Raw genomic sequence first — 55750 nt, forward strand, 5'->3', positions numbered from 1 at the left:
GGTATTCCGAGGAAGCAGGGAGTCCAGGTTCGTCAGCGTAAACCCATGGGACAAGCCGGGTCGCGGGGACAGCGCAGTGGCGCGCGGGAGACAGACCTTCAACCGCGCACATCCGCCGGGGCCGGGGGAAGCGCGGGGCGCGTCAGTCGCGGCCGGGGCTCCGGTCCGGTTTCGCACGGGCGAGCGCGGCGTGGGCGCGGGCCAGCGTGCCGTGCGGATCCTCTTCGCCCTGCACCGTCACGGCGACGGAGACGCGTTCGGGCACGCCGGGCACGTCGTGGAACTGCTGGCGCACCGCCTCCGCGCCCACCGCGTCCGCTCCGGGCAGCGCGAGCAGGAACGTGTCCCCGGTCCACCGCACCGCGAAGCCCGGCGGAGGGCAGAGGCCGTCCGCGTGCCGGGCCAGCTCCCTCAGGGCGGCATCCCCGGCGTCGAAGCCGCGCGTGCGGTTCAGCGCGCCCAGCTCCACCAGGTCCACCAGCACCAGGCTGAAGGGCAGGCCTTCACGGCGGCAGCGGCCAATCTCCTTGGACAGCCGCTCCTCGCCCACGCGTCGGGTGTCCAGGCCGGTGAGCGCGTCCTGGCGCAGGAGTCCCTCGCGCTCCGCCTTCCCGTCGGAGCCGACGCGCAGGTCCATCAGGGACAGCAGCTGCGCGACGCCGCCGGGCATGACGAAGGGACGCGCCACCCAGCGCACCACGCGCGGCCGGGGCCGCTCCAGCGTGAGCGTCAGGTGCAGTCCGCGCGAGGCCTCCGCCGCCAGGTCCAGTTGCCGCAGCGTGCCGCCTGGATCCGCGCTCAGGCTCGCTACGTGCTGGCACAGCGAATCGAAGGACATGCCCGCCAGCCGCTCCTCGGGCAGCCCCATCAGCTCCGCGAGCGCCGCGTTGGCGGCGTAGGGCTTGCGGCCCGGCGCGACCACCAGCACCGGCACGTCCAGGGCGCGCACCGCTTCGCGCACCAGGGCCAGGGCGCTCGCCTCGCTGAGCACCGGCTCCGACTGGCCCCCCGCGCGCGGCGGAGGCGTGCGGGGCCGGTGGCTGGCCGTGGTGGACTCCAGGCTCTGCGCCACGCGGCCCGCGAGCTCGCGCAGCGCGGCGAGGTCCTCCGGTCCCAGCATCAAGGGCCGCGTGTCGATGACACACAGCGAGCCCAGCACGTCGCCACTGGCGGTGATGAGCGGCGCGCCCGCGTAGCTGCCGACGATGCCGTCGCGCACCAGCGGGTTGTCGCGGAACACCGGGTGGCGCGTGGCGTCCGGCACCACCATGGCCTCGCGGCCCTGCACCACGTGGTGGCAGAAGGCCCAGTCGCGCGGCGTGCCCCGATCGCGTGCCAGCGAGCCCGTGAGGCCCACGTGGGCCTTGAACCACTGGCGGTCGCCCAGCACCAACGTGAGGAGCGCGACGGGGACACCGAAGGCCTGGGCCACTTCGGAGACCAGGTCCTGCAACCGCGCGTCGGGCGGGCCGGGATCCACCAGCTCCAACTCGTCGATGCGCGCCAGGCGCTGCTTCTCCTCCTCGGCGCTGGACTCCAGCAGGCCGCCCCCGGCGAGCTGGCCCGCGAGCGCGCGTCGGACGCCGTCGCGCATCGCGTCCGGGCCCGCGCGCCGGCTCAGGAGCGCGTGGATGCCCAGCGCGTCCTTCAACTGCCACGCGCGCACGCGCAGTTCGTCGAAGGCCGTCACCACCACCACCGCCATGCCGCCCGCGTCCGAGCGTCCCCGCAGCCACGCCAGCAGCGCGAACCCGTCCACCCTCGGCAGCGCCAGGTCCGTCACCAGCAGCGTCGGGGCCCCACGCTGGCGCACCCACTCCTGGGCCTCCGCGCCGTCGCGCGCGACCACGCCCTCCAGCCCTTCCTGGGTCGCGAGCGCGAGCAGCGCCGTGGCGCGGTGGGAGTCCGGTTCGGCGATGAGTGCGTAGCGCGGCATGGTCCACGGCCATGCTGCCATGCCTGCCCCCCGTCCGTACCAGGGCCCCTTTGTCCGGGCTGGCCTGTCCTGGGTGGGCGACAGACGGGGCGCCCACCGGACGACCCAGCGGCGTCACGGCCAGGCCGCGCTACCTCCGCGAATCCCCGGGGAGGGAGCGCGAGGACTCCTCACCCCCAGCGGCGTTCGGCCCACCCGGAGGCGGGACGGAGGGCTCGCTCGGGAAGCGTCCGAAGAGGCGCTTGAGGGCGCCGCGCTGTCGTTGCAGGTCCTCGGTGCGCGCCACCGACTCCGCGAGCGTCACCAGCGCGAGCCCGACGACCCCGGGCAGCAGTGGCACCACCCAGCCGATGTCCGCCAGCAGCCAGCCCACGAAGGCCGTGTGCGCGACGAGGAGCAGCGCGGCCTGGCCCACCACCGCGCCCATGGTTCGCGCGCGTCCCCGCCGCCACAGGAGCAGCGCCAGCACCAGCGCCGTCTCCAGCACGCCCGTGAGCGCCGCCCGCCCGGAGGAGCGCAGCACGCGCCCGGAGCGCAGGTTGTCCATCGCGAACGCGTGGATCTCCACGCCCGGCACCGCGAGCTGGCCGGGCAGGGTGCTCTGGCCATGCAACCCGGTCGCGGTGACGCCCACGAAGACGGCCTTGTCCCGCAGGGCCAGGTCCAACCCCACCGAGGACGGCTTCGCCAGCAGCACGTCCGCCAGGCTCACGCGTGGCAACCAGTCTGGCGAAGGCAGCCGCATCAGGGGCGCCCCGTCGTCGGTGGACGCCACGCGCAGCAGCGCTTCGGACCGCTCCGGCCACAGGCGCAGCGCGGTCGCCAGCGCGAGCGACGGCCACGCGCGCCCGCCCACCTCCACCGCGTAGGGGTAGCGCCGGATGACGCCGTCCGCGTCCACCAGCACGTTGAGCGTCCCACTGCCCCAGGCCGTCATCCGCAGCGGCGCCAGGTTCGTGGTCAGCCCCTTCGCCTTCAACCGCAGGCCTGCGGAGGGCAGGGCCACCGGGGCCAGGGTGTCCCCTTCATGGGGAATCGAACCGCCTTCATCCGTCAGCGCCATGCTGCCCAGGACCACGGTGCCCATCCCGGAGAAGGTCTCCGCGAGCCGCGCATCCCCGTCCTGCGCATGCATCCGCGCTTCCAGCTCTGAGACCAGCTTCGAGCCCTCGGGCAGGTTCGCGAGCCCCGACGCGCGCAGGCGCTCCAGCACGTCCTCGCCCAGGTCCAGAGCGTCGCGCGACTCGGGTTGATCGAAGAGGACGTCCACCACCACCGCGGAGGGACGCTGCGCCGCCAGCGCCTGGAAGGCCCGGGCCCAGGTGGCGCGCGACAGCGGCCAGCGCTCGCCCAGCGCCGCGAGCGCGCGGTCGTCCACCTCCACCAGCACCAGGTCCGCCGTGGTGGGTAGGGGCGACAACAGGCGGCTCACCGCGAAGTCATACAGGGCGCGCTCGCCCAGGCCGGGCGCGCCCCCCATCACCGCCGAGCCCACCGCGAGCAGCAGGCCCACGCCAGCCCCCAGTCCCCGCAGCACCGCGGGCGAGGACAGCAGGGGCAGGGGACCGCGGGCAGGTGGGCTCATCTCATCCAGGGATGTCGAAGCTGAAGATCTTCGAGGGGTAGCCTACGAAGCCGTCCGCGTCCACCGCCAGCACCCGCCAGAACCATTTGCCCGGGCCCGGAGCCGCCCCGGCCAGTGTTGGCGTGGCCGACTCCTGGACCCTCACGTCGCCCGCGAAGTCCGCCGAGGACGCCACCTCCACCCGGTACACCTTCGCCCCGGCGACCGCCTTCCAGACGAGCGCGGGCACCGTCGGATACACGCCCCCGCGAGGCTGCTCCAGCGTCGGGGCCGCCAGCAGGGCCCGAGGCGCTTCCGGCGGGTGGGCCGGCTTCGCCCGCGAACCGTAGCCCGCGCCCACGTCCACCGACGCCGCGTCCACGCCCAGGGCCACCTTGCCCTCCAGCGTCTCCACGCGACTGGTGCCGTCCTCCTGCTGCACCACGCGGAAGCGAGTGCCTCGCACGCCGGCCACCGCGCCGCGCGTGCGCACCTCGAAGACGGAGCCCTTGCCCCCGGGCGCCGCCTCCGTCTCCACCGTGCCGCGCACCAGGTCCAACAGCACCTTGCGCTGGCGCTCCGCCGTCAACTCCAGCGTGCCCAGCCGCACCGCGCTCTCCGGCGACAGGAACACGCCGCTGCCGTCCGCCAGCGACAGCTCCGCGCGGCCGTTCTTCCCCGTCGTCACGAGCTCGCCCGCGTACAGCGAGTCACCCGCGAGCCGAGAGCGCAGGGCCGTGTCCCCCGGTCCCGCCGACACCTGTCCACTGGCCGTGCGCAGCCTCGCCACCGCCGGCTGGGTGGGGCGCTCCACGTACGCGAGCTGCAACTGGCCCGGCGCGTTGGGGATGCCCGGGGGCGCCACGAAGGACACCCGCGTGCGCGGAATCCCCGCCGTCACCAGCACCTCCGCCGCCGCCTTCGCCCAGGCGAGTCCCTGACCCTCCAGGCGCTGCGCGTCCGGCAGCTTCGCGGCCACGGTGAGGCTCCGGATGGCGGGACGGGCCTTCACGGCCTCCGCCACCTCGCGCAGGCACGCCTCGGTCTGGGCGCCCTGGGGCTCCAGGAGGCGCCCTGTGGCAAGCCGCCCGTTGTCGAACGTCAGGCCTCCGCAGGGGCCGTCCGCCTCCGAGGCGAAGCCCACGACGGGTGACGCCAGCAGCGTCAGGGTCAGCATCAACGACGGGGTGCTTGCCCTCACGGCGCCACTCCTTCCGCCGTGTCGGCGGTCTTCACGATGTTGAATTCCACGCGCCGGTTGTTCTCCCGGCCGAGCGGCGTGTCATTGGTGTCCACCGGCTTCGACTCACCGAAGCCCACCGCCTCCAGGCGCATGCCGGAGATGCCCCCCTTCATCAGCCAGTCGCGCACGTTGTTCGCGCGCCGCTGCGACAGGTCCAGGTTCTTCGCGTCGTCGCCCTGGCTGTCGGTGTGGCCTTCCACGCGCACCCGCTCCAGCTCCGGATGCGTCCGGAGGATGGACACCACCTGCTGCAACAGGGGGAAGGACTTCGGCAGGATGACGTCCTTGCCGGTGGCGAAGTACACCTTGTCCAGGATGACGATGCGCGAGCCCTCCAGGCGCACCTTGGACTCGCCCTTGTCCGGGCACCCGTCGTCGTCCTTCACGCCGTTGATGACCTCCGCCTCCAGCGGGCACTGATCCTTCGCGTCCGGGATGCCGTCGCGGTCGTTGTCCGGATCCGGGCAGCCGTCCTCGTCCTCGAAGCCATCCACGTCCTCCGGCGCCGTCGGGCAGCGGTCCTCCGTGTCCGGAATGCCATCGCCATCCGTGTCCACGGGCGCGGGCGGCAGGCTGAGCGCGGGCGGGGGCGCGTTCGCGGGCGTGGCGGCATCCTCCGGGGCCTTCACTTCCGGCAGCGAGTCCGGGCAGCCGTCGTCGTCGCGGTAGCCGTTCACCGTCTCCGGATCCATGGGGCAGACGTCGTTCACGTCGGGGATGCCGTCGTGGTCGTCGTCGGGATCCAGGCAGCCGTCGTCGTCCTGGAAGCCGTCGAAGTCCTCTGGGCCCAGCGCGCAGGTTGGCGTGGGCTTCGGGCCTCCGGGCGTGAAGGTCAGGCCCGCGAGGATGCGGAAGGCGGGCGTGCCGTAGCCGCGCGTCAGGCCAGGGCCCGCGCCCACGTGCGCGGCGAACCCGTTGGCGAAGCGGTACTTCACCGCGCCCAGGACCTCCAGGGGGACCTCCTCCTCGTTGGAGTCCTTCAGGCCCACCGCGCCCGCGAGCGTCGCCTGGGCGGACAGGGCCTGTGTCACCGGCACCTCCGCGCCCACGCCGAACGCGAACTCGTTGCCCACGCGCAGGTTGCGAAGCTGTTCCGTCTGACGAAGGTTGACGCCCACGTTGGCGAGCAGCCGCAGATACGACGTGGCCCACTCACCGGCGATGCGCGGCTGGAAGGTGAGCCCGTCCGAGCCCAGGAAGTTCGAACCGCCCGCCGTGGGCAGGGTGAAGGGCGCCAGCACCGCGAGGTTCAGCGAGCCCCGGGACAGCAGCGCCAGCTTGGGCACCACGCGAAGGTCGCCCAGGCCCGTCTTGCCCACGCCGTTGGCGAACGACTCCGACACGGCGCCCGCGGGCTCTGAACCCGTGGTCGTCACCGGCAGCACCACGCCGATCTCCAACCGGTCGAAGAGGGACACCGCGCCCATCAGGTCCAGGGAGAGCTGCCGCTCCACGATGTGGTAGACGAACGCATCCTCGCGCGGGTCGTAGAAGTTGAGCGGCTGGTGCGCGTAGTTGAGCGACGCGCCCACGTTCCACGTCTTGTGCGGCGCGACGCGCGCGCTGTTCAGCCCGAGCACGTCGTAGGCGCCCGGCCCCGGCTTGTACTGCTGCACGTCGATGGCCTGCGACACCGTGGGCTGCGCGTCCACCCGCGACGTCGCGCCCAGCGTCAGGCCCACCGCCACCATCAGCGCGAGCCCCCGCGCCGGGAGGGGCCCGGCCCTGTGCCGGCCGGAATTGAGGGGCTGGGTCATGCCGTCGTGGTCCACGTTCTTCCTTGTCGCCCGGGAGGCGGTCATTGTCGCTGGCGGGGTCGCGCGCGTCGATGAAACCGTCGCCGGCCGTGTCCACCCGCTCGTTTGGCAGGCCCGCGGCCGTCGGATAACGGCCCGCGGCTCAGTGCGGAGCCAGCAACTGCGAGACGTGCTCGGCCAGGTCCTGCAGGGGCTGGGGCTTGCTGAGCACCAGATCCACCCCCAGCTCCCGGGCCCGGCGGCCCAGGTCCGGGGAGGCGAACGCCGTCAGCAGGACCATGCGCGTGGCGGGCGACGCCTTCCGCACCCGCTCCGCGATGACGAGCCCCTCTTCGGACAGCGTCCCACTCAGGCGCAGGTCGCTGATGACCAGGTCGTAATGCCCGTGCGTCACCCGCTCCAACGCTCCGTCCAGGTCCGTGGCCGAATCCACCGCGTACCCCGCGCTGACGAAGAAGCGGCCGAGCAGCCAGCACAGCACCGCTTCGTCATCGATGATCAACAGGTTCCGGGGCACGCAGGAGGGCATGAGCAAGGTCAGGGCCAACTTCGGGATGGCAGGGGGAGCCAGTACTTCCAGGGACTTGCGCGGAGGCGCGGCGCGGGCCGGACGGGGTTGTCCAGCTTGCGGAATCCATTTTCCAGAATCCGGATCCGCTCCCCGCGCGGTGCGGCGGCTCACTCGCGCATGGGGATGGGGTGGAGCTCATCCTCGTTGGCCGCGTGGGGAATGAGCGCGGACAGGTGGAGGATGAGCACCGGCATCAACTGCGGCTTGGGCAGCAGCTTGGTGATGCCGCTGGCCCACGCGAGCTGCCGCACCTCGTCCAGGGGCAGGGCCGTCATCAGCAGGATGGGGACGATGGCGTCCTGCTGCCGCAGCTCCCGGGCGAACGTCAGCCCCTCGTCCATCCCGGGTCGGCCGAAGGGATGGTCGATGAGGATCGCGTCGAACAGGTTGGTGTCCAGCTGGCTTCGCGCCTGTGCATCCGTGCGAGCCGTGAGGACGGTGAAGCCCGCGGCTGTCAGGTGACGCGCCGTCGCCCCACGAACCGGGGGCTTCGAATCGAGGAGGAGGATTTTCCCGTGCATGCCCCAGGACACTGCAGCGGGTGTGCCATGCACGGCGAAACACGCCAATCCCAGTCAATGCGCGAGATTGGCGGTGAAGGCCGGGGCCAGCGGCCCGGAGGATTCCAGGTTCTGGAATGTCCTCTGGAATCCGGACACTGTTGGGGCCCCAGGGGATGCGGCTGTCAGGAGCCCCGGTGCTGCCAGCCCTTGAGCTTCGCGTAGAGCGAGCTGCGGGAGATGCCCAGCTTCGTCGCCGCGCGCTCCACGTGGCCGCCCTCGCGGGCCATCACCCGTTCGATGTGGCGGCGCTCCAGCTCCTCCAGCGTGAGGTCGTCGCCCAGGGGTTCGTCATGGGGGGCGGATTCGAATCTCAGGTCGCCCCGGGACAGGCGGCTTGCGCCGGACAGGAGCACGGCGCGCTCCAGCACGTTGCGCAGCTCGCGGATGTTGCCCGGCCAGCTGTATGTCATCAGGGCCTTCTCCGCGTCGGGCTCCAGCTCCACCTGGCCCCGGCCGCGCGCGCCGCCCATCTCCGCGAGGAAGTGGCGCGCGAGCACCGGCACGTCCTCGGCGCGCTCGCGCAGCGCGGGCACATGGAGGATGAGGGTGCTGATGCGGAAGTACAGGTCGCTGCGGAAGCGCTTCTCTCGCGAGGCCAGTGACAGGTCCTGGTGCGTGGCGGCGACGAGCCGCACGTCCACGCGCCGGTCCTTCACGTCGCCCAGCCGCCGGAAGCGCTTCTCCTCCAGCACCTTGAGCAGCTTGGGCTGGACGGCCACGTCCATGTCGCCAATCTCATCCAGGAACAGGGTGCCCCGGTCCGCCACTTCCAGGAGGCCCTGCTTGGCGGCCACCGCGCTGGTGAAGGCGCCCTTCTCATGGCCGAACAGCTCCGAGTCCAGCAGGTCCTTGGACAGCGCGGCGCAGTTCAGGTCCACGAAGGGCGCGTCCTTGCGCGAGCCGCCCTCGTGCAACCAGCGCGCGAGCACGCTCTTGCCGCTGCCCGTCTCGCCGGTGACGAGCACGGGACTGTCACTGTCGCGCATTCGCTCCGCCTGGTCCTGCAGGAACCGGATGGCCCCGCTGTCGCCCAGGAAGGGATCCACCCGCGAGCGGGCCGTGCGCGAGCGGTCCGCGGCGTGACGCTGACGTTCGCGGCGCTGGGACACGAGCCGCTCCAGCACCACCTTGAGCACCGCCAGCTCCACCGGCTTGGTGAGGAACTGTTCGGCGCCCTCCTTCACGGCTTGCACGGCCAGCTCGATGGAGCCGTGGCCGGTGAGCACCACCAGGGGCACCGCCGCGTCGATCTCCTTGAGCCGGGGCAGCAGCTCCAGCGCGGTGCCGTCCGGCAGCCGGTAGTCGATGACGGCGACATCGGGCCGGTGGGAGCGGAAGCCCTCCTGGGCCTCGGCCACGCTGGTGGCCTCGTCCACGTCGAACCCGTGCTGGGTGAGGTAGCCCTTCATGCCCAGGCGGACGCCGGGCTCGTCGTCCACGAGCAGGATGCGGGTGCGGGTCATGAGGCTTGCGATTGATGCGAAGGGCCGGAGGCGACGGCCGGGGGGCTGACGGGCAGCAGGATGGTCACCTCGGCGCCTCCCGCCGGATGGTTGGACAGGCGGATGCGGCCCTGGTGCTCCTCCAGGATGCGCTGGACGATGGACAGGCCCAGGCCGGTGCCGCCCCGGCGCTTGCTGAAGAAGGGCTCGAAGACGTGGGGCAGGTCCTCCGCCTTGAAGCCGGGCCCGCCGTCGTGGACGGTGCAACGCACCCACTCGCGGCCTGCTTCCTCCACGGCCTCCACGGCCATGTGCACGGTGCTGCCTTGCGGCGAATGCTGCACGGCGTTCTCCACCACGTTGCGGAAGACGTGGAACAGGCGGCGCGAGTCCATGCGCACCGGGGGCAGCCCTTCCGACAACTGGCGGGTGAGCTTCACCGCCGCCTTCTCCCCAGCGAGCTCGCACGAGGACAGGGCCTCCGACACCACGGAGCCCACCGCGCCGTCGGCCCACTCGCCCCGGGCGGGCCGGCCGTATTCGAAGAGCTCCTGGGTGAGGTGCGTGAGCCGGCGCACCTCGCCACGCAGCACGTCCAGGTACGGCTGCAATTCGGGGCGCGTGCCGAAGGTGGCCTCCACCGCGTCCACCACGGCGGAGATGGAGAACAGGGGGTTTCGCACCTCGTGGGCCACGCCCGCGACGATGGCGCCCATCGCGGCCATCGTCTCACTGCGGCGCACGTGTGCCTGGAGCTCCAGGAGCCGGGTGATTTCGGTGGCCACCAGGATGATGCGCGGATCCTCGCTGCCGGCTTCATCCACCCACGCGGCGGCCAATTCCCAGGTGCGGCTGGACGCGGCGTCGTGCACCTGGCGGTTCGCGGTGCCGTGCGTCTGGCGCAGCTCCTCCACCAGGGGTTCCGCGCTGGACCAGGGAGGCGCGCCCACGGTGGAGGACAGCGGCTGGCCCGTGGGGTCCGCCTGCTGGAAGAGCGCGCCAGCGGCGCCGTTGAGGCGGTGGATGATGCCATCCGCGCTCAGCACCACCAGGGGCGAGGACACGGCGTCGAAGGTGCGGCGCCATTCGGTGGCGGAGCGGCGGAAGCTGTCGTGCAGGCGCTGGCGCAGGTCATCCGCGAGCCGCCGGTCGGTGACGTCCGTGACGACGCAGCCCAGGTGCACGGCGTCCTGCGCGTCCAGGCCGGAGGCGGCGGCGCGGCTTCGCACCCAGCGCACGCGGCCGTCGGCGCAGATGATCCGGTGCTCCACCTCCGCCTCCGCGCCGGGGGACAAGCCCTCGATGCACTCGCGGTAGCGGGCCCGGTCCTCCGGGTGGATCATCTCCGCCCACAGCGGCGCGGGCGTGCCCTCCGGCCCGGGCGTGGTGAAGGCGCTGGGGGGATATCCGGTGGTGCGCTCGATGACGGGCGTGCAGTAGAAGTCGCGCAGCACTCCGCCGCGCAGCTTGCCGCCCCAGAGGTAGTCCGGCAGCGAGCGGGTGAGCACGTCCAGCCGGCCCTCGTGTTCCTGGAGGGATTGCTCGGCGCGCAGCCGCTCGGTGACCTCCGACAGGGAGGCGATGACGCCCAGCACCTCGCCGCCGGAGCCGCGCACGCGCGAGTAGCCGCCGAACCAGAACCGCGCCTCGCCCGGGGCGGCGGGCGTCTCCACCTGGAGGCTGACGTCCTGCAACGGCGCGTCCGTCTCCAACGCGCGGGCGAGCCGGGGCGCCAGCACGGTGCCCAGCGCGGGCAGCACCTCGGTGACGTGGCGGCCCAGGTGCGCGCTCACCGGCAGGCCATTCATCGCGGCGAGCGCGGCGTTGACGTGCACGTATTGAAGGTCCCGGTCGAAGAACGCGAAGCCCACCGGCGTGATGTCCATCACCGCGTCGCGCAGGGCCCGGGCGTCATCCGCCCGCTTCAGGGCCCGGGCGCAGTCTCCCCGCGTTCGAGCCTGCGCGCGCAGCATCACCCACGCGCCGACGGTCGCGAGCAGCACCGCGCCTCCCGCCAGGACGGCGAGGCGGGGCACGGGAGCCCAGGCTCCAGTCGCCGCGCCCAGCGCGCCCATGAGCACACCGCAGGCGAGGACGAACGAGGCGGCTCGGAGCAGGGACGACGACGGAGGTGGAGTGGACATGACGCGCGGAGAGCGCGCTGGACTCTACCTCAGACCGCCGGACCCGCGATGATGTCGGGCGGTCCGGGGCGGTTCGGATCATGGGCCGGTGGATCCGTGATGCCCGGCTCGATTTCAGGATCCTGCTGGGGCGCAGGCGGTTCCCGGCGCGGGGGCTCCCGCTGCGGCGGATCCTTCTCCGGTACCTGGGGCCGGGGCGGCTCGATTTCAGGCGTGGGCTTCGGGTCCGGCTCCTTCACGGGCTTCGTCGGCGGATTCGTCTGTGGGTTCGTCGGCATGTGCTCCCACACTGTGCACGCCCCGCCCCCAGGGCACCGGGCCCCGTGACCCGGCGCCGGCCGGTGCGCGCTTTTCAACGGATCCCGGAGCCAGCCGCGCGAGTCATCCGCCCGGAGCGGGCGCGAAGCGGTCGTCCTCCTGGGGCAGGCTGTCGGTGCGATGGGCACCGTCCCCATCCGAGGGGCGAGGCGCGGCCCACACCTCCACGACCGCTTCGATGCGCGGGGTGAGCTGGAGCATGGAGCTGGGAAAGCAGCGCGTGGGCAGGGCCGCGAAGAGCCGCCGGGCAAGCTCGGCTTCCGGGGGGCTGCCCACGGCGACGTGGGGGCGAACGATGAGGTCGGTGAAGCATGCGGCCTGCTCGGGTCCGCCGCTCACCAGCCGGGCCGTCGCGCTGCTCTGGTAGAAGAGCACGCGCACGCCTGCTTCCCTGGCGTCAGCCAGGAAGGCCTGCAGGGCGCGGCCTTCCACCGCGCCCACCAGCAGCGCCTCCGGGGCCCACGTCCCGTCCGAGGCCCGCTCCTCCACGTTCAGCGGCACGCCAATCGGAACAGGGGGCGCCTGATCGCTTGTCAGCACAGCCCCCCGTTCTCCCTGCCAATAGAGGCGAGTTTCGTACTCGGTGATGGAAACGGAATTCATCGGGCGTCTCCTCGGCAAGGACTGTCGCGGTGCGCTTTCAACACGCATGCCATGACAATGCTTCGCAACTCGCGGGCCATCGCCCTGAAGTACGAGTCTTCCCAGGTAGGACACTGATCGCGAGACCACACGTGCCCTGACCCTAGATGCGGACCGCCTGGAACGGCCCTTCCGGACAATATCGCCCCGGCTGGCTTTGCCTCACATCCAGCGCCTCTTTCGACTGTCACGGGGAGCTGCATGGACATGAATCAATGGGGCGGGAAGGGCGGAGTGTTGGCGGCATGGCTTTGCGCGGGAGGTGAGACCGTCCGCGGTCTTGCCCGGGCTGGAGCCCGTAGGGCCCCGGACGCGTCAGCCGTCTGAGCGTCCACGCACGAGGGACGTCCCATGCGGCTGGAAGGCCGCCTGCCCGAGGGTGGGCACCCCCAGGCCGCATGGGCACCGTCAGCACGCATCCCCTTCTTGTGATTCATGAATGACGAGAGGCACCCCATGATCGAGGCCTACGCGAGTCAACTGATCCAGGCACCCGTGGATGTCGTCTGGGACCGGGTGGGAGGCTTTGACAGCCTCCCTCGCTGGCATCCAGGCATCGTCTCCAGTGAGCGGGTGGCCCACCCCGGGCCAGGCGCGGGGCCGCTGCGCCGGCTCACCACGCGGGCCGGCGAGGTGTTCCTGGAAGCGCGGCTGGAACACGACGCGCATGCGCGCAGCTACGCGTACGCGATGCTGGAGGGGCCGCTGCCGGTGCGCGACTACCAGGCGAAGCTGCGGGTGACGCCGGTGACGGCGACCGGGCAGACCTTCATCGAGTGGTTGGCGACGTTCTCCCCGAAGCCCGGACACGCGGACGAAGCGGAGGCCCTGGCCCGCAAGGTCCGCGACGAAATCCTCGCTCCGGGACTCACGGGACTTGCGCACACGTTCCTGCCGCCCACAGCGAAGGCCCCGACACCGGACCGGGCGTGGCGGCGCTGAAGGCTCACAGCCTCTGGAGGAAGCGCACCAGGTCCTGCTTCTGCGTGGGGGTGAGCATTTCCGGAAATCCGCCCGGGAACTCGGGCGGGTGCACCGGCAGCACGACCCCGGCGAAGCTGGCGCCGGGCAGGATGAAGCGGCTGTAGGTGTCCACCGCGTCCGCGAGCGTGGCGTGGCTGTTGTCGTGGAAGTAAGGCGCGGACCGGCCGATGCCGCGCAGGGAAGGGACGTCGAAGGCCTCGAACTCCGCGGGGTCGCCGCTGATGAGCGCGCGGCCGGGGTCCGTCGAATACCACTGGGGTGCGAGCGCCGGGCCGGTGATGGGCGCGCCGTTTTCGTCCAGCGCGGGGACGAGGTCGTCCGGGTCTCCGCTCGCGGTGACGGGGATGGGCGGCAGGTCGGCGACGGAGTGCTGCCGGGTGGCGTCCGTGTAGAAGCGGAAGCGGTACTGGGGGAACGGCACGGAGTCGTTGAAGAGAGGCACGGCGCCGCGCTGCCCCAGATACGTCATGAACGAGAAGCCGATGTTGAGGAACTCGCTGTGCGGGCGGGGCACGCTGGCGGGCTTCGGTGGCTGTCCGGGCGTGAGGGTGTAATGGATGTTGCCATCGGGTTTGATGGCGAAGAAGAGCGCGTCATGGACGTCGCGCCGCACGATGCGGTTCTTGGTGCGGTCTCCGTGACACGCTTCGCAGGCGAGGGCGTAGACGTCCCGGCCTCGGCGTTCGGCGGCATCGAGCACGAGGAGCGCGTCGGGATCCGGGATCTTGCCCAGGGGGAAGCCCAGCTCCAGCAGGTCCGACACGAAGCGGGCGCGGGGTGAGCTGAACACGCTGCGCTCGAACGCGGCGATGCGATTGCGCACGGTGGCGGGCACGGCGCCGCCCTCGCTGTGGTTCGTGACGGCGCTCTGCACCTGTTCGGTGAGGCTCGTTTCACGGCCATCGAACTGGAAGGGGCCGGAGAAGCCGACGTCCGCGATGCTGGGGACGCCGCGCCAGACGGAGATCTTCCGGTCCGGTGACGTGACGACGTTCCCCTGCACGTCGATGACATCCATGTTCGGGGGAAGGGGGAGGACGACACGCACCAGCCCCTTCTTGAGGTGCGCATAGGTTGGGACGGCGGCGGTGGGGTCATCCGCGTCGATGCGATTGAACAGCGGGTCCCCGGGGTTTCGTGCCCAGACGGTCTCCACGTGCGCGGGCGTGAGGGCGGTGTTGTCGGAGAGGACGTGGCATGTCGCGCAGGAGCGGCCGTTGGTGCCGGGCAGTGCCTCCTGGAAGTGCTGCTTCCCCGCGAGCGCCAGGGCAGGGGACACCAGCTCCGCCTGGGACGTGACGGGTTCGGAGACGGCTTCGACGGAGGTTCCTGTCTCGGTACAGCCCGTGAGCACGAAGACTCCCACCGTGCACGCGATGAATCGACGCCCTGCCATGTGCTTCCCTCCCGGATGATGCGGCGGATGAGGGAACACCGGGAGGCGCCGTGCGTGTCACCCGTGCCCCAAAAGGTCCGAATCCGGTGAATCGTCCACGGTCCCCTTGAACCAGGGTGTGAATTCCCCGGACTTCCGGGCAGCATCTCCCCACACCGGGAGGGCAGGGGACCATGAACACCATCCGCAACGACAAGCAGGCGGCGAAGCTGAAGTTGGATCGCATCTCCGCGGCTCCGCCGAAGAAGGCGGACCGGGATGAGGCGAAGACGGAGTTCGACGCGCTGGGCGAGGAGCTGTTCGACCTCCAGGACCTCCTCTGGGGCGCGAAGATGAACTCCGTGCTCATCGTCCTCCAGGGGCGCGACACCGCCGGCAAGGACGGCACCATCAAGCACGTGGTGGGCAGCCTCAATCCGCGCGGCGTGAGCGTCACCTCCTTCGGCGTACCCAGCACCGAGGAGCGTGAGCACGACTTCCTCTGGCGTGTCCACCGCGAGGCCCCGCGCAAGGGCGAGTTCTCCATCTTCAACCGCTCCCACTACGAGGACGTGCTCGTGGCGCGGGTGAACTCGCTGGTCCCCAAGCCGCTGTGGAAGCTGCGCTACCAGCACATCCGCGACTTCGAATCGCTGCTCACGGAGCACGGCACCATCGTCCTCAAGTTCTTCCTCCACATCAGTCAGGAGGAACAGGAGCAGCGCCTGCTCGCGCGCGAACAGGAGCCGCGCAAGGCGTGGAAGATCAGCGCCGGGGACTGGGAGGACCGCAAGCACTGGGGCGACTACACGCGCGCGTATGAAGAGGTCTTCGCCCGGACGTCCACCGAGCAGGCGCCGTGGCACCTGGTCCCCTCGGACGCCAAGTGGTACCGCAACCTCGTGGTGGCCCGCACGGTGGCGGAAGCCCTGCGCCCGTACCGCAAGCAATGGCAGGAGCGCCTGGACGAGGTCGGCGTGGAGAAGAAGACGGAACTCAAGGCGTGGCGCAAGAAGCGCTGACGCGCGAGCCCCTTCCACCGGGCAGCGGCCCGCCGCGTCGGCACTCCGCGTCACGATGACGCGGGGACACGCCCGAACGCCGTGCGGACCGCTGACCCGGCCATGACATGGCGATGCGACAACGATGGCTGTCATCCGCCCCGGTGTTTCGCCGGGCGGTCACCGTCGGAGTCTCCGCGCCATGGAACGAACCGCGTCGCATTCGAGCAAGGACCTCATTGCCCGCACGCGTGCCTTCGCCACACAGGACGCCGTGCGCTCGGGTTGGGCCCTGGGGTCCACCTATGCGGCGCTGGCGGGCGCGGTGGCGCTGGCGGTGGCCGCGCCCTGGTGGCCCCTGCGCATCGTGGGAGGTTTCATCGAAGCGCTGGTCCTCATCCGCGCCTTCATCCTCTTCCACGACGCCATGCACGGCGCGCTCCTGCCGAAGTCCAAGTGGGCGAAGGCGCTCTTCCAGGTCCAGGGCATCCTCACGCTCACGCCCGCGCGCATCTGGAATGACACGCACAACCACCACCACGCGAACACGGCGCGCATCGAGGCGGACTCCGCCGGCACCTTCGTCACGTGGACCACGGAGCAGTGGCGCAAGGCCACGGGCTGGCAGCGGCTGGGCTACGTGGTGGAGCGCCACCCGGTGACGCTGTTGTTCGGCTACGTCACCGCGTTCCTCATCAGCCTGTGTCTGGTGCCGTTCGTGAAGAACCCGAAGCGCTACTGGACGTCCGGGCTCGCGTTCGGCCTGCACGTAGCGCTGTCGGTGGCCGTCTGGCATTTCTTCGGCCTCGCGGTGTACCTGTGCGCCTTCGTGGGCCCGTTGTTCGTGGCGTACGCGCTGGGCACGTACCTGTTCTACGCGCAGCACAACTTCGACGACGTGGCCATCCTGCCGGACGCGGACTGGACGCACGCGGACGCGGCGCTGGAGGCCAGCAGCTACCTGCGCTGCGGGCCGGTGATGGCCTGGTTCACGGGCAACATCGGCTACCACCACGTGCACCACCTCAACCCGCGCATCCCGTTCTACCGGCTGCCGGAGGCGATGGCGGCCCTGCCGGAGTTGCAGGGGCCCCACGTCACCGCGCTCACGCTGAAGGATATCGTCGGCTGCCTGCGATTGAACCTGTGGGATCCGGCGCGGCGACGGATGGTGCGCTACAGCGACGCGGTCGCCAGCTACTGACGTGTGACCCCGAAACGGCTTTCGAGCCAGTGGACGGCGAAGGCCACCATCGGCCGGGCTTCGACGAGCACCGAGGGTGCATCGCCAATCAAACCCCTGCGACCCTGGCCGGTGGCGAGGAAGGCTTCGACGATTTCGGCGAAGAAGTCGTCCGCGAGTCCCTCCACCACCGGGTCGCTGGTGTCGAACTCCTCGAATTCGCGCCAGACGGTCCGCCCGTCGATGAGGAGCGGCGCCTCGTAGCGAAGGACGCGCTTGTGGGGGATGTCGGCGAGGTGCTCCGCATGGTGGAGCAGCGTCATGGTGTCGAGCGGCGCACCGAGCATCAGGGTCTTGCCATCCGCGGCGACCAGTTTGCCGAAAGGGGACCGGGGCCCATAGCCGTAGTCGAGCGCATGGTCGGAGGTGAACCACTCCGCGCGGCCTCCCAGGGCAGCGCAGGAGGCGCCGGGATTTCCGCTGCGTCTGGCGCCGGGCGTGGTGCGAAGCAGCTCTGGGAAGGCGCCGTTGTCGCGGGTTGAACGGGAGCGGAGCGGATCAAAAGGGGGAATCTGGTCGCGCAGCTTCGGAGCATCGTGGACTTCGTCCGGAAGCTGCCAATCGCAGTAGCCCAGCAGGGTGCCCTCGGGCCCCAGCACATCACCGATGGCGGCGATCAGCATGTCGGGGCCACCCAGGATCGGCCCGACCGAGCGCAGGGCGGCATGGGCCAGGACAGAATCACCGAGTTCCAGCCCCAGTGTCTGGAGTTGCTCGGCCAGAACCGCCCGGGTCCAGATGGAGGGTGGGGAAGGGGGCTTGTTTGGGGAGGTCATGAGCGTCCGCCAATCTCCGGGAAGCGCTCGTAGGCTCGCAGGAGCGTGTCCAGGTGGGCGGGGTCGTCCAGATCGAGCGGCGCATCCGTGAGTTGCACAATCCACCCCCCTGTCGCGGTCCGGCGCGAACGTGAAAGCAGGTCCGCGTCTCGGGCGGGGTCCGGAAACCCGATGGCTTGCGCGGACGCGGCGGACCAGTAGTTCAGCCACCCGAGGCAATGCGGAAGCGCGGGCGAGCGGAGCTTCTCTGGGAATCTGAGCGCTGGGAGCCCCCGGGGCGGAACTCCTGGCTTGTGCACCGGATCGATTGTCTGCCGTGAGATCTCCACCGCCGCTTTGGACGGCGTCGCATGTCCCCACAGCGCGAGTGCGCCCTCCGCCACGCTCTCAAGCAGGCCCGGCGCCGCTGCGCTCATGGCTTCGTCCAGCGGCAGCTTTGCGTGGACATCCAGCAACGGTTGCCCGCCCGGAGCCTGGCTGCCGGGCGTTTGCAATCCATAAACCGTCACGGGGTAACCCTCGTCTCCGTTGCACACGAGCTGGAACCCCCCTTCCTTCGTCTCTTCTTCAAGCCACGCGTCGCGCTGAGGCAATGCAATGAGCTGTCCGTCTTCGGAGACCTTCCATTCCAGACGCAAGCCGGGGAGCGCCCGCTCCATCCCATGGACGACCGCGAGCGAGCGACCGTCGTTGCCCACGAGCGCGGGTGCGTAGACGATGATGCCAAGTCTTTTTCGAGTCGTCATCGTTCGCACCCCGTGACCACGAGATCGAGGGTGCGCTCTTCTGCTTCCAACGCTTCTTTGTGCGCTTGGGTGCTCACGCCGACGACGAAGCCATATCCACAGGCCGCCGCGATGCCTCGTTCCTCCCGCATCTTGACTGCTTGATCCTTGACCACCTGACGCTGGAGAAAATCACTGTACGTGTCGAATTGATCGGTTTTGATCTCCCACAGGACACGCACGCCCACTTGCAGCGCATCGAAGCGCAGGCCGTCCACGAGCACGTCCATCTTGGGATACCGATTGGGCGGAAACCTGTCGGCGCACGCGTTGTGCGCATCGTCTCCACCCCGATGGGGCACTGGGATGGGCTCGCATCTGGCGTGGCGCGTCCGGTCCAGGGGCCCGGGCGGCAATGGGGGCTGCCAGTCCTGCCCGGCGGGTTCCGGCTCAATCCGGGGCTTCCGTTTCGCCACGGCCTCCACGGGTGTCGCCTGCGCTCCTCGCGCGGTGCCTGCTTCCTCGGGATAGAGCTGTCGCAGTTCATGGGCGTCCAGCTCCTCCTTGATCGCGACGGCGACCACCACCACGCCAATGATGATCACGGCTCCCACGACGAGCTCAGGGGCAACCAGGACGCAGGCTCCAAGACCCAGTGTCGCCGCGCCCGTGGAGGCGACCGTGCACCGTCCCGTCGGGTCGTGAAACCGGATCCGGTCAGGGTCGAGCGCCTCGAAGCAGCGCTCCACCACCAAGGACCAGGGCTGGGACGCCTCCTGGACGACGCATCTGCCGTCGTCACCCCAGGGCAGCTTCGCCGCTCGCTGGAGGTTTGCGACCCTCGTGTTCCGGGCCATGCGCTCTCCCGGGAGCGGTGCTGGCGTAGCACAGGCCGAGAGGGCGAGGAGGAGTGCGATGCAGGCGCGGAGACCCATGGGCACGTCCCTTCAATCCAGCAGGACAGCCGTGGGTATCACCTGCGCATAGCCCATGCCCAGGGCCGCCAGGAACGCGGCATGGACGTGGGCCGCGGGCACGACCTGCCCTTGGAATTCCAGGCTCCGGGCCGCGCAGGCGTCGGAGAGGACGGTGACCGCGTAGCCCAGGTCCGCGGCCGCGCGCACCGTGGCGTCCACGCACATGAGGGTCATCATGCCGGCGACCACCAACTGCTTCACGCCCAGGGCCCGCAGGTGTGTCTGGAGGTCCGTGTCCCGGAAGCTGTTGGGGAAGTGCTTGAGCACCACCGGCTCTCCCGGCTGGGGCGCGACCAGGGGATGGATGTCCGCGCCGGGTGTTCCCGGCAGGAAGAAGGTAGCGCTCGGCCCCATCGACTCATGGCGGATGTGGAGGACCGGCAGTCCTCGCTCCCGGAAGGCGTCCAGGACCGCTCGGGCCCGGGTGGCCGCGGCCTCGGTCTGGTCCAGTTCGAACCGGCCGCCCGGAAAATAGTCATTCTGGATGTCGATGAGCAGCAGCGCGGCGTGCTCCAGGGGCTTCTCCACGGATGTCCTCCTCTACGCATGGGAGTGCGATGCCCGGATGTGTATCCAGGTCCGACTCCCGGCGGGAGTGTCCGGATTGACAATCTCCAGGCGAAAAACGACAAGCGACCATGTCCGCCGAGCAGCTCACGACCCGCATCGCGGTGCTGGCCCTGGAGGGCTGTGTGGCCTCCAGCGTGACAGGTCCCCTGGATGTCTTCGCCATGGCGAACATCCTGGGTCGCGAACAGGGGCTGGGGGAGCCTTTCGCGGCGGAAGTCGTGTCCCTCCGGCCCGGCCCGGTCCGCAGCTTCCATGGCGTGGAAGTGGCCGCGCGACACGTGCCGGGCCCCTCGGACTGCTTCGATCTGATCCTGGTCCCGGCGATGGTGGGCCCCCTGGAAGGAATCGTGGCCGAGCGTGCCGTCGTGGCCTGGCTGGCGGAACAGCATGCGCGGGGAGCGCGGTTGGCCGCCGTATGCGCCGGAGTCCTGCTGCTGGCCGAGACAGGGCTCCTGGATGGCCGGGAGGCCACCACGCACTGGGGGCTCGCCCAGTCCTTTTCGGCCCGCTACCCACGGGTGACGCTCAAGTCGGAGCTGCTGGTGGTGGACAACGGCGATGTGCTCACCGCGGGTGGCGTCACCGCGTACCTGGACCTCTGCCTGCACCTGGTGGCGCGACACGCCTCGTCGGAGCTGGCCATGCACTGCGCCAGGATGCTCCTGGTGGAGCCCGCCCGCCGATTCCAGGCACCCTTCGCGGTGCACACCTCACCCCGGGGGCATGGCGACTCCGCGGTGCTGCTCGCCCAGGACTGGCTGGAGGCGCACCTTTCGGGTCCGGTGACCCTGGCGGACGCCGCCCGGGCCGCGAGCCTTGGCCAGCGCACCCTGCTGCGACGCTTCCGCAAGGCCACGGGCGACACTCCCCTGGACTACGTCCAGCGTCTGCGCATCGAAACCGCCAAGCGCCTCCTGGAGACCACCCCCCGCACCGTCGAGGACATCACCCAGGCCGTCGGCTACGCGGACGCCACGTCCTTCCGACGTCGCTTCAAGGCACGCACGGGCCTGACACCCGATGGGTACAGACGCAGATTCGTCATTCCCAAGCGGTGAAACATCTGGCCTGCAGCCGTGGCTGCTACCGCGCTCCCTGAGGCAGTGTGTACTGGAAGTCGTAGGAGTGCTTGCCGCCTGCGGCGATGTCGATGGTCATCGAACCGGCGAGCCCCACGAGCTCGCCGGTTCCGGAGTCCGGCACCACCGTGATGACGAGCTGGGGCGCGCCGCGCGTCATCGTCCCGGAGTGCTGGAGCGCGAAGGTGCCGCCGCGGCCCTCCAGCGTGCCGGTGACGTGCTCCATCGCCACGTACCCCGCGGAGCCCTCCACGGGCGTGCGCACCGCGAGCATCTGCCCCTGGCTCGTGGCCTCCAGCGCGCCGTGGTAGCGCTTGTCCAGGTTCATCCGGCCCGGGGCCGCCTCCACCGCGCCTGCCTCCGGGGCCATGGGGGTGAGCTTTACGTCGAAAGGGCCGCTTGCACGCTTCGTCATGGGACTGGCTCCGTTGCTGGCTGGGCGGACGGATATGCCAGGACCCCGGGCGCGGGATTGCAAAAACGCGACAGCCCCCGTGTCAGCCGATGGCGGCGAACACCGGCTCCTGGCTGGTGTTCAGGCGGAAGAAGGGTTCCAGTTGGGCGCGCGTCATCTCCACGACGCCGTCCGGGTAGAGCGGATCCGCGACCAGGTACTTGCCGTCCGCCGTGCGCCCGAGCACCGCCATGAAGTGCCCGTCTCCCTCCAGGTGGTAGGCGTCTTCGTCGGGGAAGCTCGCGCTCCATTCGGAGCCCACGTTGCCCGGGCACACCACCGTCTTGCCTGAAGCCAGCGCGTCATCGAGCGCGCCCCAACCCGTCCCCTGGGACCCTCCGGCGCCCATGCTTTCCGCGGCACTGGTGACGGCGGAGATGTCCGTGTTCTCCCCGTCCTGATCGACCCCCCGGTACTGCTTGCCGTTCACCTCCACCATGGAACTCTCGGCGTTCGGGTACATCAGCCCCCGGGCGTAGTCGATCTGCTGTTCGGGCGAGAGGCCCTCGGGCATCTTCCCCTGGACGCGCAACGCCATGGCCAGGCTGGTGGGCCCGCAGTTCCGGGTCGACGTGTCCCCCTCAGGGTTGAACTTGTCGGTCTTGAACTGCGTGATGAAGTAATCATTCGCGGCATCCACCGTGCTCGGCAGGTTCGGCGCGAGCAACGGGCCTGCATACACATACTCGCTGAGGTTGACCGACCGGCTTGCGGCCAGCTCGTCGTCGTTCAGCCCCAGTTGATTGCACAGCTTCTGGAAGCTCACGTCCTTGGCAGAGCTGTAGTCGATGAGGTCCTGCGCGGTCTTGATGCCGGGGTGCTCCGCCAGGAACGTCTGGAGTCGGGTGTTCCGGAGGATCCGGCCCGCGTTCGACGTGGCCCCTGTTCCCTCATAGCGGGACACGACGGTCGAACTCCCACGGGGGGCGCCCTCCAGGCGGGGCTTCAGGATGTTCGTGGAAGGCCGCGGTTCGAAGGCGTCACGGGCGAACGGCGCGGGCGGCGGAATTGACGGCCGGGACAGGGCGCCCGGCGGTGGCTGCGGCTGTGCCGGTTGGAACTGCGAGACCTTCGGCGTGACGAGATTGCGCTGGAGCTTCATGTGGCTTCCCCCTCTGGGCTTCGTCTCTTGGATGAAACGCTCACCCAGTGTCACGCGGCAGCCGCCCTCCGATGAATTAAGCCGAGTTAAATCGGATGCTCGCAGGGCGAGGACGGAGGATGCGCTCACGGAAGCGGATGACAAAATCGAAGCCGATTTCCGTTGTCGCTGCTGGCGTAACTGCCGGTGGGCGCTCTCCAGATAATCCTGGGCGGAGGGCCCTGTCCCAGCCCACCAGGGTCGGGTGTCCAAAGGAGCATGAAGCGGATGCACGACCTGGGAGGACCGATGATGCGAGTTCTGAAGAGAGTGATGTTGGTGGGATGCTGTGCGCTACTCGGAGCCTGTGGCGAGGAGGAAGGCGCCCAGGACGCGGGAAACCCGCCCCGTTACGCAATCCAGGTGCACATCCCGTTGGAGACGGACCCCTGCGGCGTTACGACGGCGATGGCGTCTTTTGATGTGCCTATCGAATCCGTGCCGCTGGACGTGGACAAAGACTCCATTCACGGGGCGATGCTCGATGTCCCCGTGGGCCCGCAGCACCCCGTGTACGTGAGCGCATACAACGGCAGCGGCCTCCTGGTGTACTCGGGGAACTCGTCCGTGGATGTCGATACCGAGGGGGAGGGGGCCGCGAGCATCTTCATGTTCAGCCATCCCCAGAACTGCCCGGGCGCGGGCTCCGACGGCATCCGCATCATCGGCCTTCTGCGGACGGGCCGCATCGACACCGCCAGCAGCTTTTGAAGGAGGCTCTTGTTTCCGCTGAGCGCCTGTTGAACAACGCACTGGCCCGATCGCTCCATTTCAATGGGCTCTCATCTCACCGCGGTGCGAGCGGACGCTGTGGCTATTATGGGGCCATCACCAGCTTCGACACGTCGGAGCCAGGGAGTCTCTGGTCCAACAACACCTGGGAGGACGGAACGGTCCTTCCGCCCTCGAACTGGCGGTGCTCCGGCACGGAGCGCCTTCTCTCGTTGGACTGTCGAGATGCTCGAAAAAGCGGCGAATGCGAGGATTGAATAACGGCGTCTGACAAAGTCACGCTGCCGCAGTGACCACGGTTCCCAGGGCGATCGCGCAGAGCTTCTCCTCGCCGTCCTGGACCGCGAAGATTTCGCACTGGCAGATGGCCTGGCGCTTCCCGACGCCTTTCGCCTGGGCCCGGGCGATGAGCAGCGAGCCGACCGCCGGCTTCAGGTAGTTGATCTTGTACTCCGACGTGAGCGCATTGCCGCCCAGCGCCAGCCCTCCCGCGAACGTGATCGAATTGTCCGCGAGGTAGCTGAGTACGCCCCCGTGCACGAAGCCGTGCTGCTGCTTCAGGGGATCGGTGATGGGGAGTCGGATCTCCGCGGTGCCGGGGCCCGCATGCGTGAGCAGTGCGCCGAGAAACTGGCTGAACGCCTGGGCTGCGAACACCTGGCGCGCGAACTCTTGAAGGTCGTCCAATGCGAACTCCTTGGGAAGGGCCGCATATTATCCCTGAACCGCATTGCGTCTTCGTCGCGCCGGCTCTTGCCAGTCGCACCGACGGGCTGACCGTCGCAGGCGTGGAGGCTTCGGGCTCGCACGGTTCGGTCGCGCGGCGGTGGTCACCGCATGCCGCGCGGGTAGACTCGCGCTTCTCATGGCGCTTCCCCATTCCGGCCTCTTCCGCACCCTCCGTCGACGCCGATGGCTGCGTCGGCCCTTTCCTCCCGAATGGTCCGACCCCCTGGAGCGCCACGTCCCCTTCGCCCAGGAGCTCGCGCCAGAGCTGCGCCAGCGATTCCTGGATCTGCTCAAGCTCTTCATCTGGGAGAAGGAGTTCATCGGGGCAGGGGGCTTCACGATCACCGACGAGGTCCGGGTCGTGGTGTCCGCCACCGCCGTGCGCCTGGTGCTCCACCTGGACCTCTCCTATTACGATCGCTTGAGGGAGATCATCGTCTATCCAGACGCGTTCCGGCTTCCGGACCGCACCGGCGTGGTGCTGGGCGAGGCGAAGAACTGGGGCAGCGTCATCCTGTCGTGGCAGGCGGTGCTGGCGGGACTGCGCGACCCGAATGACGGCCACTCCACGGCCACGCATGAGTTCGCCCATGTCCTGGACCGGGAGGACGGAAGCTTCGACGGTACCCCCCAGCTGCGCCGCTACTCGCACTACGCGGCCTGGGCCTCGGTGATGGGCGAGCACTACCTCAAGCTGCGCGAGGGCCGTCGTCCCGAGCGAGCGGTGCTGGACGACTATGGCGGGCTCAACGAGGCCGAGTTCTTCGCCGTGGCCACCGAGTCCTTCTTCGAGAAGCCGCGTCAGATGAAGGAGCAGACGCCGGACCTCTACGAGGAACTCATGCGCTTCTACGGATGGGATCCGGCGCGCGGGTGAGCGGCTCCGGGCTGAGCCCGGCGCTCCTTCATGAAGCGACTGAGAAGCCGCGGCCCGGCGGGTCCATTCAGGGCCCGCCCGAGAGACCCACCGGACCGGGGCGGCTCAATTCTCCAGCATGGGTTTGCCCTGATGGGCCACCAGCAGGTCATGCATGTCGTTGGCGTGCTCCTCCTCCTTGGTGAGGATGTCCTCCAGGAGCCGCCGGGTGGTGGGATCGTGGTCCGCGAAGTAGCGGATCATGTCGCGGTAGGTCTCGATGGCGATGCGCTCCGCCACCAGGTTCTCGCGGATCATGTCCACCAGGTTCTGGCCCTCGACGTACTGGCTGGCGCTGCGGGACAGCAGCCCCTCGGGGTTGAAGTCCGGCCGTCCGCCCAACTGGTTGATGCGTTCGGCGAGCCGGAGCGCATGGTCCTGCTCCTCGCGCGCGTGCTGGCCGAACTCCTCCTTCACCGCCTCGCTGTGGATGCCCACCGCGGAGATGTAGTGGCTCGTGTAGCGCAGCACACAGACAATCTCGGTCGCGAGCGCGTCGTTGAGCAGCTTGAGCGTCGTCTCGACGGTGCCCTGGTAGTTCTCCGTGACGGCGCCTTCCTCCAGATGCTCACGGGCTCGGCGGCGGATCTCCTGGATGTCGGTGACGAACGGCGGCGGCTGTACTTCGGCCATGGTGGTTCCTCCCGGCGGCTGCGTGTCGGGAAACTGGGGTGGGGGAGGCGCGGGAGGCCACCCCACCTGCCCTGGAGCCCCGGGAGGGCCACGCCCGTCCGTCCCGCCCCGGAGAGTGAAGGGCGAGCCAACGGGAGGACGCTTCGAACCGTCACCGTCCGTGGTGCGGTTCCGCTTGGGACGGCTCCGTGTGGTGCGGCTCCGCGTGGGGCGTGGGCGAATGGGGAGCCTCGTGTGGCGCGGCGGGCTCGCTCCTCGGTACGGCTTGCTCATGCGGCACGGTTGCCTCGGGCCTCGCGACAGGCTCCGCATGAGGCGCGGCTGCTGGCGAAGGCCCCGGGTGAGGGGCGGAAGACGTGGGCCGTGAAGGCGTCACCGTGGGGCCGGTGCGTGCGCGGGGAGGGTGGCCCGTGGGGGGCGTCATGGGCTTCGCGAGAGGGATGGGCTGTCGGGTGACGCGCGCGACCTCGGCGGAGGTGGGGCCCGGGTTCCAGGAGTCGCCGAGGTGGGAGACGACGTGTTCTCCCACCGGCTGCGTCTGACGCAGCAACGCGGGTGCGCGCTCGGGCGGTGCGAGGTGCTGGCCCACTTCCGGGCGCAGGAAGTCGCCCGTGCTCACGAAGTTCCATGACAACCCGATGCTCAGCCCCGGAGGTGGCAGGGGCTGCCAGCCGATGGAGGCCTCGTCCCACCGCCAGTCCACCCAGGCCGGGGCCCATTCACTGTCGGGCCACCACACCCAGCCGACCGAGGGCTTGTTGAACCACCGGCCGTAATGGAAGGGCGCCCAGCCCCAATCCCAGTCGGTTTCGAAGGTCCAACCCCAATCACTGGACACCCAGCGGCCCCCGGTGGCGTAAGGCGCGAAGTCCGTGCCCACGACCCTGGCTTCGGGGCGCCAGACCCAGCCCACGTCCGGGAGGTTCAGCCAGGTGCCATAGGGAGACAGCACGTCCCGGAACTGCGTGATGGCGCTGCCCTCCGTCACGGCGCTCGACGTCACCTGGGGCCCGAAATCCTCCGGGCCCATCGCGCAGCTGGAGGCCGCCAGGAGTGCGATGACACTTGCGCCCGTGGGCCGCAGCCAGCGCATCCGCGTGTTCCAGGGGCCCATGTCCGCTCTCTTTCGTGGGGGTTCTGTCCTGGAAGATGTGCCTTCTCGTCCAGCGGGGAGGCACGTGCGAGCGGCCCGGCCGTCCACCGGCCTCACCACGCACGGCCCCGCTCCGCCGCTTCCACAGGCCCGCCGTCCACGAGAGGAGGCGTCCGGACGAGCGCTTCGGACCTCCCCTGGGGCGCTCAGGGCTTTTTCGCGGCGTGGGCCTCCACCTGTCGCCACACGCGGAAGACATTGCCCGAGGCGACCTTCTCGATGTCCGCCTCGCTGTAGCCCCGCTCGAGCAGGACGCGGAAGAGGTTGGGGTATTGCGAGACGTCCTTGAGCCCGATGGGAAGCGAAGGGCCCACGCCATCGAAGTCGGAGCCGAGTCCCACGTGGTCGATACCCACCAGCTTCACGACATGGTCGATGTGGTCCGCCACGTCCTCCACCCGGGCCAGGGGGAGCGGGTGCTCGCGCTGGTAGGTTTCGATGAAGGTCTTGAGTTCGGGGCTGCCCTTCGTCAGGCCCCGCCGGACCGCGAAGGCCTCGATTTCCGTGCCCAACTGCTTGCCGTAGTTCTGCGCGGCCGGGGTGAGGAACGCGGAGCCGAAGTTGATCATCACCACTCCCCCCTTGGCGGCCACGGCGCGGATGAGCTCATCGGGGATGTTGCGCGCGAAGCCGGGCGTGAAGTGGCGACACGATGAATGCGAGGCAATCACAGGCAGTTGGCTCACCTCCACGGCCTGCCGGAGGGCGTCATCCGAGAGGTGCGCGACATCCACCATGATGCCCACCCGGTTCATCTCCGCCACCACCTGACGGCCGAAGGGGCTGAGCCCGTTCCAGGTGCCCTTGCCCTGGCTGGCGGCGGCATCGCTGATGAGGTTGTCCTCGGAGTGGGTGAGGGTGATGTAGCGCACGCCGCGCCGCTGGAAGTGACCGACGTTCTCCAGCCGGTCCTCGATGGCCGCGCCATTCTCGATGCCCAGCGCGAAGGAGACCTTGCCCGCCTGGGTGTTGCGCAGGGCCTCCTCGACGGAGGAGGCCATGGCGAACTTCCCGGGTGAAGCGCGCGCGATCTCCTCCATCATGTCGATGAGCGAGTCCGCCAGCTGCCGGGCCCCGCCCTGCTTCTGGTACTCGGCGGGGATGTAGATGGACATGAAGGCCACGTCGAAGCCGCCCTCCACCGCGCGGGCGTGGTCGAAGTCGCCCTTGGCGGTGCGCAAGGAGATGTCCTCGGTGGGCGTGCCGTCCGGTCCCAATCCCTCACGCAGGCGGTAGGGCACGTCGATGTGGCCATCGGCGATGACGATGCGCCGGGCCAGCTCCCGGCTGCGTTCGGCGAGGTCCACGGGCGCTTCTGGCGCCGGGACGTTCGTTCCGTGGGAGCAGGCCGAAATCGCGAGCAGGGCGAGGCTCAGAAGCGCGGAGGTGGGTCGCATGCCCCCTCTTCGCCTACCTCGGCCTTTGATTGCCTGCCTTTTCGTCATGGGCGCGGGGAGGGCCCGCCTGTCCGGCGACACTTCACGCAACTTCACGGGCCGGTGGTGGGAGGCTGGCGTATGAACCTCCACCGAAGGGGAGACTCCGATGGCATCCGCGAAGGCAATGTTGGGGAGCGTCCTGGGACGCTTCCTCTTTACCGACTCCCAGGTGACGCAGGTGCGCGAGGTGTCGCGAGCCTTCCGCCAGGTGGACTGCGAAGGCGTGGCCCTGCGAGGACAGGGCTGGTCTCCTGGCGACAAGGTGCAGGTGTACCTGCCGGGATTGGGCTTGCGGACATACACGCCGCTGTCATGGGACGAAGCGCGCGGCGCCACGTCCTTCCTGGTGTACCTGCACGGCGACAGCCCGGGCGCGAAGTGGGGACGCGACGTGCGCGTCGGGGATGCGCTCCAGTTCTTCGGGCCCCGCCGTTCGCTGGTGTTGGACGAGGGCCGCGCACCGGTGGTGCTCTTCGGTGACGAAACGTCATTCGCGGTGGCGCATGCCTTCCGGACCGCCGGGAAGCGAGACGTGACGCCCCTCTTCGAGGTGTCGCACCGCGAGGACTGCGCGCCCGCGCTGCGCGAGCTGGGCTTCGAAGGCCAGGACGTGGAACGCCAGGCAGGCGACGCGCACCTGGCTCGGGTCCACGAACGGCTGCGCGAAGCGCTGCGCGCGAAGCCGGACGCGACGTTGGTGATGACGGGAAGGGCGCAGTCCATCCAGGCCCTGCGGGCGCGGCTCAAGGGCGACGGTGTGCGCGCCACGCCCAAGGTGAAGGCCTACTGGGCGGTGGGCAAGGCGGGGCTCGACTGAGACGTCGTCGGCTCACGCCGGTGCGAAGTGCAGTCCGCGCAGCGTGTCCTCGCGGCCACGGCTGACGCCGGCGGGACGGCGTTTGGACTTCTGTCGCAGGAAGCGCGAAGCGTCCTGACGGCGATAGCAGGTGAGGAGCCGGTCCTCGTCATTGAGGATGAGGATCCACCCGCGCGCCTGCCGTGCCAGCGAGGAGTCGCGCAGACTCCAGGGCAGGTCGCGCTCGTGCACGGTGAGGTGGGTGGCACCGCACGCCCGGGCGGGCGTGCCGAAGTCGAGGATGAACGCGATGACCTCCTCACGCAGCCTCCAGCGGGCGCACTGTTCGATGAAGAGGCGGGTGATGGAGAACACGGACGACACGGGGCTCTGGCGCATGGCGGGCAATCTCCTTGCGCTCCTCCCAATACACTTGTCGTTCCAGGTCCCCGCGCACGCGATTCCGGGGACTTGCGCGAACCGCCCGCGGCCCCCGGAAGACAATCCGTCAATCCCGTGAGCGGTCCCTGTCAGCAAGGCACGCAAAGGCCCACGCATGCCCGGAGGACAGGGGCGCGAGGCGTCCGCGCGACACCTCGCCGGGTGGAGTAGCGGACGCCTGCTCGCTGGGAATGCGGAGCGTCCCGAAGAATTCCTACCCGGGCCCCACGGCTTTTGTCAGGCTCTCCGAGGACGTGATGGGGCAGCATGGCCCGTCCGGCTTCGCGACGACGCGTGTGGCGCCGGAACGACCTCTGGCCGAAGGGATTGGGAGGACGGGGCACGATGAGTCTTCGCTCGAAAGCACTGGGAGTCGTCCTGGGTGCGGGTGCGGCCGGGGTGACGCTGGCGCTCGCGTTCGGCGTGGGGTGCGGTGGCCGCGCGGTGCAAGGCAGTACGGTGAAGCTGCCGACCGTGGAGACCCAGGCGCTCCGCGCGCCCACGGCGTTCGCCTCCATCGGTGACAAGAAGGAGCGCTCGCGGGCGCTGTTCCTGGAGGCGAGCCGGGTGATGCTGCACCCCCGGTGCGCCAACTGCCATCCGGCGGGGGACAGCCCGACCCAGGGCGATTCCTTCCAACTGCACGACCCTCCGGTGGCGCGAGGCCCTGGCGACCAGGGCGTGCCGGGCCTGGAGTGCACGTCGTGCCACCAGGACAGGAACGCGGAGCTGGCGCGGGTCCCAGGTGCGCCCAAGTGGCACCTGGCGCCCAGGGTGATGGCCTGGCAGGGGCGGACGCCCCAGTCCCTGTGCGAGCAGTTGAAGGACCCGGCGCGCAACGGGGGCAAGAGCCTGGCGGAGATCATCGAGCACTCCGCGCATGACGAACTGGTGGGCTGGGGATGGAAGCCGGGGGCGGACCGGGTGCCGGCGCCGGGGACGCAGGCGGAGTTCGGGGCCCTGGTGGCCGCGTGGGTAAAGGACGGCGCGGAGTGCCCGCGCGAGGAGAGTCGACCGTGAGCATCCGCCTTCGCGTGAATGGAACCGAGCATGTCCTCGATGTGGATCCGGAGATGCCGCTGCTCTGGGCGCTGCGCGACGTGCTGACGTTGACGGGCACGAAGTACGGCTGCGGGCAGGCGCTCTGCGGCGCGTGCGTGGTGCACATCGACGGGGCGGCGGTGCGCTCGTGCGTGACGCCGGTGCGCCGGGCGGACGGGCGCGAGGTGATGACCATCGAGGGCCTGTCGCCGGATGGTTCGCACCCCTTGCAGAAGGCGTGGGTGGATCTGGCGGTGCCGCAGTGTGGCTTCTGTCAGGCGGGGCAGATCATGACGGCGGCGGCGCTGCTGGCGAAGAAGCCGAAGCCCACCGACGCGGAGATCGATCAATCGCTGGCGGGCAACCTGTGCCGCTGCGGGACGTACACGCGCATCCGCACCGCCGTGAAGAAGGCGGCCGGGATGCCGACCGAATGAGCGGCTCGACCATGGAAGACCTCCGCATCCGGCTGTCGCGACGTTCCGTGCTCCAGGGTCTGGGAATCGTGACCGCGGGGCTGAGCCTGGAGGTGGTGCTGCCCAACCGGGCGCACGCCGCGCCCATGCCCACGTCCTACCCGCCGGTGTCTTCGGAGGGCTTGCGGGCGAACGTCTTCGTACACCTGGCGCCGGATGGGCTGGTCACCATCGTGTGTCACCGTTCGGAGATGGGGCAGGGCGTGCGCAGCTCGCTGCCGGTGCTCATCGCGGACGAGCTGGGCGCGGACATGGCCCACGTGAAGATCGTCCAGGGCGACGGCGACGAGGCGTACGGAGACCAGAACACGGACGGCTCCAGCAGCGTGCGGAAGATCTTCGACGACCTGCGGTACGCGGGCGCGACGGCGCGCACCATGCTGGTGGCGGTGGCGGCGAAGCGCTGGAAGGTGGCGCCCGAGGCGTGCGAAGCGCGCGACCACGCGGTGTTCCTCAAGGGCAGCCAGAAGGTGTTCAAGTTCGGGGAGCTGACGACCGACGCGGCGAAGCTCAAGGTCCCCGCGAAGAGCGCGGTGACGCTGCGACCGCGCAGTGAGCTCAAGCACCTGGGCAAGGAACTGCCGCTGATTGATGGCCCGGACATCGTGACGGGCCGCGCGGTGTTCGGCGCGGACGTGAAGCTGCCGGGGATGCTCACGGCGGTCATCGCGCGTCCGCCCGTGGCGGGCGGCAAGGTGGCCCGCTACGACGCGACGAAGACGCTCGCGGTGCCGGGCGTGCGCAAGGTGGTGGAGCTGCCGACGGCGCAGAAGCCGTTCCTGTTCCAGCCGCTGGGCGGGCTGGTGGTGGTGGCGGACCACACCTGGGCGGCGATGAAGGGCCGCGCGGTGCTGGACGTGACGTGGGAGGGCGGGGACAACGGGGCCTACGACTCGGCGGCGTACCGGGAGCAATTGCTGGAGGTGATTGGCAAGCCGGGCAAGGTGGTGCGCAACGTCGGCGACGCGGAAGGAGCGCTGGCGAAGGCGGCGAAGCGGGTGACGGCCACGTACAACACGCCGCACCTGGCGCACGCGCCCATGGAGCCGCCCGCGGCGGTGGCGAAGGTGGAGAACGGCACCTGCGAGGTGTGGGCCACGACGCAGAATCCGCAGGCCGCGCGCAGCGAGGTGGCGAAGGCGCTGGGGATGGATCCGTCGAAGGTGACGATCCACGTGACGCTGCTGGGTGGCGGGTTCGGCCGCAAGTCGAAGCCGGACTACGTGGTGGAGGCGGCGCTGGTGGCGAAGGCGGTGGGCGCGCCGGTGCGCCTGCAGTGGACGCGTGAGGATGACGTGCGCCACGACTACTACCATTCGACGAGCGCGCAGCGGCTGGAGGCGGGCCTGGACGCGAGCGGCAAGGTGGTGGCGTGGCACCAGCGCATCGCGTTCCCGCCGATTGGCTCTACGTTCTCCGACGCGACGTTCGCGGGGGACGGGGAGATGGGGCAGGGCATCGTGGATCTGCCGCTGGCGATCCCCGACATCCGGATGGAGAACTGCGAAGCGCGGGCACACACGCGCATCGGCTGGCTGCGGTCCGTGGCGAACATCTACCACGCGTTCGCGGTGCAGAGCTTCATCGACGAGCTGGCGCACACGAAGGGCACGGATCCGCGCGACACGCTGCTGGAGGTGCTGGGGCCCTCCCGGATCGTGACGCCGAAGGAGCTGGGCGTCGCGAAGGTGCCGAACTACGGACAGTCGCTGGAAGAGCACCCGGTGGACACCACGCGGCTGCGGCGGGTGATTGAGCGGGTGACGGGCCTTGCGCGGTGGGATGAGCGCAAGCGCGAGGGTCGCTCACTGGGGCTCGCGGCGCACCGCAGCTTCCTGACGTACGTCGCGGTGGTGGTGTCGGTGGTGAAGGACGCGAACGAGCAGATCCGCGTGGACGAGGCGTGGATCGTCGCGGACGCGGGCACAATCGTGAACCTGGAGCGCGTGCGGTCCCAGATGGAGGGCGCGGTGGTGTTCGGCCTGAGCCTGGGGCTGTACGGCGAGATCACGATGAAGGACGGCGCCACGGTGCAGAGCAACTTCCGGGACTACCGGCTGGCGCGCATCGCGGAGACGCCCCGGAAGATTCACGTGGACATCATCCCGAGCGACGGCCCGCCCGGAGGCGTGGGCGAGCCCGGCGTGCCCCCCGTGGCCCCGGCCCTGGCCAATGCTGTCTTTGCCCTCACGGGGACCCGGGTGCGGGAGTTGCCGTTGGTGAAGTCCGTGAAGGTCTGAGCGAGACCCCGGGGTCGTAGGGCCGTACATTCCCTACTGACCCCTCGGTGCTCGGGGAGGGGCGTTACTCGAACGCGGTGAAGGCGAAGGTGGACTGGAAGTCCACGTCCGCGCCCTTGGTCGTGAAACTGGCCGCAGCCGGGCCGCGCAGCACGACGTTGAACTTGCCGTCGAGGAAGCGCGTGTAGTCGGCGTCTGGCATTGCTTCCGAATCGAAGTCGACGACGAGCGCCACCGGGCCGCTCCCCGTGGGGTTCTCCACGTGGCCGGCGACGTAGGTGTTGTTGGACTCTTCGGTCAGGAACAACACGTCGACGCGGCCGGTGAAGACCTCCGCCAGGGAGGCCGCGCCCACGCTCCCCGCGCCCAGGGTGAGCGTCAGGGTCGTGAGCTCCACGCGAGAGGGCGACTTGCCGTCCAGCCCCTGGCGCGCCTCATCGACGAAGACCTTGTAGGGGTTCCCCGACTCGGTCGAGATGCCCTTCTGGGTGGTGACGGTGCCGTTGGTGGTGTCGGACGACTTGGCCTTGAGGTTGATACCGACCGGCGCCGAGTACGACACCGGGTCTCCTCCGCAGCCGATGAGCGAAAGGGTGGCGCACAGCAGCAGCGGGAGGACGCGGCTCAGCAGCATGGGGGACTCTTCCTGGGAAGACGGCGAGGGGCACACCCGGCCTGAGGCCCCACTCACGGTCTGCACCGTCAGCAGCAAGACCTCCGGAGCGGTTTCCCGGCCACATGAGGGCTGCGCTCCAAGGAAGGCTCGGGCGATTCCAGAGCCTGGGAGCCCCTCCCCGCAGGGCCACCAGGCGTCCACTGGCCAGGGGCTCGTGCGTGCCCCGGTTGAAGCCCGCTGGCCCCTGCGCTACACCGCTCCGCAGTCGCTAGGGGCGCCTCCGGAAGGGGGCTGAGACGGTCGCGTTGCCGCGTCCGACCCTTTGAACCTGAACCGGTTAATACCGGCGGAGGGAAGCGGTGTGGGTGCTCCATGCCCGTCCCGTCTCCCGTCCGTTGTCACGAGGAGTCGTCCGATGAGTGGAGCGTCCAAGAGCCTGAAGGTCGACGGGAAGGTGCTGGAGGGGATCAGCCGCGGCCCGCTTCCCGCCTCGCAGAAGGTCTACGTGTCCGGGACCCTGCACCCCGACATCCGCGTCCCCCTGCGCGAAATCGCCCAGACGCCCACCCGGCACCACGGCCCCGCGGGCTCCGGCCCGGAGACGGCCAACCCCCCTGTCTACGTCTACGACCCCAGCGGCCCCTACACGGACCCCGCCGCCGACATCGACCTGCGCCGGGGCCTGCCCGCCCTGCGTGAGAACTGGATCCACGCCCGCGCGGACACCCAGGAACTCGCCGGCATCACCTCCGAGTACGGCCGCGCCCGCGAAGCGGACCCGCGCCTCGCCGGCCTGCGCTTCAACCACATCCGCAAACCCCGCGTAGCCAAGGCCGGCAGCAACGTCAGCCAGATGCACTACGCCCGCAAGGGCATCATCACGCCGGAGATGGAATACGTCGCCGTGCGTGAGAACCAGAAGCTGCACGCGTCGCTCGCCGCCCAGCACCCCGGCAACTCCTTTGGCGCCGCCATCCCGCGCGTGATCACGCCGGAGTTCGTGCGCGAGGAGATCGCCCGGGGCCGCGCCATCATCCCCGCCAACATCAACCACCCGGAGCTGGAGCCGATGATCATCGGCCGCAACTTCCTGGTGAAGATCAACGCCAACATCGGCAACTCCGCCGTCACGTCCTCCATCGAGGAGGAAGTGGAGAAGATGGTCTGGTCCATCCGCTGGGGCGCGGACACCGTCATGGACCTGTCCACCGGCCGCAACATCCACGAGACGCGCGAGTGGATCCTCCGCAACGCGCCCGTGCCCATCGGCACCGTGCCCATCTACCAGGCCCTGGAGAAGGTCAACGGCAAGGCCGAAGAGCTCACGTGGGACATCTTCCGCGACACGCTCATCGAACAGGCCGAACAGGGCGTGGACTACTTCACCATCCACGCCGGCGTGCGGCTCCAGTACGTCCCGCTCACCGCGAAGCGCCTCACCGGCATCGTCAGCCGCGGCGGCTCCATCCTCGCCAAGTGGTGCCTCGCGCACCACCGGGAGAACTTCCTCTACACGCACTTCGAGGAGATCTGCGAGATCATGAAGGCGTACGACGTCAGCTTCAGCCTGGGCGACGGCCTGCGCCCCGGCTCCATCGCCGACGCCAACGACGCCGCGCAGTTCGGGGAGCTGGAGACGCTGGGCGAGCTCACGAAGGTCGCCTGGAAGCACGACGTGCAGGTGATGATCGAAGGCCCCGGCCACGTCCCCATGCACCTCATCCAGGAGAACATGACGAAGCAGCTCGCCGTGTGCCACGAGGCGCCCTTCTACACGCTGGGGCCCCTCACCACGGACATCGCGCCCGGCTACGACCACTTCACCAGTGGCATTGGCGCGGCGATGATCGGCTGGTTCGGCACGGCGATGCTCTGCTACGTGACGCCCAAGGAGCACCTGGGCCTGCCCAACCGCGATGACGTGAAGGAAGGCGTCATCACGTACAAGATCGCCGCCCACGCCGCGGACCTGGCCAAGGGCCACCCGGGCGCCCAGGCTCGCGACAACGCCCTGTCCAAGGCGCGCTTCGAGTTCCGCTGGGAGGATCAGTTCAACCTGTCGCTCGACCCCGAGCGCGCCCGCGCCTTCCACGACGAGACGCTCCCCGCCGAAGGGGCCAAGGTCGCCCACTTCTGCTCCATGTGCGGCCCGCACTTCTGCTCCATGAAGATCACCCAGGACGTGCGCGACTACGCCGACAAGGTGGGCGTCAACGAGGTCCAGGCGCTGGAGACGGGGATGCAGGAGAAGAGCGAGGAATTCAAGAAGGCCGGAAGCGAGCTGTACCGCTGAAGCCTCCAGGCGGGCGGGGGCCTCCTTGGGGCTCCTCGTCCACTGGATGACAGGCACCGACACGCCGTGCCATGTTGCGAACCTTCTGGGCGCATCCCGTCGCGCCCCGTTCAATTTTTGGAGGGCGTTTCATGGAGCCAGAGCAGCGCGAGGAGCAGCAGTTCGGTTCGTTCATCACGGGTTCGCCCACGGCGAGCACGGATGAGAAGACGATGGGCATGTTGGCGCACCTGGGCTCCATCGCCGGCCTCGTGGTGGGCGCGGGCTTCCTGGGCTGGGCGGTGCCGCTGTTCCTGATGCTGACGAAGGGCAAGGACTCGTCCTTCGTCCGCTCGCACGCGGTGGAATCGCTCAACTTCCAGATCACCACGTCCCTCGCGATGGCGGTCTCCGTCGTCCTGATGTGCGTGGGCATCGGCTTCCTGCTGGCGCTCATCGTGGTAATCGGCAACATCGTGTTCACCATCATCGCCGGCCTGAAGGCCAACGAAGGTGAGCTGTACCGCTACCCCGTCAACCTCCGGCTGGTGAAGTAGCCGTCAGCCGCCGATGCCCATCATGGGCAGGAGCGTGGCACCGTTTCCGGCCTCCGTGAAACGGTGCCCCTCCGGCTTGTCCCCCAGCGCGCGGCGCACGGCCATGGCCAGCTCCGCGTCGGTGGCCCCGCCCCGGATGAGCTGGTGCAGCGGCGCCTGCGCCCGGCCGCCCAGGCAGCTTCGCAGGTCCCCGTTGGAAGCCACCCGCACCCGGTTGCACCCGCCGCAGAAGTTCTGCGTCAGCGGGGAGATGAACCCCACGCGTCCGCCCGCCGTGCGCCAGTAGCGCGCGGGCCCGGAAGTGGGTGACGCGGCGTTCTCCTGGGGCTCCTCGGTGAGCGTCCTCCCGGTGGCCGCCAGACGCTCCAGGAGCTCCGCCGTGGGCACCGGCGTGCCCTGTCCGAAGGGCATCAGCTCGATGAAGCGTGGGGTGATGCCGCGCGCGTGCGCGAAGTCCACCAGCGCGGGGACCTCCGCGTCGTTGATGCCGCGCAGCACCACGACGTTGAGCTTCAGCGACTGGAAGCCCGCCGCCGCCGCCGCGTCGATGCCGCGCATCAGCGCGTCGAAGTCACCCTGCTTGGAGATGCTCCGGAACGTCTCCGCGGACAGCGTGTCCAGGCTCAGGTTGAGCTGGGTGACGCCCGCCTCGCGCAGGGGGACGGCGAGCGTCTCCAGGCGGCTGGCGTTGGTGGTGATGGCCAGGTGCTGGATGCCCGGCACCGCGGCGAGCCTCCGGGCGATCTCCTGGATGTCCGGCCGGATGAGGGGCTCGCCGCCGGTGAGGCGCACGCGGCGGATGCCCATGCGCGCGAACACGGAGACGATGCGTTCGAACTCCGTTGCGTCCAGCAGGTCCTTCTTGCCGCCCCAGGACGCCGGGGAGCAGTAGGAGCAGCGGAAGTTGCAGCGGTCCGTGATGCTCAGCCGCAGGTACGTCATGCAGCGCCCCTGCGCGTCGAGCAACGGCGGGGCGAGCGGATTGGATGCGGGTGAGGGGGCGGTCATCACGGGGCCTTCCGCCTTCATAACAACCCGCCCGGGGAAATCATCGCTCCCGGTGGGAAAGATCAGCCCTCGGTGCCGGAGGCTGAACGGATCGCGACCGGAGGTGCCCCCGGGGGAGGGGAGCCGACCGCGCTGGAACCCGGACCCACCGGAGGCGAATCCGTCTCGTCATCCAGGTCGGTGAGGCGCGCCAGCTCCGTCTCGGCCTCGGCGGCGTCGGCGGCGGCCTGCAACGGGTTGAGCTTCTTCTCCGCCATCTCCTTCTTGATGCGGATGAGCCCCTCCTCGCCAATGTCCAGGAACGCCTTCACCACGTCCGGATCGAACTGGGTGTTGGCGCAGCGTTTGATCTCCTGGATGGCGTTGGCGAACGTCGTGCCCTTGCGGTACGGCCGGTCGCTCGTCATCGCGTCCAGCGTGTCCGCCACCGCGAAGATGCGCGCGCCGATGGGGATTTCATTGCGCTGGAGGTTGCGGGGATAGCCCGCGCCGTCGAACCGCTCCTGGTGCGACAGGACGATGTCCGCCGGGGTGGAGAGGAAGGGGATGTTCTGGATCATCTGGAAGCCGATCTCCGGATGACGCCGCATCTCCAGCCACTCGTCGGGGGTGAGCTTGCCGGGCTTGAGCAGCACCGCGTCCGGCACGCCAATCTTGCCGATGTCGTGCAAGAGCGCCCCGCGGCCGATCTCCTCCATCTGCTTGCCGTGGATGCCCATGCGGCTGGCGATGGAGCTCGTGTAGCTGACCACGCGCTGGGAGTGGTCGCTCGTCTCGTGCTCGCGCGCGTCCAGGGCCGCCACCAGCGCCAGCAGGGTGTTCTGGTACGTGTTGGCGATGTTGTGCAGCGCGCTGCGAAGCTCGGCGGTGCGGTCGCGCACCTTGCCTTCCAGCTTCTTCTGGTAGCGCTTGCGCGCCATCTCGATGCGGCGCTTGGCGAGCGCGCGTTCGATGGCGCGGATGAGGTCGGTGAGCTTGGGTGGCTTGAGCAGGTAGTCCACCGCGCCTCGGCGCAGACAGTCCACCGCGGACTCGGTGTCGCCGTAGCCGGTGAGCATGATGACGGACGTGTCCGGCAGCCGCTCGCGCAGGTTCTCCAGCAGCCACAGTCCGTCACGGCCCGGCATCTTCATGTCGCTGATGACGAGCGGCGTCTCTTCTTCGCCCGCGATATCGAGCGCCATCTCGGCGCCATTGGCCACGACGCAGTTGTAGCCCTCCTCACGGAGGAGCACGGAGATGACGTCGCGGACGGAGTCGTCGTCGTCGACGATCAGGATTCGAGGCGGGGCGGGGGGGATGGCTTCCACGGAGGAAGATTCTAGAGGTTTCCGGGTCTTAAAGGCGAACGAGTGCGAGAAATTACCACCCGCCTCGCCTCCTTGCCGCCCAGGGCGGGGGGCAGGCCCTGGGTGCCTGGGGCACACCCCGGGTCCGCGTCATGGCTCCCGCCCCCCCGGAGTAGGACGCTTGGGGCGTTCAGCTCCGCGTCATGGATGCCCGGTCGTAGCGGAACGGGGTGAGGTCCAGGGAGGGCTTCTCGCCCAGCACCGCCTGGGCGACCAGCTTCGCGGTGATGGGGGTGAGGAGGATGCCGTTGCGGAAGTGGCCGGTGGCCAGGAACAGGCCGGGCACGGGCCCTTCGCCAATGTAGGGCAGCGCGTCCCGGGTCCACGGGCGGAAGCCGGCCCAGGTCTCCGTCACCGGGGCGGGGCCCAGGTCCGGGCACAGCTCCAGCGCCATGTCGAGGATCCGCGCCAGCCCCGCCGCCGTCACCTGCTTGTCGAAGCCCACGTGCTCCATGGTGCTGCCGGCGATGATCCGCCCGTCCGCGCGCGGCACCAGGTAGCCCTTGGCGGACGTCACCACCCGCTCCAGCAGGGGCAGTCGCGTTTGAAGCTGGATCATCTGGCCGCGCGCCGGCTTCACCGTCTGCGCCGCCACGCCCGCGCCCTGCACCAGGGACGACCAGGAGCCCGCGGCCAGCACGACGGCGTCCGCGCGCAGCACCTCGCCATCCAGATCCACGCCCACCGCCCGGCCGGCCTCGTGGACGATGCCGCGCACATGTCCGCTGCGGAACGTGGTCCCCACGCGCGCGGCGGCCATGGTCAGCGCGCGCACGAGCAGCCGGTTGTCGACCTGATGATCATCCGGGAAGTGCGCCGCGCCCAGGGCCTTCGGTGACAGGTGGGGCTCCAGCTCCCTCGCGGCCTGTCCGTCCAGCAGCACCGCGCGCAGGCCCATGCCGTGCTGCCAGCCCACGGTGGACTCCACGTGGTGGTGGTCGGCTTCGTCGAACGCGACGCGCAAGAGGCCACACGGGCGGTAGGCGATGTCCACACCCGTCAGCTCGCGCAGCTCCGCGGCGAAGCTTCCGTAGAGGGCGCGGCTTCGCAGGCACAGCTCGAAGAAGGGCCCCGGACCGTCGGACTCCCACTGCGGCGCGAGGATGCCGGCGGCGGCGCTGGAGGCTTCCGCGCCGGGGATGGAGCGCTCCAGCACCGTGACGCGCGCGCCCGCCTGCCTTAGACGCAGCGCGATGCCGCAGCCCATCAACCCACCGCCAACCACCAGGACGTCCGAGGTTCGCATGCGCCGCTTGTGCTCAAGCAGGGACGGGTTTGCAAGCTTCAAGACAACCCTGGACCCGGGGGTGGCTTGACGGCGGGGGCTCCGGTCGTTAACCCTAGGGGCGTGCGTTCCATCTCCGTGCATCACCATCATGCGCATCATCGGTCGGCCCACGACGGGACCGTTCGCCGCGCGCATGCCTGGGTGACGCACTAGAAGCGCACCTCCTCCGGCACCTGCCGCAGTGATCGAAGGCCCGTCCTCCCCAGGACGGGCCTTTTTTCGTTTCCCCCTCCCTCGTCTCCAGTTCCGTGAGCCCACCCATGTTGAAGATTGCCCTGCCCAACAAAGGCCGTCTGTCCGAGGAAGTGCGCGAGCTGTTCAACGACGCGGGCCTGGAGGTGCGCGGCCGGGGCGAGCGGGCCCTCACCGCGTCGCTGGGCGGCGAGTTCGAGGCCATCTTCGTCCGCGCCCAGGACATCCCGGAGTTCGTCGCGGACGGCGCGGCGCAGGCGGGCGTCACCGGCTGGGACCTGGTGAACGAAGCGGGCCGCGAGCTGGAGTCCCTGTTGGATCTGGAGTTCGGCCGGTGCCGGCTGGTGGTGGCCGCGCGCGACGAGAGCGGCGTCGTGCGCGTGGAGGATGTGAAGGACGGGATGCGGGTGGCGTCGTGTTTCCCCCGGCTGACGCAGGCCTACTTCCAGAAGCGCGGCCAGCGGGTGACGGTGGTTCCGGTGAGCGGCGCGGCGGAGATCGCCCCGCACCTGGGCATCGCGGACATCGTGGTGGACCTCACCTCCACGGGCTCCACGCTGAAGATGAACGGCCTGCGCGAAGTGTCCACGGTGCTGGAGTCCAGCGCCCGGCTGGTGGCGTATCCCAGCAACGGCGCGGACGCGCGGCGATCGCTGGAGGAGCTGACGCAGGCGCTGGGGTCGGTGCTGGCCGCGAGGGGCCGGCGCTACCTGATGGCCAACGTGCCCCGGACGTCGCTGGAGCAGGTGCGCGAGGTGCTGCCCGGCCTCAACGGACCCACGGTGGTGGACGTGATGGACGGGGGCAACTTCGTCGCGGTGCACGCGGTCGTCTCCTCACGCACCATCTACCGCACGGTCAACGCGCTCAAGGCGCTGGGCGGTCAGGGCATCCTCGTCACGCGCATCGAGAGGTTGATGGCATGAGCACCCCCGTCCTCAAGTACCAGGGCGCCCTGTCGGCCCTGAGCTCCGAAGCACGGCGCCGGTTGCTGGAGCGCGCCGGGAATGAAGCCGATGCCCAGGTGGCCACCCGCGTGCAGGCCCTCATCGCCCGGGTGCGCGCGGAAGGAGACCGGGCCCTGTTCGACTTCGCGCGCCAGTTCGACCGCGTGGAGTTGAAGGCCCTGGAAGTGCCCCGCGAACGCTGGGACGCAGCGCTGGAGTCGCTGCCTTCCGGAGTGCGTGGGGCGCTGGAGCGCGCGGCGCGCAACATCGCCCGGGCGCACGCGGCGCAGCGGCCGGTGATGATGGAGGTGGAGACGGAGCCCGGCGTGGTGGTGGGCCGCCGACCGGATCCGCTGGGCCGGGTGGGGGTGTACGCGCCCGGGGGACGGGCGGTGTATCCGAGCAGCGTGTTGATGGGCGTGGTCCCCGCGAAGGTGGCGGGCGTGGGGGAGATCATCGTCTGTTCTCCGCCGGGACCGGATGGCCTGCCGAGCGCGGGCGTGCTCGCGGCGGCGGCGCTGGCGGGCGCGGATCGTGTCTTCGCGTTGGGAGGCGCGGGGGCGGTGGCGGCGCTGGCGTATGGGACGCGGAGCGTGCCCCGGGTGGACCGCATCGTCGGACCGGGCAATGCGTACGTCGCGGCGGCGAAGCTCCAGGTGGTGGACGCGGTCGCCATCGACGCGCCCGCGGGGCCGAGTGAAATCCTCGTGGTCGCCGACGGCAGCGCGCGTGCGGACGCGGTGGCGCGCGAGCTGCTGGCCCAGGCGGAGCATGATCCGGAGGCGTGCTGCGTGGCGCTGGTCCTGGGGGCGTCGCTGGCCCAGGACGTGAGCGATGCGGTGACGCGTCAGGCTCGGTCCGCGAAGCGTGGGGAGATCGTGCTGTCGGCGCTTGGGAGTCGTGGGGCGGTGCTGCGAATCGACTCGCTGGAGGAGGCGTGGCCCTTCGTCGCGGAGTTCGCGCCGGAGCACCTGTTGCTCGCGACGTCGACGGCGTCGGCGGACCTGGCGCAGGTGCGCAACGCGGGCACGGTGTTCGTGGGCCAGCGCGCGTCGGTGGCCTTTGGCGACTACATGACGGGCGCCAACCACGTGCTGCCCACGGCGGGACTGGCCCGGGCGTACTCGGGGCTGAGCGTGCTGGACTTCTACCGGTGGACCACGTGGCAGCGCGTGACGCCAGAAGCGGCGGCGGCGATGGCGGACGACGTGGGGACGCTGGCGGACAGCGAGGGCCTCTTCGCCCACGCGGACGCGGCGCGGGCCTGGAGGTCGCCGTGATTCCGTTCCGCGACACGTACCGGGACATCCCGCTGTATTCCCCCGCGAGGAAGCCCTGCCGGGTGGATCTGAGCGACAACACGAACCTCTTCGGTGCCCCGCCGTCGGCGGATCGCGTGCTGCGCGAGGAGGGGCTCCAGCACCTGGCCCGCTATCCGGCGAGCTATGCGCCGGAGCTGAAGCGCGCCGTGGCCGCGTTCGCGGGCGTCGCGGTGGAGAACGTGACGACGGGCTGCGGTTCGGACGACGTCATCGACTGCGCGCTGCGTGCGTTCCTGGAGCCTGGAGATGCGGTGGCGTTCCCGGATCCGACGTTCGTGATGGTGCCGCTGTTCGCCAGGTTGAGCGCGCTGCGGCCGGTGCCGGTGCCCTTGAGGGAGGACCTGTCGCTGGACGTGGATGGGCTGCTCGCGACGGGCGCGAAGCTCATCTACGTCTGCACGCCCAACAATCCCACCGGCACGGTGGCTGCTCGCGCGGCGCTGGAGCGGCTGGTGGACCGGGCTCCGGGCGTGGTGCTCATCGATCAGGCCTATGTGGAGTTCTCCCGGGGCGGGGACTTCATGGACCTGGCGCGCACGCGGCCCAACGTGTTGGTGACGCGCACGATGTCCAAGGCGTTCGGACTCGCCGGGCTGCGGGTGGGCTGGGCGGTGGGGGCTCCCGCGCTGGTGGCCGAGGTGGAGAAGGCCCGGGGCCCGTACAAGCACACGGCGCTGGGCGAGGCCGTGGCGGTGTCCGCGCTCGCGGAGGACGTGGCGTGGATGGAAGCCTGCGCGGCGGAGGCGGTGGAGAACCGCGAGCGGCTGCGCGGTGGGTTGAAGGTGTTGGGGCTGGAGCCATTGCCCTCGGAAGCGAACTTCCTCCTCGTCCCCGTGCCGGAAGCGCGGCGGGTGGGCGAGGCGATGCGGGAGCGCAACGTGAATGTGCGGGTGTTCGAAGGACTCGCCGGGGTGGGGGACGCGCTGCGCATCGGCTGCGGTCCCTGGCCCTTGATGGCGACGGCGCTGAAGGCGCTCAAGGAGGCGCTGTGATGCGGGTGACGCTGTTCGACTACGGCGCTGGCAACCTGCACTCGCTGGCGAAGGCGCTGGCCACCGCGCCGGGCGTGGATGTGCGGGTGCAGGAGGATCCGCTGCGTGCGCTCGACACCGACGTACTGGTGCTCCCCGGCGTGGGCGCGTTCGGCTCGGCGGCGGCTCGGCTGGCCCCGGGCCGCGATGCGATGCGCAAGGCCCTGGACGCGGGCCTGCCCTGCCTGGGCATCTGCCTGGGCATGCAGCTGCTCTTCGATGAGAGCGACGAGGGCGCCGGTCAGGGTCTGGGCTACTTCCAGGGCCGGGTGACCCGGCTGACCGCGCGGCAGGTACCGCAGATTGGCTGGAACGACGTGGAGGAGGACCGGGCGCTGGAGTCCGCGAAGCTGGCCTCCGTGTACTTCGCGCACAGCTACGCCTGCCGCGCGGCGGATCCGTCGGATGTCGTGGGCTGGACGACCCACGAGGAGGACCGGTTCCCCGCCTCGGTGCGGCGCGGGAAGGTGTTGGGCGTGCAGTTCCACCCGGAGAAGTCCTCCCGCGCGGGCGTGCGCTTCGTGCAGGCGTTCCTGAAGGAGGTGGCCCCGTGATCGCCATTCCTGCCATCGACCTGAGGGAAGGCGCGTGCGTGCAGTTGGTGGGCGGCTCCTACGAAGCGGAGCGCGTCCGCGTGAATGATCCGCTGGATGCCTTGAAGCAGTGGCTGGCCCTGGGCTTCCGCACGTTCCACGTGGTGGACCTGGACGCGGCGCTGGGCAAGGGCTCCAACGCGGACGTTGTCACGCGGCTGGTGTCGCATGCCCCGGGGCTCACCTTCACCGTGGGCGGTGGCGTGCGCGATGGCGCCCGGGTGGAGGCGGTGCTCGCGGGCGGTGCGTCCTCGGTCGTCGTGGGCACCCGCGCCATCGAGGACCTCGCGTGGCTCACCGAGGTCGCGGAGCGCTTCCCCGGACGCGTGGTGGTGGCCGCGGACGTGAAGGGGCGTGAGGTGGTGACGCGCGGCTGGACGTCGGGAAGTGCCCGGGACATTCGCGACGTGCTGGCCGCGCTGGAGCCGCTGCCGTTGGGCGGGTTGCTCGTCACGGCGGTGCACAAGGAGGGGCAGTTGGGGGGCGTGGACCTGCCCCTGATGGGGGAGGTGGCTCGCACGAGCCGGCACCGGCTCTACGCGTCTGGGGGCGTGACGACCCTGGAGGACCTGCGGTCGCTGTCGAAGGTGGGCGCGCACGGGGCGGTGGTGGGCATGGCGCTGTACACGGGACGGCTGGACGCGCGCGCGGTCGCGCAGGAGTTCGCGGAATGAGCACGGCAACGAGCACCAAGGTCGTCCGGGAGACGAAGGAAACGAAGGTCACGGTGGAGCTGGCGCGGGGCTCGGGCGCGGCCCGGGTGGACACGGGCCTGAAGTTCTTCGACCACATGCTCGCCACCTTCGCGCGCTACGCGGGGTTGGAGCTGACGCTGCACGCGCGGGGCGACCTGCGCCACCACCTGATGGAGGACGTGGCCATCACGCTGGGCACCGCCGTGCAGCGCGTGGTGCCGGCCACGGCGGCGCGCTACGGCGAGCGCACCGTGCCCATGGACGACGCGCTGGTGCAGGCGTGCCTGGACGCGGGCGGGCGCTTCTACTACCGGGGCCCGCTGAAGAACCGGCTGTATGAACACTGGATGCGCTCGTTCTGCGAGCACTCGCGCATCACGTTGCACCTGCGCGTCCTGCGTGGCCGGGACAGCCACCACCTCACCGAGGCGGCCTTCAAGGCCCTGGGGCTCGCGCTGCGCGACGCGATGGTGGACTCCGGGGTCGTCTTCAGCATGAAGGGCAGTGTCTCCCTGGAGGTGACGTGATGCTCAGCCGACGGCTTATCGTCTGCCTGGATGTGAAGGGCGGACGCGTGGTGAAGGGCGTCCAGTTCGAGGGTCTGCGCGACGTGGGAGACCCCGTGGCCCTGGCGCTGCGCTACGAGGACGAGGGAGCGGACGAGGTGACGTTCCTGGACATCTCCGCCAGCGCGGAGGAGCGCGAGACGCTGTGGGACCTGGTCCAGCGCACCGCCGAGCGTCTGTTCATTCCGCTCACGGTGGGCGGAGGCGTGCGCACGGTGGACGACGTGGGCCGCGCACTCCGGGCCGGCGCGGACAAGGTGAGCATCAACTCCGCGGCGGTGGCCACGCCCGAACTGCTCACCGGCTGCGCCGAGCGCTTCGGCTCCCAGTGCGTGGTGGCGAGCATCGACGCAAAGCGGGAAGGGGCTGGCTACCGCGTCTACACGCACGGCGGCCGGCGCCCCACCGACCTGGACGCGGTGGCCTGGGCGAAGGAGTGCGTCCGACGCGGCGCGGGCGAGGTGCTGCTCACCAGCATCGACCGCGATGGCGCTCGCACGGGTTACGACCTGGGCATGACGCGCGAGGTGGCGGATGCCGTGAACGTGCCCGTCATCGCTTCAGGGGGCGCGGGTCGCGCGGAGCACGTGCGCGAGGCCCTGACCCTGGGCGGAGCGGACGCAGCGCTGGTGGCGGGCATCCTCCACGACGGAGTCACCACCGTGGGCGCCCTCAAATCCCTGCTGCGTGACAGCGGCCTTCCCATCCGGAGCACGACATGAACGCGGATTCCCGAGACCTGATGGAGGCCGCCGCCGACGTGGCGCGCAAGGCCGGTGACGTGGCGCTGGGCTTCTTCCGGGGCGGCATCGCCGTGGACACCAAGAGCGATGGAACCCCCGTGACGGTGGCGGACCGAACCGCTGAATGGACCGCGCGCCAGTGGTTGGAGGAGCGCTTCCCGGACGATGGCATCCTGGGCGAGGAGTTCGGGGAGACGCGGCCGGGCGCGAAGCGCCGGTGGATCCTCGACCCCATCGATGGAACGAAGACCTTCATCCGGGGCGTCCCGCTGTGGGGCACGCTGGTGGCGGTCGCGGAAGGGGAGCGCATCCTCGCGGGCGCGGCGTACTTCCCGGCCGTGAACGAGCTGCTCGTCGCATCCCCGGGCCTGGGCTGCTTCTGGAACGGATCCGCCGCGCGCGTGTCATCGCAGGCCGACCTGTCCCAGTCCGTGGTGCTGGTCACCGACGAGCGCTTCCTCCAGAACCCCACGAAGGGCGCGGGCTGGAGGGACCTGTCACGACAGGCCTCCCTCTCCCGCACCTGGGGCGACTGCTACGGCTACCTGCTCGTCGCCACCGGGCGCGCGGAAGTCATGGTGGACGAGGGCCTGTCGCCCTGGGACGCGGCGGCGCTGCAACCCATCATCGAGGAGGCAGGCGGCGTGTTCACCGACTGGAAGGGGCAGCGCACGGCGTTCGGCGGCGACGGCATCGCCACCAACGCGGTGCTCGCCTCGCGCGTGCGCGAAGTGCTGGGCGCGGGAGGCAGGCCGTGACGCTGGACGTGTCCGCGTTGAACTTCGACAAGGGGCAGGGCCTGGTGACGGTGGTGACGCAGGACGCGCGCACCGGCGATGTCCTGATGGTGGCGCACGCGGATCGTGAGGCCCTGGAGCTCACGCTCTCCACCGGAGAGATGCACTACCGCTCCCGCACTCGCGGCCTCTGGCACAAGGGCGCCACCAGCGGGAACACGCAGAAGGTCGTGTCCCTGAGCGCGGACTGCGACGGCGACGCCGTGCTCGCGCGCGTGGAGAAGGCCGGCCCCGCGTGTCACACCGGCGACGAGACCTGCTTCGGTGAGGGCCGCTGGGATGCGCTCGCGCACCTGGACGCGACGCTCACCCACCGAGCGGGCACTCCGACGGGAGAAGGGGAGAAGCCCAGCTACACGCGGCGGCTGCTGGAGGACCGCAACCTGCGCCTCAAGAAGCTCGGAGAAGAGGCCGCGGAGCTCGTGACGGCCTGCGCGGATGCGGATCCACACCGCGCCGTCGAGGAAGCAGCCGACCTGCTCTACCACGTGCTCGTCGCCGTCCGTCCGCTGGGCCTCGGCCTGGAAGACGTGAAAGCCGTGCTGGCCAACCGCGCGCGTCCCTCAAAGGGCTGATCAGCTCGAAAAGCAGGGCGTGTCGGTTGCGACCCAGGCGGAGTTGTCCAGCTGTACTGCAGCTGGACAGCGTGGCTGGCACACAGGCGCGCCAAAGGTACAGGAGTGTGTCCGCTACTCTTCAACCGCCCTTGCGATCCTGGTACAGATTCCGGCCTGCGGCGCGGGCCGCGCCAGACGAGGCGCCCCAGTTCTCAGCGTTCGCTTCACCGGAGGATTCGTGACTTCCACGTACCAATCCGAACTCATCGACCGCGTGTTCTTCTCCCGTTGGCACAACCCGCCGACGAAGGACGACGTCGCGGCCATCATGGCGCAGATGGAGGAGGCGACTCAGCGGCTGGGAACGAACGTGCTGTACATCGCTTCCATCAGCCCCAAGGCCAAGGTTCCGGACGCGACCGAGCGCGCGCACCTGAACCAGATGGTGGCCGAGGGCCGGCGGTTCTGTGAGCAGTCCTGGCTGGTGTACGAAGGCACGGACCTGCAGCACAACCTCCAGCGAGTCATCATCTCGGGCGTGCTCATCCTCACTCGCACGTTCGACAACTACCTGTCGGTCGCCAAGTCGGCGGACGCCATCGTGAAGGACGTCTCCACCGCGCTGAAGCGCGACGCGTCCGGCATCTTCAAGACTGCGCGCGAGCGCGGCCTCATCGCCTGAGTCCCACGCGAGCGACGTCGGACCCCCGTTCCGACGCCGCGTGATTGCTGGCGCCCGCGTCTATCGGGCGCCGATGATTTCCAGCTCCTTCAGTTCCACGCCCTGCCGCTCCGGTAGGACGCTCACCGCGTCCACGTCGAGCAGCGGAACGGCAGGCTTGCAGATCTCCCATCCGCCCGTCCCGCGAAAGCGGCAGACGGTGGGATCGACGTGGAAGGCCGCACCCTGGCTGTCCCTGCGTCCCACGCCCTCCGGCGCGCGGATGATGGCGCGCAGCGTGCCCGGCCCCGTGGCGCGCACCTGGAACGACACCACGTACTTCAGCGAGGGCGCGTAGCCCAGGCGCAGCACGCCCTGCGTCCCGTCACCGCCCGTGCCCACCGGCAGCTTCACGCCCGACAGCTCGTCTGAATCGAACGCCCGGAACGCATCCCCGGGGCCGGTCTGCTGATCCGGTTCGATGGGCGCCGTCTCCACCGCGCTTCCAGTGAACAGTGACGCGAGCCGGGGCGCCCGTGCGCCCTGCTGCACCGCCGCCGCGTTCAGGAGCGGCGTGGGCAACTGCTCCGTCTTCACGCACGTGGGGGCCAGCTCCTCCAGCAAGGCCAGCAGGGGCGGCTCCAGCTCCGTGCCGGACAGGGCCGCGGGCCCCACGGCCAGGCGGACAAGCTCCTGGCAGGCCGTACCCAGGCCCGCGCCCGCGTGCTCCAGGCTCCAGCGGGCCTCCTGGAGATCCGGGGTGCCGCGCCGCGCAGCCTCCTGCAACGCGCGCGTCACGGCGTGACCGCAGGGGTTGTCCTGGGGCGCGCAGCGCTCGCACAGGGTGGTGAGCATGGCGCGGGGCACCGCGTCACCCCCGATGAGGGGGGTGCGGGAGGCCAGGGCAGGGCCCCTCGCGCAGGCCGCGGCGGGAGGGGTGGGGCAGTCTCCGAGCTGTCGGCGCGCATCGCTCCAGGCGGTGCCGGCATCGGATCCGGGGTGGGCCTTGAGGACGTCAGCCAGCACCGCGTCCAGGCTCCGGCACGCGGCGGGGCCCAGGTCGGGCGGGCCAGGCATCGCGGCCGGTCCCTTCCGGGGGGCCGGAGCGGGCGTGTCGCGGTGGGTCACGTAATACAGGCGTCCAAAGGCCAGCAGCGCTACTACCATCAACAGGAGCCGATGAAGTGGGAAGCGGCGCACGAGCAAACTCCTTGATTCCAACCGGGACCGGGGGTTATCAGCGCCCGCGAGTTCCATCCGAAATTAATGACGGAGGCGTGCGTGGCTGAGACTTTCGACTTGGTGATCATCGGCTCGGGTCCTGGCGGCTATGTGGGCGCCATCCGCGCGGCCCAGCTCGGGCTGAAGACGGCCATCATCGAGAAGGACAAGCGCCTGGGTGGCACCTGTCTGCATCGCGGCTGCATCCCGACGAAGTCGCTCTTGTGGACGGCGTCGCTCTTCCACCACATCAAGGAAGCGGCGGACTTCGGCATCGACACGGCCAACCCCACCGTCAACTGGGCCAACGCCCAGAAGCACAAGGACAAGGTCGTCACCAAGGGTGCCAACGGCATCGACTTCCTGATGAAGAAGAACAAGATCACGGTCGTGAAGGGCCATGGTCGCATCAGCGGGAAGGGCAAGGTGGAGGTGACGGCGGAGGACGGCTCCAAGCAGACCCTGGAGACCAAGAACATCATCGTCGCCACGGGCTCCGTGCCCAAGTCCCTGCCCAACGTGCAGGTGGACCACAAGCGGGTGATGAACAGTGACTCCATCCTGACCATCGACCGCATCCCCAAGAGCATCATCGTCCTGGGCGCGGGCGCGGTGGGCTGCGAGTTCGCCTCCGTGTTCAACCACGTGGGCAGCAAGACGGCCATCGTGGAGTACATGCCGGCGCTCCTCCCCATCGAGGACGCGGACGTGTCCAAGGAGCTGGACAAGATCTTCCGCCGTCGTGGCATCGACGTGCACACCGGCGCCAAGGTGGAGAAGGTGGAGCACACGGCGGACGGCGTGCGCGTCACCATGACCGTGGGCACGGAGACCAAGACGCTGGAGGCCGAAATCCTCCTGTCGGCGGTGGGCCGCTCGCCCGTCACCGAGGACGTGGGCCTCAACAAGACGGCCGTGCAGACCGACCGCGGCTTCATCAAGGTCGACGCGCAGTGCCGCACCAGCGAGCCCAACGTCTACGCCATCGGCGACGTCATCCCCACGCCGATGCTGGCGCACATGGCCAGCGCCGAGTGCGTGATGGTGGTGGAGCACATCGCCGGGAAGAACCCCGCGCCCATCAACTACGACCTCACCCCGTCGGCCACCTACTGCTACCCGGAGGTCGCGTCGGTGGGCCTCACGGAGAAGAAGGCCAAGGAGCGCGGCTACGACGTGAAGGTGGGCATCGCCCCCTTCGGCGCCGTCACCAAGTCGGCCATCTCCAACGAGTCGATCGGCATGATCAAGATCGTCTCGGACCGGAAGTATGACGAGGTGCTGGGCATCCACATCATCGGGCCGCACGCCACGGAGCTGCTCGCCGAGGCCTGCGTCGCGATGAAGCTGGAGATCACCACCGAGGAGCTGGCGCACACCATCCACGCCCACCCGACGCTCTCCGAGATCATGCACGAGGGCGCCGAGGCCACGCTGGGCCACCCGCTGCACTTCTAGCGGTTGCGGCGCGAACGGCGGCCCGGGGTGATTCCGGGGCCGCCGTAGAGCGCCTGCAGTGAGGCCGCCAGGGCGGCCAGTCGTTGCCTGAGCGACTCCGGGGCGAGCACCTCCACGCCCGCCCCGAGTTCGCACAGCTGGGAGACCGCGATGGACTCCCGCTCGAAGTCCAGCGTCGCCTTCCGCTTCCCACCGCGTGCCGCGGGCGCCACGTCCAGGCGCTCACCGTCGGCCGGGGGACGCATCTTGCGCAGTGCTGCTTCGCCTTCCGCCGTGAAGCGCAGCGTGACGTCGTAGCGGGGACGCTCGACGGCGAACTTCGCGCACCAGTCCTTCCAGAACGCGGGCAGGTCGAATCTCGGCGGGCGCGTGAAGCCCTTGGGATGCAGCCGCACGCGCCCGATGCGCGCACCCCGGAAGACGCGCGGGCCCTTGTCCGTCCCGGCAACCAGATACCAGCGGTCCGCCTTGATGACGAGCCCGTACGGATCCACGACGCGGCGGGTGCTGGCCCCCTCGAAGTCCTGGTAGCTCAGCGACACGCGGCGGTCCTGCCAGGCGGCGTCGCGCAGCGTGCCCAGGTGCGGCACGGGCTCGCGGCCGGTGAACCACCCGGACGCGTCCACGTGGAGGCGCTGGCGCGCGTGCTCCAAGGCGGGCTGCTGGAGGGTGGGGAGCGCCGCCGCAAGCTTCACCATTCCGGTGCGCAATGGCCCGGACAGGCCCAGGTCGTCCAGGGCGCCCGGGGCTCCCACCGTGGCCAGGGCCTGGAGCTCCGGACGGGTGAGGCCGGTGAGTTGCGTGCGCCAGCCCTCCATCAGCGCCACGCCGCCCGCGGCGCCCCGGGTGGCGTACACGGGGACGCCCGCGGTGGACAGGGCGTCCAGGTCGCGGTGCACGGTGCGGCCGGAGACCTGGAGCTCGCGGGCCAGCTCACCCACGGTGCTCCGGGGCCGGGATTGCAGGCGCATCAGCAGGTGCACGAGTCGGTCGGCGCGCAGGGTGTGTCCTCCATCAACGGGAGCGGGCAGCTTCGCCCGGAAATCATGACAGAGGATGTCAGGATTGGGCGTGCAGGGTGGAGGCTTGAAAGGGGAGGACCACCATGAAGCCACTCGAAGGACGGATTGCCCTGGTTGCGGGAGCGACGCGGGGTGCGGGGCGGGGAATCGCGACGATGCTGGGGGAGGCGGGCGCGACGGTGTACTGCACCGGGCGCAGCGTGCGAGGCCGGCCCGCGAGCGGCGACTCGCGGCCGGAGACGATTGAAGAGACGGCGGAGCTCGTCACCGCTCGGGGTGGGAAGGGCATCGCGGTGCGGGTGGACCACTCCGTGGAGGCGGAGGTGGAGGCGCTGTGCCAGCGCATCCGCGCGGAGGCGGGGCAGCTGGACGTGCTCGTCAACGACATCTGGGGCGGGGAGTCGCTGCACGAACTGGGGCTGCCGTTCTGGAAGCAGTCGGCCCAGAACGCCCGGACGATGTTCGATCGCGCCATCGTCACCCACGTCATCACCAGCCGCCACGCGGTGCCGCTGATGCTGGAGCGGGACAAGGGGCTCATCGTGGAGGTGACGGATGGGGACCACTTCGGCTACCGGGGCGGGGTGGCGTACGACGTGACGAAGATGGCCGTCATCCGCCTGGCCTTCGCGATGGCGCGCGACCTGCGCCGCACGAACATCACCGCGCTCGCCGTGACGCCGGGCTTCCTGCGCTCGGAGGAGATGCTGGCCGGCTTCGGCGTGACGGAGGCGAACTGGCGCGACGGGGCGAAGGTGCATCCGGACTTCATCGCGTCGGAGACCCCCAGCTACGTGGGCCGGGCGGTGGCGGCGCTCGCGGCGGACCCTGACGTGCACCGGCGGGCGGGGCGGGTCGTGGCGTCGTGGACGCTGGCGCGGGAGTACGGCTTCACCGACCTGGATGGCTCCCAGCCGCACTGGGCGGATCACTTCGAGAAGGCCTACGGGACGCGGTATCCCGTCGCGGACGACGCGGCCTATGCGTCCTGGTTCGGGGGGCCCATCGAGACCGCCGTCCCCGAGTGGCCCGTCTACTGAGGGCAGGGGGGCTACCCTGTGGGAGGGGGCCATCCCCGCGACCCGGACAACGCGGTATGGTCTGACGCGAGAGGTCGCGCACATGGCGAAGGGGCAGAACAGGAACCGCGAGCCGGAGCCCGTCGACGAGACCCGCGTCGCGCCGCTCGATGATCTGGACGAGACGGAGGAGGTCCGCACCGAGCAGACCAAGGCGCCTCCTCCGGCGCCCCGGGCTTCCGACGCTGGATTGCCTTCGGCGGGAGGCACCGGTCGCAAGTCGTGGGGCAACCAGACCCGTGTCGCGCCCACCACGGGCGCGGACATCCGCGCGTCCGAGCTCGCCGGGTACGAGGCCCGGATGACGCCGCCTCCGGTTCCCGACGAGGACCTGGTGCTGGAGACCCGGGTGTCGGAACCCCTCGCCCCCCCGCCCCGTGCCCGGGGTGGGGAAGGGCGGGATGCGCCGCGAGGCGGGCGCGGTGGTCGTGGTGGCGCTGAGTCCGGTCGAGGTTCTGAATCCGCCCGTGGTGGTGCCGAGTCCGGTCGCGGCTTCGAGTCCGGCCGTGGTTCCGAGTCTGGTCGCGGTGCGGAATCCGGTCGCGGTGCCGAGTCCGCGCGCGCCGGTTCTCGTGAGGAAGGATTCGGCCTGCCGGAGATCATCCGCGCGGGCCGGGGCGCGGAACTGGACGCCGCGCCCGAACGCCCCCGCATCGCGGAGCCTCCCCGCCTGGGTCGGAGTCCCGACGCTCGTGGTGGCGGCGACGAAGGCCGTGGCGCACGGGGAGGGCGGCAGGAAGAATTGATCCTCGCACCGCTGCCCTCCGCGCAGGCCGCCGGCCGGGCCGGTGAGCCGGAGACGGCCGAACTTCGCACCATGTTCGCCACCCACTCCGCCCTGCTCGCGGAGCGCCTCAAGTCCGAACTCCAGCACAAGATCTACGGCCGCACCCCGCACCGCATCCTGCGCGTGGACGAACCCGAAGGCCCCAGTACCGCAGGTGGCAAGCAGGCCCGGCAGGCCATCTCGCTGGTGGACCGCAAGGGGACCGCTCCCGCGCTCGTCGCGGGCTGGGTGGACGTGGCCAAGGGACAGGCCTCGCTGCGCAACCACGAGGCCGTGGCGAAGCGCTACGAGTTCCAGCACGGCAGCCCCCTGGAGCTGCTCCCCGAGGAATACGACAAGTTCCTCACCGACGTGGAAGAAGTCCTGCGCACGTCTGCCATCCAGGTCCGCATCCTCGTTCCGGATGAGTCCGCCCCTACCCGCGCCATGGTGGGGTCGCCAGTACCGCGCGCTTCCGGCATGCCCATACGCTGGGTGGTGGTGCTTGTCGCCGTTGCTTTTGTGCTTGGCCTGGTTGCCAGCACACTGCGTGATGGCTGACGTTGCTGCTGGTAGGCCTTTTGACTTTCGTTCAAGAAAATCTGGCATTGGCGTTTGGGTAGCGTGCCTTCAGGCGCGCTGAATTGACGTGATTTTTTCCGGTCGTCAGGACGGCCGGATCCCCATCGTCATCGGCTCGCCTGTTGGCTCTCCAACCCGCCTGGGTCTTGACGGCCGCGCATTCGCGCACCGTGCAGGCTGGCATCTGTCATTTTGAGGGGGAAGTTGATGATGCAGTTTGTTCGCAGTGCGTGGTGGGTTGTCCTGGTCACCGTCGGTTTGATGGCCTGTGGGCCCCAGGTGGAAAACGAAGCGACGCCCGACCTCCAGGAGGCCACCGGTGAGCAGTCCTTGGGGGGCAGCACCTGCCGACCCACCACCGAACCGTCCGTGGGAACCGGACTGGCCCTGAGGTGCACCGGCCAGTGGGAGTACCGGGACCTGTGCTTCAAGCCAGGCTCGGCGGCCGTCTGTGGAAGCCCCATTGGCTACCAGCCTGCCCAGTGCGACAAGACCTGTCGGCACCCGACCTCCTACGCAAGGCAGACGTTCTCGGGGACGTCGGCGGGCGTCCGGCGCACGGAAACCTACTGCGACTACTCGGAGAGGCCGCCTTGCGTGACGACGACCACGTTGAACTATAGCAAGACCTGCGCTGACGTGGCTGCCGAACAGGTGGCCTCGCTGCAGGCTCAGGGCAAGGAATTCGCCGGAAATCCGCTGATCATCATCAGCGCGACGCCCGGTGTGCCCACCTATGGCCCCTCTCGGACCATCTACAACACCCCAGAGCATTCCATCTTTGATGCGGACTTCACGCAGGCGTGCTCGGTCGTCATCGACAACGTCGCCACGGCCTGGGCCACCAGCCAGGATGCCGCGTGCGGCAAGGAGACGTGCAACGGCGCCCCCATCTATCCGACATGCCGTCATCCGGACTTTGGCGTGGAGAGCGACCCCGCCACCTGTGATGCCCTGCCGACCAAGGGCATCCGGTATTCGGCTCAGGGCCAGACGCTCACGGAGCTCGCCGCCCCCTCATGGAGCCTGGCGGACGTCCGGCAGGATGCCGGGCTTCCCCACCGCCCTGTCTGCCTCACCGCGGACGACGTGCGCTATTCGAATGCCCAGACGAAGTACGACCGGCTCCTGAGCACGTGGAATCGCGTGCCCGAGCTGCCCGCGTCGAGCGTGGACCATCTGCCCTTGCGGCGTCAGCTGGTGGATGCGTTCAAGGTGCTCTTTGAACTCCAGGGCCACCAGCTCACCTCCGAGCAGCGGGACTTCATCCTCCAGCACTACGTGGACTACCCGGACTTCAACCGGCTGACGCGCGTGGATGCCACCA

The 55750-nt window shown here is 69.9% G+C and carries 54 protein-coding genes and 1 riboswitch (1 of these 55 cut by a window edge); of the genes, 26 read left to right on the forward strand and 28 right to left on the reverse strand.

Translation table 11 applies throughout. From position 1 onward, the window contains the following. Positions 1–142: 142 nt before the first annotated feature. From OV208_RS38290 to OV208_RS38335, 10 genes are all read right to left on the reverse strand, one after another. On the reverse strand, positions 143–1936 hold the full coding sequence (locus tag OV208_RS38290; protein ID WP_267578902.1) for a diguanylate cyclase domain-containing protein: 1794 nt from the start codon (positions 1934–1936) through the stop codon (positions 143–145). A 130-nt stretch (positions 1937–2066) separates the two neighbouring features. Beyond that, a complete protein-coding gene (locus OV208_RS38295; protein WP_267578904.1) occupies positions 2067–3521 on the reverse strand; it encodes a CHASE2 domain-containing protein in 1455 nt (484 codons plus the stop codon). Position 3522: 1 nt separating this feature from the next. Next, a complete protein-coding gene (locus OV208_RS38300) occupies positions 3523–4701 on the reverse strand; it encodes a FecR family protein (protein WP_267578906.1) in 1179 nt (392 codons plus the stop codon). Then, complete coding sequence (locus OV208_RS38305) at positions 4698–6500, reverse strand: OmpA family protein (RefSeq protein WP_324291454.1); 1803 nt, start codon at positions 6498–6500, stop codon at positions 4698–4700. The genes OV208_RS38300 and OV208_RS38305 overlap by 4 nt, the downstream gene beginning before the upstream one ends. 142 nt (positions 6501–6642) lie before the next feature. Next, positions 6643–7029 (reverse strand): response regulator, encoded by a 387-nt coding sequence (locus tag OV208_RS38310; RefSeq protein WP_267579077.1) that lies wholly within the window; start codon positions 7027–7029, stop codon positions 6643–6645. 149 nt (positions 7030–7178) lie between these two features. Next, positions 7179–7592, reverse strand: a complete 414-nt coding sequence (locus tag OV208_RS38315; RefSeq protein WP_267578911.1) for a response regulator transcription factor — start codon at positions 7590–7592, stop codon at positions 7179–7181. A 164-nt stretch (positions 7593–7756) separates the two neighbouring features. Next, positions 7757–9097, reverse strand: coding sequence for a sigma-54-dependent transcriptional regulator (locus tag OV208_RS38320; protein WP_267578912.1), 1341 nt, complete (start codon positions 9095–9097; stop codon positions 7757–7759). Beyond that, a complete protein-coding gene (locus OV208_RS38325) occupies positions 9094–11112 on the reverse strand; it encodes a PAS domain-containing sensor histidine kinase (protein ID WP_267578914.1) in 2019 nt (672 codons plus the stop codon). Before OV208_RS38325 ends, OV208_RS38320 begins: the two co-directional genes overlap by 4 nt. Before the next feature lie 137 nt (positions 11113–11249). Further along, positions 11250–11498 (reverse strand): hypothetical protein, encoded by a 249-nt coding sequence (locus OV208_RS38330; RefSeq protein WP_120545243.1) that lies wholly within the window; start codon positions 11496–11498, stop codon positions 11250–11252. Between the two features lie 103 nt (positions 11499–11601). After that, entirely contained in the window at positions 11602–12141 is a 540-nt protein-coding gene (locus tag OV208_RS38335) for an OsmC family protein (protein ID WP_267578917.1), read from the reverse strand. A 495-nt stretch (positions 12142–12636) separates the two neighbouring features. On the opposite strand from OV208_RS38335, the gene OV208_RS38340 reads away from it, so the two are divergent. Then, a complete protein-coding gene (locus OV208_RS38340) occupies positions 12637–13122 on the forward strand; it encodes an SRPBCC family protein (protein WP_267578919.1) in 486 nt (161 codons plus the stop codon). 4 nt (positions 13123–13126) lie between these two features. Here OV208_RS38340 and OV208_RS38345 read toward each other — a convergent pair whose 3' ends face one another. Continuing rightward, the gene (locus tag OV208_RS38345) at positions 13127–14560 is read right to left on the reverse strand and encodes a cytochrome c peroxidase (protein WP_267578921.1); all 1434 of its coding nucleotides are present in this window, start codon (positions 14558–14560) and stop codon (positions 13127–13129) included. Positions 14561–14733: 173 nt separating this feature from the next. On the opposite strand from OV208_RS38345, the gene OV208_RS38350 reads away from it, so the two are divergent. Further along, positions 14734–15561, forward strand: coding sequence for a polyphosphate kinase 2 family protein (locus OV208_RS38350; protein ID WP_267578923.1), 828 nt, complete (start codon positions 14734–14736; stop codon positions 15559–15561). 181 nt (positions 15562–15742) lie between these two features. Further along, on the forward strand, positions 15743–16744 hold the full coding sequence (locus OV208_RS38355) for a fatty acid desaturase family protein (RefSeq protein ID WP_267578925.1): 1002 nt from the start codon (positions 15743–15745) through the stop codon (positions 16742–16744). Here the strand turns inward: OV208_RS38355 and aac(3) are convergent. From aac(3) to OV208_RS38375, 4 genes are read right to left on the reverse strand one after another with little or no spacing between them, the layout of a single operon-like run. Next, complete coding sequence (aac(3), locus tag OV208_RS38360) at positions 16738–17559, reverse strand: aminoglycoside 3-N-acetyltransferase (RefSeq protein WP_267578927.1); 822 nt, start codon at positions 17557–17559, stop codon at positions 16738–16740. The genes OV208_RS38355 and aac(3) overlap by 7 nt on opposite strands. Continuing rightward, positions 17556–18305, reverse strand: a complete 750-nt coding sequence (locus tag OV208_RS38365; RefSeq protein WP_120544356.1) for a DUF5953 family protein — start codon at positions 18303–18305, stop codon at positions 17556–17558. Before OV208_RS38365 ends, aac(3) begins: the two co-directional genes overlap by 4 nt. Beyond that, on the reverse strand, positions 18302–19219 hold the full coding sequence (locus OV208_RS38370; RefSeq protein WP_267578929.1) for a DUF6310 domain-containing protein: 918 nt from the start codon (positions 19217–19219) through the stop codon (positions 18302–18304). Before OV208_RS38370 ends, OV208_RS38365 begins: the two co-directional genes overlap by 4 nt. A gap of 12 nt (positions 19220–19231) precedes the next feature. Further along, the gene (locus OV208_RS38375) at positions 19232–19789 is read right to left on the reverse strand and encodes a cysteine hydrolase family protein (protein ID WP_267578930.1); all 558 of its coding nucleotides are present in this window, start codon (positions 19787–19789) and stop codon (positions 19232–19234) included. Positions 19790–19899: 110 nt separating this feature from the next. On the opposite strand from OV208_RS38375, the gene OV208_RS38380 reads away from it, so the two are divergent. Continuing rightward, on the forward strand, positions 19900–20889 hold the full coding sequence (locus tag OV208_RS38380) for a GlxA family transcriptional regulator (RefSeq protein ID WP_267578931.1): 990 nt from the start codon (positions 19900–19902) through the stop codon (positions 20887–20889). 25 nt (positions 20890–20914) lie between these two features. Here OV208_RS38380 and OV208_RS38385 read toward each other — a convergent pair whose 3' ends face one another. Further along, positions 20915–21325 carry a DUF3224 domain-containing protein gene (locus OV208_RS38385; protein ID WP_267578933.1) on the reverse strand — a complete coding sequence of 137 codons (411 nt, stop codon included), beginning with the start codon at positions 21323–21325 and terminating at the stop codon, positions 20915–20917. Positions 21326–21407: 82 nt separating this feature from the next. Continuing rightward, positions 21408–22466: a C39 family peptidase gene (locus OV208_RS38390; protein WP_267578935.1), complete on the reverse strand. Its 1059-nt coding sequence runs from the start codon at positions 22464–22466 to the stop codon at positions 21408–21410. A gap of 462 nt (positions 22467–22928) precedes the next feature. Here OV208_RS38390 and OV208_RS38395 point away from each other — a divergent pair, with 462 nt between their 5' ends. After that, the gene (locus OV208_RS38395; RefSeq protein WP_147448941.1) at positions 22929–23216 is read left to right on the forward strand and encodes a hypothetical protein; all 288 of its coding nucleotides are present in this window, start codon (positions 22929–22931) and stop codon (positions 23214–23216) included. Positions 23217–23513: 297 nt separating this feature from the next. Here the strand turns inward: OV208_RS38395 and OV208_RS38400 are convergent, their stop codons facing one another. After that, positions 23514–23924, reverse strand: a complete 411-nt coding sequence (locus OV208_RS38400; RefSeq protein ID WP_267578937.1) for a PaaI family thioesterase — start codon at positions 23922–23924, stop codon at positions 23514–23516. A gap of 178 nt (positions 23925–24102) precedes the next feature. Between OV208_RS38400 and OV208_RS38405 the strand changes: the two genes are divergently transcribed. Beyond that, positions 24103–24843 carry a M90 family metallopeptidase gene (locus OV208_RS38405; protein ID WP_267578939.1) on the forward strand — a complete coding sequence of 247 codons (741 nt, stop codon included), beginning with the start codon at positions 24103–24105 and terminating at the stop codon, positions 24841–24843. A 105-nt stretch (positions 24844–24948) separates the two neighbouring features. On the opposite strand, the gene OV208_RS38410 is transcribed toward OV208_RS38405, so the two are convergent. From OV208_RS38410 to OV208_RS38420, 3 genes are all read right to left on the reverse strand, one after another. Then, a complete protein-coding gene (locus OV208_RS38410) occupies positions 24949–25515 on the reverse strand; it encodes a ferritin-like domain-containing protein (RefSeq protein WP_267578940.1) in 567 nt (188 codons plus the stop codon). A gap of 151 nt (positions 25516–25666) precedes the next feature. Further along, positions 25667–26629, reverse strand: coding sequence for a DUF6600 domain-containing protein (locus OV208_RS38415; protein ID WP_267578941.1), 963 nt, complete (start codon positions 26627–26629; stop codon positions 25667–25669). Positions 26630–26814: 185 nt separating this feature from the next. Beyond that, on the reverse strand, positions 26815–28065 hold the full coding sequence (locus OV208_RS38420; protein WP_267578942.1) for a dipeptidase: 1251 nt from the start codon (positions 28063–28065) through the stop codon (positions 26815–26817). 148 nt (positions 28066–28213) lie between these two features. Between OV208_RS38420 and OV208_RS38425 the strand changes: the two genes are divergently transcribed. After that, positions 28214–28924, forward strand: coding sequence for a siderophore-interacting protein (locus OV208_RS38425; protein WP_267578943.1), 711 nt, complete (start codon positions 28214–28216; stop codon positions 28922–28924). A 12-nt stretch (positions 28925–28936) separates the two neighbouring features. On the opposite strand, the gene OV208_RS38430 is transcribed toward OV208_RS38425, so the two are convergent. Further along, the gene (locus tag OV208_RS38430) at positions 28937–29302 is read right to left on the reverse strand and encodes a hypothetical protein (protein WP_120545478.1); all 366 of its coding nucleotides are present in this window, start codon (positions 29300–29302) and stop codon (positions 28937–28939) included. Between the two features lie 387 nt (positions 29303–29689). Between OV208_RS38430 and OV208_RS38435 the strand changes: the two genes are divergently transcribed. The 3 genes from OV208_RS38435 to OV208_RS38445 are packed head-to-tail and all read left to right on the forward strand — an operon-like array spanning position 29690 to position 33101. Beyond that, entirely contained in the window at positions 29690–30364 is a 675-nt protein-coding gene (locus OV208_RS38435; protein WP_267578944.1) for an Isoquinoline 1-oxidoreductase subunit, read from the forward strand. After that, positions 30361–30822: a (2Fe-2S)-binding protein gene (locus OV208_RS38440; protein ID WP_120545476.1), complete on the forward strand. Its 462-nt coding sequence runs from the start codon at positions 30361–30363 to the stop codon at positions 30820–30822. Before OV208_RS38435 ends, OV208_RS38440 begins: the two co-directional genes overlap by 4 nt. An 11-nt stretch (positions 30823–30833) precedes the next feature. Then, positions 30834–33101: a xanthine dehydrogenase family protein molybdopterin-binding subunit gene (locus tag OV208_RS38445; protein WP_267578945.1), complete on the forward strand. Its 2268-nt coding sequence runs from the start codon at positions 30834–30836 to the stop codon at positions 33099–33101. A gap of 64 nt (positions 33102–33165) precedes the next feature. Here the strand turns inward: OV208_RS38445 and OV208_RS38450 are convergent, their stop codons facing one another. Next, positions 33166–33735 carry a hypothetical protein gene (locus tag OV208_RS38450; protein ID WP_267578946.1) on the reverse strand — a complete coding sequence of 190 codons (570 nt, stop codon included), beginning with the start codon at positions 33733–33735 and terminating at the stop codon, positions 33166–33168. Between the two features lie 242 nt (positions 33736–33977). Further along, positions 33978–34089, forward strand: a riboswitch (TPP riboswitch). Between the two features lie 43 nt (positions 34090–34132). Between OV208_RS38450 and thiC the strand changes: the two genes are divergently transcribed. Together thiC and OV208_RS38460 are read left to right on the forward strand one after the other, a co-directional pair. After that, positions 34133–36010, forward strand: coding sequence for a phosphomethylpyrimidine synthase ThiC (gene thiC, locus OV208_RS38455; RefSeq protein ID WP_267578947.1), 1878 nt, complete (start codon positions 34133–34135; stop codon positions 36008–36010). Between the two features lie 131 nt (positions 36011–36141). After that, positions 36142–36546: a DUF4870 domain-containing protein gene (locus tag OV208_RS38460; RefSeq protein ID WP_267578948.1), complete on the forward strand. Its 405-nt coding sequence runs from the start codon at positions 36142–36144 to the stop codon at positions 36544–36546. A 3-nt stretch (positions 36547–36549) separates the two neighbouring features. Here the strand turns inward: OV208_RS38460 and moaA are convergent, their stop codons facing one another. The 3 genes from moaA to thiO form a co-directional block, all read right to left on the reverse strand. Further along, positions 36550–37554, reverse strand: coding sequence for a GTP 3',8-cyclase MoaA (gene moaA / locus OV208_RS38465; RefSeq protein WP_267579078.1), 1005 nt, complete (start codon positions 37552–37554; stop codon positions 36550–36552). A 62-nt stretch (positions 37555–37616) separates the two neighbouring features. Continuing rightward, entirely contained in the window at positions 37617–38864 is a 1248-nt protein-coding gene (locus OV208_RS38470) for an HD-GYP domain-containing protein (RefSeq protein ID WP_267578949.1), read from the reverse strand. A gap of 169 nt (positions 38865–39033) precedes the next feature. Then, on the reverse strand, positions 39034–40149 hold the full coding sequence (thiO, locus tag OV208_RS38475; RefSeq protein ID WP_267578950.1) for a glycine oxidase ThiO: 1116 nt from the start codon (positions 40147–40149) through the stop codon (positions 39034–39036). A gap of 302 nt (positions 40150–40451) precedes the next feature. Here thiO and hisG point away from each other — a divergent pair, with 302 nt between their 5' ends. The 10 genes from hisG to OV208_RS38525 all read left to right on the forward strand — a co-directional run bounded on the left by hisG (position 40452) and on the right by OV208_RS38525 (position 48316). Then, entirely contained in the window at positions 40452–41309 is an 858-nt protein-coding gene (gene hisG / locus OV208_RS38480; RefSeq protein WP_267578951.1) for an ATP phosphoribosyltransferase, read from the forward strand. After that, positions 41306–42610 carry a histidinol dehydrogenase gene (gene hisD, locus OV208_RS38485; protein WP_267578952.1) on the forward strand — a complete coding sequence of 435 codons (1305 nt, stop codon included), beginning with the start codon at positions 41306–41308 and terminating at the stop codon, positions 42608–42610. The genes hisG and hisD overlap by 4 nt, the downstream gene beginning before the upstream one ends. Beyond that, positions 42607–43644, forward strand: coding sequence for a pyridoxal phosphate-dependent aminotransferase (locus tag OV208_RS38490; RefSeq protein ID WP_267578953.1), 1038 nt, complete (start codon positions 42607–42609; stop codon positions 43642–43644). Before hisD ends, OV208_RS38490 begins: the two co-directional genes overlap by 4 nt. Beyond that, the gene (gene hisH / locus OV208_RS38495) at positions 43644–44237 is read left to right on the forward strand and encodes an imidazole glycerol phosphate synthase subunit HisH (protein WP_267578954.1); all 594 of its coding nucleotides are present in this window, start codon (positions 43644–43646) and stop codon (positions 44235–44237) included. Before OV208_RS38490 ends, hisH begins: the two co-directional genes overlap by 1 nt. Next, positions 44234–44950, forward strand: coding sequence for a 1-(5-phosphoribosyl)-5-[(5-phosphoribosylamino)methylideneamino] imidazole-4-carboxamide isomerase (locus tag OV208_RS38500; protein WP_267578955.1), 717 nt, complete (start codon positions 44234–44236; stop codon positions 44948–44950). The genes hisH and OV208_RS38500 overlap by 4 nt, the downstream gene beginning before the upstream one ends. Next, positions 44947–45498, forward strand: a complete 552-nt coding sequence (locus OV208_RS38505; RefSeq protein ID WP_267578956.1) for an imidazoleglycerol-phosphate dehydratase — start codon at positions 44947–44949, stop codon at positions 45496–45498. The genes OV208_RS38500 and OV208_RS38505 overlap by 4 nt, the downstream gene beginning before the upstream one ends. Next, a complete protein-coding gene (gene hisF / locus OV208_RS38510; protein ID WP_420715088.1) occupies positions 45495–46259 on the forward strand; it encodes an imidazole glycerol phosphate synthase subunit HisF in 765 nt (254 codons plus the stop codon). Before OV208_RS38505 ends, hisF begins: the two co-directional genes overlap by 4 nt. Beyond that, positions 46256–47038 carry a histidinol-phosphatase gene (gene hisN, locus OV208_RS38515; protein WP_267578958.1) on the forward strand — a complete coding sequence of 261 codons (783 nt, stop codon included), beginning with the start codon at positions 46256–46258 and terminating at the stop codon, positions 47036–47038. The genes hisF and hisN overlap by 4 nt, the downstream gene beginning before the upstream one ends. Then, the gene (gene hisIE, locus OV208_RS38520; protein WP_267578959.1) at positions 47035–47652 is read left to right on the forward strand and encodes a bifunctional phosphoribosyl-AMP cyclohydrolase/phosphoribosyl-ATP diphosphatase HisIE; all 618 of its coding nucleotides are present in this window, start codon (positions 47035–47037) and stop codon (positions 47650–47652) included. Before hisN ends, hisIE begins: the two co-directional genes overlap by 4 nt. Before the next feature lie 220 nt (positions 47653–47872). Beyond that, a complete protein-coding gene (locus tag OV208_RS38525) occupies positions 47873–48316 on the forward strand; it encodes a DofB protein (RefSeq protein WP_120537998.1) in 444 nt (147 codons plus the stop codon). A gap of 60 nt (positions 48317–48376) precedes the next feature. On the opposite strand, the gene OV208_RS38530 is transcribed toward OV208_RS38525, so the two are convergent. Next, positions 48377–49495, reverse strand: a complete 1119-nt coding sequence (locus OV208_RS38530) for a hypothetical protein (protein ID WP_267578960.1) — start codon at positions 49493–49495, stop codon at positions 48377–48379. 81 nt (positions 49496–49576) lie between these two features. Between OV208_RS38530 and lpdA the strand changes: the two genes are divergently transcribed. Beyond that, complete coding sequence (lpdA, locus tag OV208_RS38535) at positions 49577–50974, forward strand: dihydrolipoyl dehydrogenase (protein WP_120541532.1); 1398 nt, start codon at positions 49577–49579, stop codon at positions 50972–50974. Here the strand turns inward: lpdA and OV208_RS38540 are convergent. Next, positions 50971–51945 (reverse strand): helix-turn-helix transcriptional regulator, encoded by a 975-nt coding sequence (locus OV208_RS38540; protein ID WP_267578961.1) that lies wholly within the window; start codon positions 51943–51945, stop codon positions 50971–50973. The two genes, lpdA and OV208_RS38540, sit on opposite strands and share 4 nt — an antisense overlap. 134 nt (positions 51946–52079) lie before the next feature. Here OV208_RS38540 and OV208_RS38545 point away from each other — a divergent pair, with 134 nt between their 5' ends. The 3 genes from OV208_RS38545 to OV208_RS38555 form a co-directional block, all read left to right on the forward strand. After that, positions 52080–53036, forward strand: a complete 957-nt coding sequence (locus OV208_RS38545; protein WP_267578962.1) for an SDR family oxidoreductase — start codon at positions 52080–52082, stop codon at positions 53034–53036. 82 nt (positions 53037–53118) lie between these two features. Further along, positions 53119–54402, forward strand: coding sequence for a hypothetical protein (locus OV208_RS38550; RefSeq protein WP_267578963.1), 1284 nt, complete (start codon positions 53119–53121; stop codon positions 54400–54402). A gap of 228 nt (positions 54403–54630) precedes the next feature. Beyond that, positions 54631–55750 carry the beginning of a PA14 domain-containing protein gene (locus tag OV208_RS38555; RefSeq protein WP_267578964.1) on the forward strand. The gene runs 3905 nt beyond the window's last position, so the window shows 1120 of its 5025 coding nt (coding positions 1–1120); it begins with the start codon at positions 54631–54633; its stop codon lies beyond the right edge, outside the window.

This window comes from Corallococcus sp. bb12-1, assembly GCF_026626765.1.
GTDB classification, from domain to species: domain Bacteria; phylum Myxococcota; class Myxococcia; order Myxococcales; family Myxococcaceae; genus Corallococcus; species Corallococcus terminator.

Excerpts from the sequence above, each read along its gene's own strand:
- OV208_RS38425 (WP_267578943.1), top strand. The coding sequence starts at position 28,214 with ATGGCATCCGCGAAGGCAATGTTGGGGAGCGTCCTGGGACGCTTCCTC.
- thiC (WP_267578947.1), top strand. The coding sequence starts at position 34,133 with ATGAGTGGAGCGTCCAAGAGCCTGAAGGTCGACGGGAAGGTGCTGGAG.
- hisG (WP_267578951.1), top strand. The coding sequence starts at position 40,452 with ATGTTGAAGATTGCCCTGCCCAACAAAGGCCGTCTGTCCGAGGAAGTG.
- OV208_RS38355 (WP_267578925.1), top strand. The coding sequence starts at position 15,743 with ATGGAACGAACCGCGTCGCATTCGAGCAAGGACCTCATTGCCCGCACG.
- OV208_RS38320 (WP_267578912.1), bottom strand. The coding sequence starts at position 9,097 with ATGACCCGCACCCGCATCCTGCTCGTGGACGACGAGCCCGGCGTCCGC.
- OV208_RS38330 (WP_120545243.1), bottom strand. The coding sequence starts at position 11,498 with ATGCCGACGAACCCACAGACGAATCCGCCGACGAAGCCCGTGAAGGAG.
- OV208_RS38350 (WP_267578923.1), top strand. The coding sequence starts at position 14,734 with ATGAACACCATCCGCAACGACAAGCAGGCGGCGAAGCTGAAGTTGGAT.
- OV208_RS38290 (WP_267578902.1), bottom strand. The coding sequence starts at position 1,936 with ATGCCGCGCTACGCACTCATCGCCGAACCGGACTCCCACCGCGCCACG.
- OV208_RS38390 (WP_267578935.1), bottom strand. The coding sequence starts at position 22,466 with ATGAAGCTCCAGCGCAATCTCGTCACGCCGAAGGTCTCGCAGTTCCAA.
- OV208_RS38410 (WP_267578940.1), bottom strand. The coding sequence starts at position 25,515 with ATGGCCGAAGTACAGCCGCCGCCGTTCGTCACCGACATCCAGGAGATC.
- OV208_RS38460 (WP_267578948.1), top strand. The coding sequence starts at position 36,142 with ATGGAGCCAGAGCAGCGCGAGGAGCAGCAGTTCGGTTCGTTCATCACG.
- OV208_RS38305 (WP_324291454.1), bottom strand. The coding sequence starts at position 6,500 with ATGACCCAGCCCCTCAATTCCGGCCGGCACAGGGCCGGGCCCCTCCCG.
- OV208_RS38550 (WP_267578963.1), top strand. The coding sequence starts at position 53,119 with ATGGCGAAGGGGCAGAACAGGAACCGCGAGCCGGAGCCCGTCGACGAG.
- OV208_RS38435 (WP_267578944.1), top strand. The coding sequence starts at position 29,690 with ATGAGTCTTCGCTCGAAAGCACTGGGAGTCGTCCTGGGTGCGGGTGCG.
- hisN (WP_267578958.1), top strand. The coding sequence starts at position 46,256 with ATGAACGCGGATTCCCGAGACCTGATGGAGGCCGCCGCCGACGTGGCG.
- OV208_RS38340 (WP_267578919.1), top strand. The coding sequence starts at position 12,637 with ATGATCGAGGCCTACGCGAGTCAACTGATCCAGGCACCCGTGGATGTC.
- OV208_RS38365 (WP_120544356.1), bottom strand. The coding sequence starts at position 18,305 with ATGACGACTCGAAAAAGACTTGGCATCATCGTCTACGCACCCGCGCTC.
- OV208_RS38540 (WP_267578961.1), bottom strand. The coding sequence starts at position 51,945 with ATGCGCCTGCAATCCCGGCCCCGGAGCACCGTGGGTGAGCTGGCCCGC.
- OV208_RS38380 (WP_267578931.1), top strand. The coding sequence starts at position 19,900 with ATGTCCGCCGAGCAGCTCACGACCCGCATCGCGGTGCTGGCCCTGGAG.
- OV208_RS38450 (WP_267578946.1), bottom strand. The coding sequence starts at position 33,735 with ATGCTGCTGAGCCGCGTCCTCCCGCTGCTGCTGTGCGCCACCCTTTCG.
- OV208_RS38545 (WP_267578962.1), top strand. The coding sequence starts at position 52,080 with ATGAAGCCACTCGAAGGACGGATTGCCCTGGTTGCGGGAGCGACGCGG.
- hisD (WP_267578952.1), top strand. The coding sequence starts at position 41,306 with ATGAGCACCCCCGTCCTCAAGTACCAGGGCGCCCTGTCGGCCCTGAGC.
- OV208_RS38405 (WP_267578939.1), top strand. The coding sequence starts at position 24,103 with ATGGCGCTTCCCCATTCCGGCCTCTTCCGCACCCTCCGTCGACGCCGA.
- OV208_RS38345 (WP_267578921.1), bottom strand. The coding sequence starts at position 14,560 with ATGGCAGGGCGTCGATTCATCGCGTGCACGGTGGGAGTCTTCGTGCTC.
- moaA (WP_267579078.1), bottom strand. The coding sequence starts at position 37,554 with ATGACCGCCCCCTCACCCGCATCCAATCCGCTCGCCCCGCCGTTGCTC.
- OV208_RS38295 (WP_267578904.1), bottom strand. The coding sequence starts at position 3,521 with ATGAGCCCACCTGCCCGCGGTCCCCTGCCCCTGCTGTCCTCGCCCGCG.
- hisH (WP_267578954.1), top strand. The coding sequence starts at position 43,644 with ATGCGGGTGACGCTGTTCGACTACGGCGCTGGCAACCTGCACTCGCTG.
- OV208_RS38415 (WP_267578941.1), bottom strand. The coding sequence starts at position 26,629 with ATGGGCCCCTGGAACACGCGGATGCGCTGGCTGCGGCCCACGGGCGCA.
- OV208_RS38315 (WP_267578911.1), bottom strand. The coding sequence starts at position 7,592 with ATGCACGGGAAAATCCTCCTCCTCGATTCGAAGCCCCCGGTTCGTGGG.
- OV208_RS38370 (WP_267578929.1), bottom strand. The coding sequence starts at position 19,219 with ATGGGTCTCCGCGCCTGCATCGCACTCCTCCTCGCCCTCTCGGCCTGT.
- thiO (WP_267578950.1), bottom strand. The coding sequence starts at position 40,149 with ATGCGAACCTCGGACGTCCTGGTGGTTGGCGGTGGGTTGATGGGCTGC.
- OV208_RS38420 (WP_267578942.1), bottom strand. The coding sequence starts at position 28,065 with ATGCGACCCACCTCCGCGCTTCTGAGCCTCGCCCTGCTCGCGATTTCG.
- OV208_RS38505 (WP_267578956.1), top strand. The coding sequence starts at position 44,947 with ATGAGCACGGCAACGAGCACCAAGGTCGTCCGGGAGACGAAGGAAACG.
- OV208_RS38310 (WP_267579077.1), bottom strand. The coding sequence starts at position 7,029 with ATGCCCTCCTGCGTGCCCCGGAACCTGTTGATCATCGATGACGAAGCG.
- OV208_RS38335 (WP_267578917.1), bottom strand. The coding sequence starts at position 12,141 with ATGAATTCCGTTTCCATCACCGAGTACGAAACTCGCCTCTATTGGCAG.
- OV208_RS38385 (WP_267578933.1), bottom strand. The coding sequence starts at position 21,325 with ATGACGAAGCGTGCAAGCGGCCCTTTCGACGTAAAGCTCACCCCCATG.
- OV208_RS38445 (WP_267578945.1), top strand. The coding sequence starts at position 30,834 with ATGGAAGACCTCCGCATCCGGCTGTCGCGACGTTCCGTGCTCCAGGGT.
- OV208_RS38430 (WP_120545478.1), bottom strand. The coding sequence starts at position 29,302 with ATGCGCCAGAGCCCCGTGTCGTCCGTGTTCTCCATCACCCGCCTCTTC.